A 41,866-nucleotide genomic window follows, 5' to 3' on the forward strand; every position below is an offset into this window, starting at 1 on the left:
CCCCATCTCCTTGTCCCCTTGTCCCCTTGTCCCCTTGTCCCTTTATCTATATGCTTGATTATGATTTAGTGGTAATTGGTGGTAGTCCAGCTGGAATTTATGCTGCTGTTAAAGCAACTCATTCTAATGCTCGTGTTGCTTTGGTAGCTTCTCCATTATTAGGTTCTACTTGGTCAGAATCTAGTTCTAAATATAATAAAGCTCTGACTTATATAGGAAAAGTGGCGCGAACGCTGGAAGATGCGGCTATATTTGGTTGGTCTAATAAGGAACAGCTAAATAGAAGTTTAGAATTTGGCGAAACTATAAAGTGGGCGAAAGGAATAGTTGCTAGTTTAGATGAAAATTATTCTCCAGCTGTGTTGGCTTCTTTGGGAGTTGATGTAATTTTTGGGGAAGGGGAATTTTGTCGCCATGCTCCTGATTTTGCTTTTGCGGTTAAAGACCAATATTTGCGATCGCGCAAGTACTTAATCGCCACTAATTCTACTCCAGTTATTCCCGAAATAGAAGGTTTAGAAAGTGCTGGTTATCTGACTCCTGATAGCATCTGGCAATTGGCAAATGTTGAACTACCAAAAAGCTTAATTGTTATTGGTAACGATCCGGTAGGTGTGGAACTGGCACAAACTTTTTCTCGGTTGGGGACACAGGTTTCTCTTGTAGTCAGTAGTTCCCATATTTTAGCTAAGGAAGATCGCGAAGCTGCTCTTTTAATTCAGTCGCAATTAGAAGCTGAAGGTATTCAAATTTTTACAGAATATCATGTAACTCAAGTTAGATGGTTACAAGATAAAAAGTGGATTCAAGCGGGAAATAAAGCGATCGATGCTGATGAAATTTTAATTACTACTGAATTCCAGCCTAATACTTCTGCTTTAAATTTAGATGCTGTGGGTGTCAAGTGCAATAGTCAGGGCATTATAGTTAACTCAAAACTCCAAACTACTAATCACCGGATTTATGCCTGTGGTGACGTTTTGGGTGGATATCGCTTTCCTCATATTGCTAATTATGAGGCGCAAATAGCTTTAAAAAATCTGCGAACTTTCCCAAATTCCCAAGTTGATTATCGCTATATTCCTTGGGCAATTCTTTCCGATCCCGAATTGGCAAGGGTAGGTTTGACTGAAGCTCAAGCGAAACGCCGTTATGCTGATGTTTTGCTGACACGCCGCTATTTCAAAATGGTTGATAAGGCTCAAATTCGCGGTGAAACTACAGGTTTTTGTAAAGTGATTACTCTGAGCAATGGCGAAATTCTCGGCGCTCATATTGTGGGTGCTGAAGCTAGTGAGCTAATTCATGTCTTTGCTTTGGCTATGCAGCAAAAGTTGAAAATTAAGGCGATCGCTAATCTCACTCCCATCTTCCCGACTTTATCCGAAATTAACTGCCAAACTGCTGCTGATTGGCAATATTACCACCAATTCCCAAACTCCTCTAAACCAAACCTATGGGAAGGGTTTTTGAATTTAGTTCGCTCTTGGTTTAATTGATAAGGCAGAAACCAGAAAGAATGAAAAAATGCAAAATGTTATAAGCTTTTTGTATAGTTTGGCGAATGATAAAAGAAGCGAAATCAGCTTGTGTTTGGGCGGTTTTTGGCGTATAATTTAGATAATGGGAATATTGACTAAAATAGTATTTTTACAAATATTCCCATTATCTAAATTATAAAGTTAAAAGGGCAAAAAAACAATCCCAAAGGACGAAAAAATAAAAATTTTTTTATTAAATTTAAGAATTTTTTCAACAATTTGATTAACCAATGTGGTATGCGGGAGAGCTAATTAGGACGGGGAGAATAGGATTAGGAATTGACGATCCGGGATTACTTTATGGGGCGACAGTTTTCACAACTTTAAGAGTTTATCATCATTCGTTGGATGATGGGAGAACGAACTGGAAAGGACACTTGCATCGCCTAAGCAACAGCATTCAAACATTCGGCTGGCAAGAGCCGAATTGGGAGAGCATCAGACAAGGTGCAGAAATATTGCAGAAGGAGTTTCCCGTATTAAGAATTACAATTTTTCCCGATGGCAGAGAATGGATAGTGGGGCGGGATTTACCGTCAGATTTAGTGGAGAGACAACAGCAGGGTATAGTTGCTTGGTTAGCAGAAGGAGCAGAATTTAGGCGCAGTTTAGCAGACCATAAAACAGGCAATTATTTAACTGCTTGGCTAGCATTGAATCAAGCGAAAAAGTATGGAGCCAAGGAAGCGATACTAATAGATGAATCTGGCAATTGGTTAGAAACCAGCACCGGAAATCTTTGGGGATGGCAAGATGGGAGATGGTGGACACCGCCATTAACGGCGGGAATTTTACCAGGATTAATGCGAGAGCAGTTAATGGATTGGCTGAAAAGCCAAAATCAGATCGTTGAGGAAGAACCTTGGACACCCGATCTAGTATTGGGGATGGAAGCGATCGCTTACAGTAACAGTGTCGTCGAAGTCGTACCCATTCATAGGGTGATTTGAGGGACAAGGGGTTCAGGGGGTGACAACGGGGCTGAAACGCTTTTGAATCAAGCTTTTAGGCTGGTTACACTACCCAAAAAAATTCAGCTTATTGACAGGCTTATTGATAATGAATAGGCAGACTTTGAGCCTAAAAGGACTTTAATACGTTGTCTAGTCCTTAAATAGGCTCAAAGTCTGCCTATATTTTAAGGGAAGAGGAAAAGCTGAAACTATTGGTATTCATGAGTTTTGGCTCCGTTGTCACCCCCTGAAGACAAGGGGACAAGGGGAATTTTTACTTCTGCCTTCTTTCTGCCTTTCTTCCCTTCTGCCTTCTGCCTTCTGCCTTCTGCCTTCTGCCTTTCCCAGTCCCCAGTCCCCATTCCCCAGTCCTTTTCTCATATTTAGACTGAAAAACTGCGAAATTCCATACCTGATATGTTGCGAATTTCTCAGATAGGTTAAGATAAATTAACATAAGAGTACGCAATAAAGCCTGAACGATAAAAAACCTTGGAGGATTGACCAAGAGTGAATAAGCAGTGGAGAAATGCAGGGCTATATGCACTGCTAGCCTTAGTAGTAGTTGCATTGGCAACAGCTTTTTTTGACAAACAACCCCAAACTAGAGAGACTTGGCGCTACAGCCAGTTGATCCAGGCAGTTGAAAGCAAAAGAGTAGCAAAAGTCAGTATTAGTGCCGATCGATCCTTTGCCCGTCTGACAGATCCAGACGATCCGAAAGGCAAAACAGTTATAGTCAACCTCCCCAACGATCCCGATCTAATCAACTTTTTAACTAAGAACAACGTTGACATCTCAGTTTTACCACCAGCTGATGATGCTTTCTGGTTGAGAGCACTCAGCAGTTTATTCTTCCCGATCTTACTTTTAGTCGGACTGTTCTTTTTACTCAGACGCGCTCAAAATGGGCCAGGTTCGCAGGCGATGAACTTTGGTAAGTCGAAGGCGCGTGTACAAATGGAACCACAAACTCAAGTTACTTTTGGGGATGTGGCGGGTATTGACCAAGCGAAACTGGAACTTAACGAAGTTGTAGACTTTTTGAAGAATGCCGATCGCTTTACCGCAGTCGGTGCGAAAATTCCCAAAGGCGTACTCTTGGTTGGCCCTCCGGGAACTGGTAAAACTTTGTTAGCTCGTGCGGTAGCTGGGGAAGCTGGCGTTCCTTTCTTCAGCATTTCCGGTTCTGAGTTCGTAGAAATGTTCGTCGGCGTGGGTGCTTCCCGCGTCCGCGACTTGTTTGAACAAGCGAAAGCTAACGCACCTTGTATCGTATTTATTGATGAAATTGATGCGGTCGGTCGTCAGCGTGGTGCTGGTTTAGGCGGTGGTAATGATGAACGGGAACAAACCTTAAACCAACTACTTACTGAAATGGATGGTTTTGAGGGTAACACTGGCATCATTATTATTGCAGCTACCAACCGTCCTGATGTATTGGATGCAGCGTTAATGCGTCCCGGTCGTTTTGACCGTCAAGTAGTGGTAGACCGTCCTGACTTTGCGGGACGTTTGGAAATTCTGAAAGTTCATGCTCGTGGCAAGACTTTAGCGCAAGATGTAGACTTGGAAAGAATTGCCCGTCGGACTCCAGGTTTTACTGGTGCAGATTTGTCTAACTTGCTCAACGAAGCGGCAATTTTGGCAGCAAGACGCAATTTGACGGAAATCTCTATGGATGAAGTCAATGATGCGATCGATCGCGTACTAGCAGGCCCGGAAAAGAAAGACCGGATGATGAGCGAAAAACGCAAAGCAGTAGTAGCTTATCACGAAGCTGGTCACGCAGTTGTTGGTGCTTTAATGCCTGACTTTGACCCAGTACAAAAGATTAGCATTATTCCTCGCGGTCAAGCTGGTGGGATTACATGGTTTACTCCCAGTGAAGATAGACTAGATTCTGGTTTATTGAGCCGTTCTTACCTGCAAAACCGGATGGCGATGTTGTTGGGTGGACGAGTAGCAGAAGAAATCATCTTCGGTGAAGAAGAGGTGACTACTGGTGCTTCGAGTGACTTGCAGCAAGTAGCTAGGGTAGCACGTCAGATGGTGATGCGCTTTGGCATGAGCGATCGGGTCGGACAAGTTGCTCTCGGTCGTCAGCAAGGTAATATGTTCTTAGGCAGAGATATCATGTCAGAACGTGATTTCTCCGAAGAAACAGCAGCGTTGGTAGATGAAGAAGTTCGGATTTTAGTTGATGAAGCTTACAAACGAGCTAAGGATGTGTTAGTTAGTAACCGTGCTTTGCTGGATCAGTTATCAGCTTTGTTAATTGAAAAAGAAACTGTAGACGCTGATGAGTTGCAAGAAATCTTGGCAGACAGTGATGTGAAAATGGCTTCTTTAGCTTAGTTAGATTAAAGAGTGATTTCAAAGGGGTAATTCAGGTTTTTCCAGAATTACTCCTTTTTTTTTGAACCGCAAAGAGCGCAAAGAACGCGAAGAAAGAAGAAGAGAGGCGGAAGAAGGTCAAGGGTGAATTTGGGATAAAATACTTTTTACAGGTTACAAGGAACTAAACCGTGACTATTTGGGTAAACGAACAGATCGATCCATCGGGTATTATCTATTCTTGCATTGCTACTTGTAACGAAGAGCAAGCCAAAGATTGCCATAAATCATTTCAAGATAATTTGACGGAAGAGCAAAAGTCCGCAGGTTGGGTGGTGCGTTTGCGAACTGTAGAATCATGGGATGAAGTGCCAGTTAGTGCTTTGAAATTGAATTAAGTTAGCAATTGGCGATCGCTAACAGTTAAAATATCTATATCTCGAAGACTTAAACAAGTTGTCATAGCTTAATGAGTGCGATCGCACATCAATTGATTCTAAAATTTAGAAATGAAATTACTTACAAAGGCAAATATTGAACTCGATTAACAAATTCTTCCAACTCACCCAGTTTAGCAATTATTTCCAAATCGCGAATACAATCACCAATGGAAACGCGAGACTGACGAGCAAAAATCACACCTGAAAAGTTTATTCCTTCAGCTTGACGGCGTTTTGCTTCAATTAAAAAATCTTGGTCTTGGGAAAACATAACTCGTCCAAGTTCTGTAGATCGATCAAGTAAAATAGTATCTGGAGTTCCAGCACGTCCATCTTCTTGAATAGTTAAAACATCAATATCTCGCAGACGTAAACCAACTGTAATAGCTGAATGTATGTGTTCATCCATGTAAAGTGCTAGACTCATTTCAATAACCCTTGAGCACGTAATCTAGCAGCAAAAGGAGATTCGCCAGCTTCAATTTCTGCTTGTTTAATATAATCTTCTCGTCGCTTGATTTCTGCATCGAGTTCTTGTTTATGATCCCAATAATAAGCTAAGGCAGAAAGAATTTGGCTCATGGTTAAATAGCGATGATTTAAGTGTAATTCGGCTGGACTCCAACCATAAGCTATTTGAGCTTCTACCAATTCAACTATTTTCATCGTAGTTCCGGCTATAATAGGAACATTATCATCATTTAGTTCTATATATTTGTAATCAGTTTTTGTGAGTGTCATAGTTCCTGCTTTGTTGATTGGCTCTTAAATAAGATGTTTCTATTATAATAGAACCGTAATTATCCTTTCTTTGCATATATCTGAACTATTGGATACAGGTTAAAAAATTACCCAAAAATTTTACTGTAGGGGCGAAGCATTCGGGCGACAATATTTCTGGATAATCAACAATTTACATTCCCGAATGCTTCGCCCTCCCCCCGCGACAATTTATATGAACAAACATTTTTGTTTTCACATCAAAACAGGGCGTTCGCGTAGCGTGCCGTAGGCATTAGCATTTGGACATAAATATTTTAGTTATGCCACATAAATTGTCGCCCAAATGCTTCGCCCCTACAATTCCTACAAATTTTCCATCATTTTCTCTCTGATCCAACCGACAATATCTGCGATTAAATTTGGTTGAGTCGGTGAAAATGTTTGCAACCCAAATTCCCCGGTTTCCCATACTACACAAATCGCGCCATCAAATTTGCTCAATGCTGTCAGAAATGTATCGCTAAATCCTGTGGGTGTGGCTGTGAGTGCTGTGGAATCGTAGCAGATGAAAAACAGGGGATTTTCGCGGCTTCGGCGCAGGTAATTCCAATAAAGTTTGAGTTTTTGCATTGTTTCTGGATACCCATTCTGCCACTCTGGACAATTTTGATTTAGCATCAGGTCGTAAATTTCTGGGGCGGGGTTTTCGGGGTCGATGAATTGGTGTGTGTCGATGCAAATTAGCTTTACTTTGCTGCATAATTCGGGTTGATTGTTAATAGCTTCGGCAAGGACTTGGGGTAAGTTTGCTATGTTGAGGTTTGCTGTTGCGGTGTTGGTAAGGTGTTTTGGTGCCAAGCTTGATAGAAGTCGGGGTAGGGGAGGTTTTGGGCATAGTGCCAGAGTACATCGTAGCAATGACCGTAAGTATTATAAGTGTCAAGCGTGTTATTGGTGTAAACTCGATCCAAAATCCCCATTTTAAGACCTGTAACAACTGATGGGAACAATTCAATTCGGTTACAAAATTTTTTGCTCAGAAGAAGCTTACTTAGGCTCCTAACAGCATCCTCACGTTCTTTCCTATCTTTACTTAGGTGTATAAAATTAATTAACAGATTTACTATTTTTTGAGGTTTGGAGTTCAAAACGTCTATGTCAAAATTTCCTAACCCTAGTATTTCTAACCTAGATATGACTGAAGTAAAACTAATCTCATCATTATCATCATTGTAAGGTTCAGGAAAAATTAATGTGACAGGTACTTCAGGTGCAACTTGCTTAAGACGGTGAGCAGCAAAATCATTAACCCATGTCCCTAGCAAATTTTTCAGGACTTTAATAGCTTCAGACTGCTCAGATTCAGTCTTAGTTAATATAGAAGCCGTTAGGTAGCGTATATATTCATCCTGACTAATCAAAAATTGTTTTAGAATACTGCTCAATTCTGAATTTAAAACTCTAACTTTTGCTAAACATCCAATGATATTAGCCTGCTCATCATGATAATTGCTGGTACTTAATAGTTGAATTAGCGTTATAAGGTAGCGCTGCTTTTAGCCATTTATCGAGTAAAAAATATTCCAGAAATTGCTGCTTGGGATTGATTTCTGGTAAATCTGCCAAGGATATTGAAATGGGAAAATATGGGGTATTTTCTGGCACCCAAAAAGCAATTTTCCGTAACAACGTAGTTTTTCCCGCCCCAGGTTCGCCAATAATAGCTATGCGCTTACCGTTATGCTTACCTTTCCCGTCTTTGACGATATCCAACAAAAACTGTTCGTGTTCAAAACGCTGCTTTTCTTCATATTCTGGCTCGTACAGGCGCGAACCTTGCTCTGGTAGAATTTCCTCACATTGCTTGTCGGGTTTTTTGCGTTCTACTAATGCTAGCGGTACGTGGATTTCATCTAAATCAAAGTATTCATCCTCATCGCGCATCAGCTGATTTGTAGTTAGCTTTTGCTGTTTTTCAGCTTCCAACATGGCGAGGCAAACTTTTCGCCAGTCAACTTCTATAGTTTCGTTGCGATTTAACTTTGCCCGATCGCTTTCGGACGATGCCAGTCATATAATCGTTTGGTTTATGCTGTTGATAAAACCTTGGTTAACAACACCTTTTTCTAACAGCTTAGAGAAATTTTGGATTGTCGGCTGTACCGTTTGGGCAAGTTTAGGATTTGTGGTGGCTGCTGCTGCCAATTCGATTAATATTTGTTTCAGTTCGTCATTGCGATCGCTTACAGATTGCAATTCTAATATTACTCGATCGTCATTCAACGCTTGCTCTGGCGCAAGTTCGATCGCACTCGCCGTATCTGGAGACTCGTCCTTGAGTAAAGACCAAAACTGGCGAACCCTTCCCGTTACGGCATCTCCAATATTTTCTCCGGTTTTTTCCAGGGCTTTGGTTGCGAGTACGGTTGCGATCGCAGTAAATATAGTAATAGGTTCCATGTGTAAATTCGATACAATCAGCTAATTATTACCTATTCTACTTATGGTGTTGAGCGATCGCACCAACAACCGCTTTCAATTGTCCTTTTTCTCTTAGTTTTTTGGTTCAATAGTAGTGATTATCTCTCCGGTTTGAGAAGTGTCGTAACCGCCAAGGGAAATTAACTGAGAATGCAGGCGTTGGTGTCCGAGAATGTTGAGGAATTGTTGTACAGGTATTTCTTGCAAGTAATCTTTAATAATTACTAAATCATATTGTGATTTATGCAGGGGAACAAATCCTAATCCAAAGGCGGTTGCTATGGCTTGAATACTAATTCCGGCATCAACTTTGCCAGAGGCAATTGCTCGAGCAACTGCAACATGACTATTAACAATTTGATTAAATCCTTTCACAGCAGTAAAGGGGATTTTGGCTTGATTTAGTAAATGTTCTAATAGTTGACGACTGCCAGATCCTAGTTCTCGGTTGATAATAGTAATTTCAGGGTTAGCTAAGTCAACAATATTTCTCAATCTTTGGGGATTACCAGGTTGTACTATCAGTCCTTCTGACCAAAAACCTAAGTTAATTAATACCACTTCCTGATTGGTTAATATATCTTTGATGAAGCTAACATTATGGGAGTTAGTTTCTGGATTGTATAAGTGCATTCCTGCAATATGAACTTCGCCTCTGAGCAATCTTTCTAGCGCTTCCTTGCTGTTGGCAAAACTCCAGTGAACTCGCAAATTGGGATACCATTGCTCTGCGACTTTTGCCCAAAGTGAAAGTACTGGGGTACAACCTGCGATCGCTACTGTTTGCTTAATCTTATCCTGAGAATCCCACAATTTGACGATAATTTTATTATCATCTGTTTCTCGCCAACCTTCACCATCTGCGGGAATCATTTCTGTCCGAAAAGCTTCTTCTCCCAGCAATGGATAAGCAATTAATCTTCCTCCTACTTGGGCTAAATTCATTCTTAATTTCTGCGCTAATGGAACTGCTTGGGTAGGTATTGCTTCTACACCAATACACTCTTCTTGCAACCAAAATAAATCTTCTACTTGACATCCTAATACTTTGGCTAAACGCAAAGCAATTGTTGCCGAAGGTGCGTATTGTCCAGATTCTACACCACTAATTGTTTGACGGGAAACCCCGGCAATTTTCGCTAAATCCTGCTGACTCAAGCCTAAGCGGATACGAATTTGTTTTAAATTGTTACGTAGCTCACTTTCTGGCTTCATTACTAATTCCTTTAAGCATAAATTTTTCTAAACTAGGACTTTTACAACACTAACTTTCCTACTTTTACCTATCTGTTAAAAAAGTAACCATAAAAAAAGTATTACGATATACGCAAGTATTTCGTACAATGTGCTTGAATATTAGCATGGCATGATATCACCGCCTCAAAGCTAAAAGCCTTACTGGTAAATATATCCAGGTAAGGTTTTTACCTAAATGTTGGTGAAACCGATAAATTAAAAGAATAAACGCTTGATTTTAGTAATTCTCTCCCTATCACCGATCAATTTATTGGAGAGTATATGATGTTAGTTTGGTTTGAAGTAAACGGTTATACAGTTTTGTTAGATTCAGATGTTGCGCCGGGAAAGGTGAAGTCTGAGCGAAGTAGTTATGGTGAGGTGATATTGCGCGATCGCTTTTTTCAATCACTGAGAAGAATTAATCCTAATGTTCCCTCAATGGCGATTACAGAAGCTATTAAAGTACTTAATTCGATTCCTGGTGATACCCCTCAAGCCAAAAATTATAATTTCCGAAATTTTTTGCAAAATGGGATGAATGTATCTTACCAATTAGGTAAATATAAACTTTATAATGAACTAAAACTTGTAGATTATTCTCATGTTCAAAAAAATGATTGGTTGGTGATTCAAAATTATACAGTTTTTGAAGGAAACGTTCGCTATTCGCCAGAAATGGTGATTTTTATTAATGGGTTGCCCTTGGGTATAATTGATTTAATAGAAACTAGTTCTAATGCAATTCCTTTAAAAAGGAATTGTGGTAAAATTAAATTTTGTAACTATAAATTACCTACAATTTTTTCTTATATTCAAATTTTAGTAATTTCTAATGGCAATCAAGCTAGAGTAGGGAATCCTTACCTTAATTGCGAACAATTTATTCCTTGGCACAGCTTATGTAGAGAAGAAAAGTTAATCAATGGGGTAACAGAATTAGAAATATTAATTCAGGATTTTTTTGATAAACGCTCTTTTTTTAAGTCAATGAAAGACTTTATTGACTTTACACAAATACAGATAGAGACTCTACCAAAAGAATGTAAATGTCGTTTGTAAAAGGGAACAGGGGACTGGGGATTAGGGACTAGGGACTGGGATTCCTTACAATTTCTGTTATTTTGTTCCAGCTTTGTTTGATAGCATTTAAGAATTATGTTTGGGTAAACGCAGTCTCTTGGAACTAAGAGGACTGAGAATTTGGTTAAGTAAACGTAATTGTTCTGGTGTACCCATGCAAATCATGGAATCTCCAGCTGATAGGAGGGTATCTGCTGTTGGGCCTCCAATTAGAGTACCATCGGCGCGACGAATGGCGACTACTAAAGCACCAGATTGACTTCGCAGACGTGCATCTTTTAATGTTTGACCAACATAAGGACAAACGTGGGGATCTAAAAGGAATTCTTCCATGTAGAACGATCGATCTATCCCCGTAAGAATCCCATCGACAAAATCCATTACTTGTGGTCTTAAAGCCGCTGCTGCCATGCGTTTACCACCAGTAATATAAGGAGAGACTACCGCATCTGCGCCGCCACGTTGTAACTTTTTCACTGCTTCTTCTGTGCTCGCACGAGCAATTGTTCTCACTTCTGGATTAAGCGATTTTGCCGAAAGAACAGTGTAAAGATTTTCAGCATCCGAAGGTAGCGCCGCCACCAAACAAATTGCCCGTTCAATACCCACTTTTACTAATGTTTCATCTAATGTAGCGTCACCTTGGATGCTAACGTAACCCATTTCTTTTGCTAATTCCACAGATTCTTGATCCGAATCAATAATTACAAAAGAAATGCCTTCAGCTTGAAACTCCTGAGCAATTTGCTTGCCAGTGCGTCCATATCCACATAAAATGTAGTGTTCTTTCAAATTTTCAATCAAGCGTCTCTGCTGCCTCAGTTTTCTACCTTCTTGAAAGTAACCTTGAATTATAGCTTCTGTAAATCTGTTAACAATGTAACCGATAATAACGATTCCTAATCCGATCAAAACAATAGTAAATATTCGACCCCGACTTCCTAAAGGTCGAGTTTCTCCATAGCCAACTGTAGCTAGGGTAATTACTGTCATGTAAATAGAGTCTAACCAATCCCATCCTTCGATAAACCTGTACCACAGTGTACCGAGTAGAAATATGGCAATGAAAGCGATTACTCCACCAATTAGCTGTTTTTGTATGCGTTCATACTTAACCTCAATAGCTGTTTGTAAAATTAATCTATTTTGAGAGATCACAGAAGTAGAAGCTTTTTGTTAGCTGTTTAATCATATACAACAGTAGAATACCAATTGCTCTGTTAAATTTGATAGTAGGGAAATAAAAATGTATGTGTTAATTGCTGGAGCCGGACTAGTCGGGATAAATTTAGCGCAAAAGCTGGTAGAGTTGGGACATACTGTAGCAGTAATTGATATCGATCCTAATGCCTGTCGCTATGCTCGCGAACAAGTGGGAGCAATGGCTTTTGAAGGTAGTGCTGTGAGTACGGAAGTTTTACTAGAAGCGGGAATTCGTAAAGCTGACTCTGTAGCTGCTGTTTTACGGAGTGATGCCTTAAATTTAGCAATGGTAACTTTGGCGAAACATTACGGTGTTTCTCATATTATCAGCAGAATGCGGCACCGAGATTTTGAAGCGCCATTGCGTCTGGCGGGGGCGCATCATATTATTAGCACGATCGATCTTGCAGTATCCACAATGGTAAATGCGATCGAATATCCTGAAGTAGAATCGATGATGCACTTTGAACAAGGGCAAATCGAAGTATTAAAACTAGCCATTCCTGAACGTTGTAATGTTGTCGGACGTAGCGTAGCGGAAATTGCTCAAGATGCTCGATTTCCTTCTGGTTCTTTAATTATTGGTTATCAACCTCATCCTCATACGGATTTAGTAATTCCGAATGGAAGTACTGTTTTAGAATCCGGTTCAACTATATTGATTGTGACTAAACCAGGAACTTTACATCAAGTGATTGATTTTATCGAAGGTTGTCCTTAATCTATTCCTCAGATTCAGTAGAAAGATTTTTTTTGAACCACGTTCGCGTAGCGTGCGCGTAGCGCGTAAGACACGAAGAACACGAAGGAAGAGGAGAAGAAGAAGCAATTTTCACAATTCATTTAGACTGGCTATATAGCAGCTGAAGTATAGTTTAGGACGTTCACAAGAAGCTTAATACCAAATCCGGGTTAGTTACCCCCGCTATCTTCTTGGGTTTCTTTGTTTTTCTTTCTTCTTCTTCCTTCGTGTTCTTCGTGTCTTACGCGCTACGCGCACGCTACGCGAACGTGGTTCAAAAAAAGTCTTTTTCACGAATCATTTAGACTGGCTATATAAGCCATTTGTCTAGAGGATTCTGTTGTCCTCAGCTTTGCTTCCATTGCTATATACTCATTCATCTTCTAATTGTAAAAGTTGTCGATCGATATTACGAATCCGGTTTTGAGCAATTTCGTCAGAAATAATCCGTTTTCTAATTGCTTCATTTAAAGCCCCTTTTTCTGCTAATAGTAAACGCCGTTTAATTGCATCAAACTTGCTGCGATTACTATCATTAATATCAAATTCATCTTCGCGACGGTTGTATAGATCTCGTAAAGCTTTTTCGGCGGCGGCGACTTTGACTTGGTAAGTCGATCGCATTTCCTCATAAATCGATTTTGGCAAAACTCCTGCCTTCAACAAACTATCTAATTCATCTTGTGCAGCTTTAGAAGTCATCAATTGAGCTTGCAATTCTTCCGTTTGCTGACGAAACTCGGAAAAATGGGAAAGCTTTAACTGTCGCACGAACCAAGGTAAACTTAATCCTTGTCCGACTAAAGATAACAAAACAGTGCCAAATACCAAGGCAATTAACCTTTCTCTTCCGGGGATAATTGCAGGTAAACTAAGAGCCAGAGCCATTGAAAGAGAGCCTTTAATATTACCAAAAAATAAGACGTGCTGCCAAGGTAAAGGAATTGCGCGATCGAACCAACGTACTGCCCATAACAATGGATAAACAGAGAGTAATCGCCCCACTTGATAAGCGACTATTGCGAGTAAAATTGCTGGCAAAGTTTCCCATATAGTAATCAGATCGATTTCTAAACCAATCAGCAAGAAAATAAATGTATTAACCCCAAAACCTGCATATTCCCAAAAACTCAACAAAGCAATTCGACTCGATGCCGAAATATTACTAGAAATCCCCATATTTCCCACAATTAATCCGGCAACTACCACAGCAACAACACCAGATACATGAATAAATTGTCCTATTTGAAAAGTACCCAATGCTACTGCTACTGTTAGTAACATACTGCTTAAGGGATCGTCAGAACGAGTGAGCAAACCAGTACTTAAATAACCCAAAGCTAGACCAACTAAAATACCACCAGCAATCACGACAAAAAGCTCTTGCAATCCATCGATCAAAACAAACTTACCTGTGGAATTCAGCTTCAGAATTAAGCTGAATAAAACTAAAGCTACACCATCATTAAATAAACTTTCTCCTTCAACAATTGTCGAAAGTCGAGATGGTACTGCCACTTCCTTAAAAACAGCGATTACCGAAACAGTATCAGTAATCGCTAAAATTACTCCAACTAGTAACGCTGGTATCCACAACAAACCCAAGCCGAATTTTAACAGGATTGCGGTGATCGCAGAAGAAATCAGCACTCCTGGCCCTGCTAGTAGTAAAATTGGTTTTACCGTGCTCCGTAAACGGCTAATATCTGTATTAATTGCTGCTTCAAACACCAAAATTGGCAAAAATAGATTGAAAATCAGGGACGGATCTAAACCAATTCGTCGAGGTAATAGATCGGTAATTGCTAAACCTGCTAAAACTAAGCCAGTAACATAAGGCACACGAAACTGCCGGGATATTAAGGCAACGCCAGTAGCTACCAATAGCAAAATAATTAAGGCAATGACTAATTCTGCAAATTTTGCTTCCAAGGAGGAGTTTGTAGTGTTAGAACTGGCAAGGATAAACTGTTGCAGAAAGTACGACATAAATATTTAACTCAGAGTTACAATACCCAAATATGCAAAGTTTTGGATCGTTGGCATATCCTGAAATACAGGTTTGGTAGCCTCGATCAATGTACCTTACAAAGCAAACCAGTAAAATCGCATCGGAATAAGTTTTGAATTAAGGATTGAGCAGTGAGTATAGAAACTGTTGTTGAGAAGTCTCAAATAACTACAGAGTCAGGATTAGAGTCGGGTAATTACGATCCTGCTAGCTTCGATCGGTTTGTCATGTCCACTTACGGACGATTTCCCTTAGTTTTGGAAAAAGGCGAAGGTTGTCGAGTGTGGGACAATGAAGGGCGCGAGTATCTAGATTTTGTGGCGGGAATTGCTACTTGTACCTTGGGACACGCACATCCGGTGATGGTAGAAGCTGTGACTAAGCAAATTAAAACCTTGCACCATGTTTCTAACCTTTATTACAATTCACCGCAGGGTTTGCTGGCAAAATGGTTAGTAGAGCATTCTTGTGCCGATCGCGCTTTTTTCTGTAATTCTGGCGCAGAAGCTAACGAAGGCGCAATTAAATTAGCCCGGAAATATGCTCACACAGTTTTAGGAATTGATGAACCTGTAATTTTGACGGCGAATGCCAGTTTTCACGGACGGACTTTAGCGACAATTACCGCAACTGGACAACCAAAATATCAAAAGTATTTTGATCCCTTGGTGCCTGGGTTTCATTATGTAGATTACAACGATATTCAAGCGATCAAAAATGCGATCGGAGATATCGACACCGGAGACAGAAGAGTAGCAGCAATTCTCTTAGAAGCATTACAAGGAGAAGGCGGAGTTCGTCCCGGAGAAACAGAATATTTCCAACAAATTCGCCAAATTTGTGACGAAACAGGCATTCTCCTAATTATGGATGAAGTGCAAGTAGGAATGGGTCGCACTGGCAAATTGTGGGGATATGAAAATCTGGGAATAGAACCAGACATTTTCACTAGTGCAAAAGGTTTAGGTGGTGGAATTCCGATCGGTGCAATGTTATGTAAATCTAAATGCGACATTTTCCAACCCGGAGAACACGCCAGCACCTTTGGCGGAAATCCTTTCGCTTGTGCAGTTGCACTCACAGTTTGTCAAACTTTGTCACAGGAAAACATTTTAGAAAATGTCCAACAACGTGGCGAACAATTGCGTGCTGGATTGAAAGAAATTGCCGTTAAATATCCCGATAAAATTACCGAAGTCAGAGGTTGGGGTTTAATTAATGGCATGGAATTAAACGCAGAAACTCAATTAACTTCTGCTGATATAGTCAAAGCAGCAATGGCAGAAGGCTTGTTATTAGTTCCCGCAGGGCCAAAAGTTGTCCGCTTTGTTCCACCATTAATTGTAACTGCAAAAGAAATTGATTCAGCAGTACAAATTGTCGGAAAAGTCATGGCAGATTTGACTGCTTGACAAACTTAATTAAGCTGGCACAACAATTTTGTTGTGCCAGGTCTGTTGTAACGACTTAAGTCGTTTTTTGATCGAGAGAAGGACTAAAGTCCTCACAACGAACTGATTCAAATCGAAGGACTAAAGTCCTCACAACGAACTGATTACTTATCGTTACTTTCAATTTCACCATCTGGCATGGTAGTTCTTTTCAGAAAAGTTCTGCTTAAGTCAACACCAACAACGTTTGCATCTCGAAGAACTGCACCCATTAAAACAGCACCACTTAAGTCAGCGAAACTCAGATCGGCACCTAATAAATTAGCGAAATTCAGAAGACTTAATCTCATGTCAGCACCGCTTAAGTTAGCGTTAGCCAAGTGTGCTTGTTTAAGATCGGCACCGACAATTAAAGCTTGGCTTAAATTAACTCTGCTCAAGTCTGCTCGCACCAGTCTAGCACCACTTAAGTTAGCTCCTTGTAAGTTAGCACCAGCTAAATAAGCATTCCGCAAGTCAGCTTCTCTGAGGTCTAATTGACTTAAGTTAGCATCACTTAAGTCACATCCGGGACATTGCTTGGTTTGTCGCAATATTTCTAAGTGTTGGAGATTATAGGCATTTGCAGGAGTAGCCAAGCCAAGAATAGTGAACAAAACAATAGAAGCTAGTTGTTTGATTTTCATATTTCTAACAGAGTAACTTTAGCTAGCATAACTTGACACCAGCTGCTATTTTTCAGTTCCTTGCAGTACAGGAGGTAGAACCTCGCAAATCTCGTTACCAGGTTGAACCTGGTAACGAAAGACAGAGGCTCTGCCTCTTGGTGCAAGATCTGAGATAACGTTGGATAAGGTTTAACTGCTCTTTTGTGCGCCCTTGCTACCTCAATGAGTAGTTCATCAGTTGCTCAATTCTGGGGATGAAAATAATCGTAAATTTGTTGTGCTAAACGCTCACCGATTCCGGGAACTTCGGCTAATTGTTTAACAGAGGCTTCGCGGATATAATCAATGGAGTGAAAGTGCGCTAATAATTGTTTTTGTCTTTGAAAACCTAAACCGGGAATTTCTTCTAAACGAGAACGACGCATTTTATCGCTTCTTTGTTGGCGGTGGAAAGTTACGGCAAATCGATGTGCTTCATCTCTTAATCTGCGTAATAGTTGCACACCTGGTTGTTCGGGATCGGTGTTTAATGGTAAAGATTCACCGGGAAGGAAGATTTCTTCGCGTTGTTTGGCTAAACTCACGACTCGCAAATCTTCTAATAAGTTCATTTCTTGGAGTGCTGCGACAACTGCGGAAAGTTGACCTTTTCCACCGTCAATCATGATTAAATCAGGCCAATCAGAATCAGTATTTTGGGTTAATGAAAGGTCTGTTTCTGATGTTTTGGCGTATTTGCGAAAGCGTCTTTGAATGACTTCGGCTAAACTGGCAAAGTCGTCGGAATGTCCGGCAGTGACGGTAGGATTTTTTATTTTGTAATGTCGATAGTTTTGTTTGGCTGGTAAGCCATCAATAAATACTACTTGAGAGGCGACGGCATTTGATCCCTGGATGTGGGAAATGTCGTATCCTTCTATGCGATGGGGTAAGTCTGGTAAGTCGAGTATGTTGGCTAAGTCTTGTAAGGCTTGGTTGTTACGATCGCTATTTTTCCGCGTCCGTTCAAGTTCATATTTGGCATTGCGTTCTACCATTTCGATGAGTTCGGCTTTGCTTTGTCTTTGGGGTGCGATAATGCTGACTTTTCTACCTTTGCGATCGCTCAAATAATTCCCCAACATTTCTGTATCGGGTAACTCATGCTGGACTAAAATTTCTGTGGGAATTTCCACTGATTCAACATTTTGATAATGTTCTTCTAATACCCTTTGTAAAATTGCTCCCGCTGTTCCTGATTTCGCTTCGGCAATAAATCCCAATCTACCGACTAATCTCCCGGCGCGAATTTGAAATAGTTGAATACAAGCGTGTTGTTCATCGGCGGCTAGTGCGATCGCATCCCGCGAGATACTATCATTTGGTAATGAGACTTTTTGGGCTGCATTTAAAGACTTAATTCCATCTATTTGATCCCGAATCCTGGCTGCTACTTCAAAGTTTAATTCTTCCGCAGCTTTCTGCATATTTTCTGTCAGAATATCGATTAATTCTTCTGTTCTGCCTTGAAAGACCATGGCAATTTTTTGAATGGTTTTGCGATACTCTTCAGGAGAGATTAAACCTTGGCAAACTCCGGGACATCTGCCAATATCATAGTTTAAGCAAGTCCGGTCTTTAAATAAAGGTTGGGGACGCTGACGCAGGGGAAATAAACGTTTAGCTATTCGTAAGGTGGTGCGTAACAATCCTGAGTCAACGAATGGGCCATAATAACGGTCTTTTTCTTTAGCAATTCGGCGATTACGAGTAATAAAAATTCGCGGATAATCTTCTGACCAAGTAATTAAAATGTAGGGATATTTTTTATCATCTTTCAGCAGAACATTAAAGTATGGTTGATGTTGTTTGACAAGGTTTGCTTCTAAGGCTAAGGCTTCCGCTTCGGTGTCGGTGACGATAAATTCAATGTCGATGATTTGGCGCACCATCATGTTGATCCGATCGCTTAATCTCTGGGGATCGCGGAAGTAGGAACTGACACGCGATCGCAATTTTTTGGATTTACCGATGTAGAGGATGCGATCGTTCTCATCCTTCATAAAATAGACACCCGGTTCTTGGGGAATTTGCTTAAGGGATTTTTCTAAGCGTTCCGGGTCTTTTACCAATGGCAGAATTTTGGCAGAAGTAGTCATTTGATTTCAGATTTTACAGCTTGGCTTGGTAGCCTTTTCAATGAATCAATCTACAATGTCCATTTCTATAATAGAAAGTTTATTTATAAACTGTTCATGGATATTTGATTTTTCTCGGTACTGTTACTGATAATTTGCTAATATTGATAACATTTTTCGCAAAAAACCAATGATTTCCTGAAAATTTGTTCTTCTTATACTTAGGAAATTAAATTTATGAAGAACTAGATAAAATTCGGAGAAATACTAGGTTAAATTAAAAATACGAATTCCGTCAAAAGTTCTGTTCACGCAATTAAACACTGGTTAAAAATATGTCTCTAGAAGATCTACAAACCGATTATAGAGAAGCCTTAGATGAAACGCTCAATCATCTAAATGTAGTCAATTTATTAGTGGCGCAAATAGAATCTAAAATGGAAGAAGTGAGAGATTCTATGCTAACTCTCTGCCAAGTCGTTGAACAAATCATAGAAACACAAAACCAACAATAAACTTAGGTAAAATTTTCTATTTTGTTAAACCACCCAAAATTTCTTGAATTGCGTCGCGTAACTGAGAAAGATTGATTGGTTTAACGAAATATTTTTTCGCCCCTAAACTTAAGGCACGTTGTTGATCTGATTTAAAAGCATAAGCGGAAACAACAATGATTGGCACTTGTTGAGCGATCGGTAATGCTTGCAATTCTTTAAGTATACTGTAACCATCAAGGTGAGGAATTTTTAGGTCTAGTAAAATTAGGTCTGGTTGAAAATTAGACAAGGCCCAAAAGAATGCTTTACCATCTGCGATCGCTAACACCTGATATCCCAAACAACTCAAGTAATCACTCAATAGCTGTCGAGAAATTTCATGGTCTTCAACCAGTAGAATACGACTAGATAAAAATTGTTGTTTTTTTGAATTAATAACAGAATTTTGTCCTGATTTCGCCATAATTTTAGCACAGTTAAAATTCCAGTGTAATTTCCAGCAATCCCATTGCCTGCTAATTTAGTAAAACATTAATAAGCTGTCTATGAAATAGTCGGGAATTCGTTAGTTTGGGTTGACCGCTTTTCCCTAGATAAAAAAATAATAGCTAATTGGCTGTGGGCAATTAGCTATTACTTAGAGACTATAGTGTATTGAAGAAAATAAGTAACCAACTGGAAAATAACTTATCCAGCTTGCTGTTGTTTACGTTTGGCTGCTAACAAACAACCCAAACTAACTAAACCAAATACTACGGAAGGTTCTGGTACTGATGCAGGAGGAGGAGGAGGAACAACACCTGCAAGTTTAACTTCGTAGTTGCCGCTGTGAGACTTACCATCACCAACTTCGAGTAAGTTAGTTTTTGTCGCGCTAAAGCTGTAAAGCAACTTCTCAATACCACCATAGTTAACCTTGACTACTTCACTGACTTGGAAGCCATCTTTAATAAAGTTGGCATAGCTTCCTAAGATAGGAGCATAGTAGGCTTTGGCATCGTAGTGACCTGCTAAACCAATCAAGAGGTCGCTACCACTGGTGGTGACGTAAGAAATATTGGGGTCACTGCTGCGTTGGAAACCTTTCACTTCATTGCTTAAATAGGCGTTGTAGACAAACCCACGTACTTGATCGCTAGTAGCTGCGTTCCAAGTATTTTTCACCAGCTGTTGTGCCAATGGATTTGTAATTGAGCCTTTCTGAATTATTGAATCAGCAATCGCGCCTCTTAACCCAGTTTCTTGGGTATTCAAACCTGCTTGGACATAAAATTCGTTAAACCATTGATTAGCAAAGTTATTGACACCGTAGGCTGTATTTAAGCTTGAGCCAAACCAATCTGCTGCGGTCAAGCTGCTGAGGGTAAGGGATTTACCTGCTACTGTACCTTGGACGCTCGTAACGTTCTGGGATGCTAAAAAGCTTGCTAGGTTGACTTGTTCGCTGCTGGCATAAAGTTCTATGTTACCGCCAGGAGAACTGCTGTTGCCTGCCAAAATGCTATTTAAGTTGGCATTAGGATTGAGGAAGGTGCTGGTGCTATTGGCATCGTAGAGTAGATAGTCGGTGCCGGATACGGTAAAAGCAGAAGCAGCGGTGGACGCAAGCACGTTTACACTAGCAACAACTGATGCGCCGATTAAAAACTTCTTCATAATACTAGACATTTTAGTGATCTCCAGAATCTACAGGTGTGTTTACAGCCGAGCCAATTACTAGGGTTGAGTGCTTGATTCTTATATAGATGCAATTTCTAAGATTTTATAGATTTATTATGCACTCAGAGATTGCGATGGTCTTTCTTTCATCCTAAGTTTATTCTATGCAATTAGCAGACTGCAATAGGTGAAATTTATTTATCTTTCACCTAAAGTTTCCATGAAGAATTCCGCAAACAGAAGTTTTTTTTGCCAGTGATTTTACGGATACAAAAATTTCGAGATTCTGGTTACTGCTGTTTCGAGAATTTGTGGTTGATGTACTAGAGCAAATCTGACATAACCCTCCCCAAATCTACCGAAACCTGCCCCAGGCGCTACGGCAACCCCCGTATTTTCTACGAGTTTAGCGGCAAAAGTGAGGGAATCACTAGCCCAAGCTTCTGGTAATTTTGCCCAAATGTACATAGTTGCGGGGGGGGTTGGTACTTCCCAACCGATGCGATGTAGGGCTTGGATAAAGGTGTCGCGCCGATCGCGCAAAATTGCCACATTTGATTTAACGTTATCTTGGGGGCCACTTAAAGCGGCGATCGCACCATTCAAAATTCCCTGATATTGGTTAAAATCAACTGCTGCTTTGACTTGGCGTAAAGCCTTAATTAAAGCTGGATTACCAATGGCAAAACCGATGCGAAAACCACCCATGTTATAGGATTTAGACAGGGTGAAAAATTCGATCGAAACGGTTTTTTCTGGATCGGCTTGTAAAATTGAAGGGGCAATATCCTCAGAAAATACTAAATCCAGGTAAGGGAAATCGTGAACTAGCACCAAGTTATGTTGCTGACAGAAAGCCACTGCTTTTTGGAAGAAAGATAACGGTGCGATCGCAGTTGTTGGATTATGAGGATAGCTCAATACCATCATTTTTGCTTGAGCTAAAATCCCTTGGGGAACTTCTTCAAACACAGGCAAAAACCCATTTTCTGCCCGCAATGGCATGGGGTAAATTTGACCACTAGCTAGGTAAACACCTCCCATGTGCGAAGGATAACCAGGATCTAAAAGTAGAGCAAAATCCCCTGGATTCAGAACTGCTAAAGGTAGATGGGCAGTTCCTTCTTGAGAACCAATTAAAGGTAATACTTCGGTTTCAGGATCGACAGAAACCGCGAATTTTTTTGTGTACCAATCAGCAGCGGCTTGGCGAAATTCTCTAGTGCCGTGAAATAACAAATAACCGTGAGTACTAGTATCGGTTAAAGCTTGTGCGATCGCATCAGTAATATGATTAGCTGCTGGTAAATCCAAAGATCCTAAAGACAGATCGATAACTGACAAACCTGATGCTCTAGCTTTAGCTTTCGCTTGGTCCATATCAGCGAAAACATTATGTTGTAGAGGTTCTAAACGTTTAGCAAATTGCATATTCATAAAATTTTACTTCTTTCATGGTTCATCAGACCTCTTGCAAAAATATATTTTGGTTAAAAATTGCTTGAAGGTCAAAGGGTAAAGGTCAAAGGATTTTTCCCTTTTTCTCTTTCCCTTTTCCCTAATTTCTACAAGAAGTCTAATTACTGATTTGACAGATGTGCTTCTAGCGTATCGATGATTTTCTGTTTGGTAATGAGTCCCTCAACAGATTCAATCAACTTGCCAGTTTTAAACAACCTGAGTCCAGGAAGTCCTTCCACGTTGTAGTTTTTTACTGCAATGGGGTTAGGATCTACTTCCATTTTGACTACTTTTAGGCGATCGCCATAAGTTTGGGCTACCGAACTAACCAATGGAGTCATCAATCGGCATGGCCCACACCAATCTGCCCAGAAGTATACTAATACTGGCTGCGTCGCTTTCAGCACTTCGGCTTCAAAGTCAGAATCGACGATGGTTATCACGCTGCTCATAGCACACCCAACAACAGTCAATTATCAGCTTATCCCACTCAACACCCTAATCGAACAAGTTTTTCCCAAGGTACAGTGCGTTCGTTGGTATATTTTTGCTCAAGAAGCCCTAACCGCCTCCGTTTCTATGTTGGCGCAAAATTAGCCAAAACTATATATTTAACAAGAGAAAACTTTAAAAACTCTTCATCAAAACTAAGTGGAAATACGAAAATTCGCTTGTAAATTATATGCTAGCGTGTGTTAGCGTGCATCTATACCTAACTTTCAGAGGGTTGTCTATTAAGAAAAATCAACTAAAAATCCAGAGTATTTACTACTTGTGTTCATCACAGCATTCTGAATGATAGGCGATTAGTGCTAAAGGCTGTGCGATCTACTTACTCCCTCTGAATAGCAGTTACATCAGCAATTTTCATAATTCATACCCACTTAAAGTTGGGAGGGAGTACCCTAATGAGAAGCTTTACAATCAAAGATTACTGTCAAATTGGCTTGTCCCTAACTGCCTTGAGTGTTGCAGCTTTCATCAATGCTGAGTCAGCAAAAGCCGCAACCTTTTCCGTTGGTGGTTATACTTGGGATGCTGCCAACTCGGTAGTTAGTGGATCGATCGTGTCAGGCAGCCAAAACATCTCCGGTTTTCCTGCTTTTTTCATGGGAAATCAACCAGAAGTTGCTAATAAAACAGTCGGCTCAATTTTAGGTTTTGGTTCCGATACCTCAGTAGAACTTGGTGACGACAAAAATCGTGGCGTAATTGAACTCAATTGGGGTTCTGGAATGTCTTTAGCAAACGCAGCTGGCAAAGACTTTGTAGTATACGAAAACGGTAGTTGGAGTGCACCAGAAGCATTTGCCGTAGCTGTTCGCAAAGTTGGTCAGAACACTTTTAGCCAGTTTCTCTATCAATTTAGTAATGGTTTTGAAACTCCCGTTTTTGCCACAGGTTTTGATCTAAGCGATTTTGGCATTGGTGAAAATGAAGAAATTGATGCTATTCGCATCATGAATTTAATTGCAACCGATAAAGTAAGTGGCGCTGACGGACAAGGTTTTGTGGGAGGTAACTTTGACCCCTTAACTGGTCCATTTGGCCTTGGAAGTTATACTGCTGATAAGTTCGATTCTGATATTACTTATGTAGTAGGTCTGCATTCCCCAAAACCAGTACCTGAACCAAGTTCTATCTTGAGTTTACTAGCCTTGGGTACTCTGGGTATTACTTCTAGACTAGTACGCAGAACTTTGTAATTAGTGACAAGAGGGAATAAGAGAAAATAATATTTCCCTCTTGCTTTTTCCTTTTCCACTGCCACCTAAGAAGTTTTCTTCTTGCTAGTTGTAGTTTTAGTTGTCTTTTTGGCAGTGGTGGTTTTTTCGCTAGTTTTAGTTGCCGCAGTAGTTTTCTTGCTAGTAGAAGAAGTGGTTGATTTCTTCGACTTACTAGTAGATTTAGTCGATTTTTTAGCGGCTAAAACTTCCAAAGCCTTTTCCAAAGTGATCGTTTCTACAGTTTCTCCTTCTGGAATCGCCGCATTGGTTTTCCCATGCTTGATATAAGAACCATAAGGGCCTTCGTAAATATTTACTGGTTCATCATCATTGGGGTGATTGCCTAATTCTTTTAAAGGTGTTTTCGTCTTGGAACGAGCACCGCCTCTGGTTTTCTTGGGTTCAGCCAATATTTCTAATGCACGATTGAGGTCAACTGTCAATACATTATCGCTGGCTTTCAGAGAGCGAAATTCTTTACCTTCCTTGCCTTGGTCGTAGACAACGTAAGGGCCAAAACGTCCTAAGCCCGCCTGGATTTTGCCTCCGGTTTCTGGGTGAACGCCGAGATGTCGGGGTAAAGCAAGTAGACCTAAAGCCATTTCCAGGGTAACGTCTTCTTGGTTAATACCTTTTGGCAAGGAAGCGCGTTTGGGCTTTTTGTTTTCTTCGGAAACTTCACCTAGTTGGACATAAGGGCCATAAGTACCGATGAGAATAAAAATTGGTTCCCCAGTTTCTGGGTCGATACCGAGTTTTTCTGGCCCTTCGGTTTTTTGCCGGAGGATGGTTTGTACTTGTTCTGGGTCTAAGTCAGCGGGTGTGAGGTCTTTAGGAATAGAAGCGGTTACTACACCATCGCCATTTTCAGCTTCGATGTAGGGGCCAAATTTGCCGATTCTGACTTTAGCGGCTAGGTTTTCTAGTTCTACGGTACGGGCTTCTCCTGGGTCAATTTGACTTTCCCGTTCTTTGACTTGGGTTTCTAAGCCTGTTTCTCCCTGATAGAATTGCCGCAGGTAGGGTAGCCATTGGGCTTCACCTGTGGCGATGTCGTCTAGGGTTTGTTCCATTTGGGAGGTAAAGCTGGTGTCTACCAAGTCGGGGAAATGTTTTTCTAACAGACTGGTGACGGCGAAGGCGGTGAAGGTGGGAACTAGGGCGTTGCCGTTCATTTGGGCATAGCCGCGATCGATAATTGTACTAATAATGCTGGCGTAAGTACTCGGACGACCAATACCTTCACTTTCTAAGGTTTTCACCAAAGAGGCTTCGGTGTAACGGGCGGGTGGTTGAGTTTCGTGACTAACGGCTTCCAGTTCCTTACAATTAGGATGATCCCCGACTTTTAATGGTGGCAGAATTACTTCTTGGTCTTCAATAGCTGCGTCTGGGTCGTCAGAACCTTCCACGTAAGCGCGTAAGTATCCGGGAAAGTCGATGCGTTTACCAGTGGAACGGAAACCTGCCTCTTCTACTTGCAAGTCTACGGTAATTAAAGTTTGGCGGGAGTCTGCCATTTGGGTGGCGACGGTACGTTTCCAAATTAAATCGTACAGTCGGAATTCTGAACCACTTAGTCCGGTTTCTTGGGGGGTGCGGAAAGTGCTACCTGCGGGACGAATGGCTTCGTGGGCTTCTTGTGCGCCTTTGCTTTTAGTGGTGTATTTGCGGGGTTGGGGGCTGAGGTATTGAGTACCGTACATTTGTTCGACGCAGTTCCGGGCAGCTGCGATCGCTTGTTCCGACAAATGCACCGAATCTGTCCGCATATAGGTAATATAGCCCTGCTCGTACAAACTTTGAGCAATCCGCATGGTGTCACGGGCGGAAAGGTGCAGTTTGCGGTTAGATTCCTGTTGTAATGTGGAAGTGGTAAAGGGCGGGGCTGGTTTGCGAGTTACTGGACGTTCTTCAATATTGCTAACTGTCCAAGTTTTGTCTAAAAGTCTTTCTCGCAAAGCCAAAGCTTCGGCTTCGTTGAGGACAACTACATTGCGTCCGACGATGATTTGCCCGGTAGTTTCGTCAAAATCGCTGCCAGTGGCGACTTTTGTCCCCGCTAAACTGACTAATTTCGCATCAAAAGGCGATTTTTGCTGTTCTAAAAGGGCTTTTAAATCCCAATAAGTTGCTTGATGGAAGGCGCGACGCTGACGTTCTCTTTTCACCAACAGACGAACGGAAACGGACTGGACTCTTCCGGCTGAGAGTCCCCAAGCGATTTTTTTCCAAAGAAGGGGCGAGAGGGTGTAACCTACGAGTCGGTCTAGGATACGCCGAGTTTCTTGGGCGTGGACTAACTGTTCGTCGATGTCGCGACAGTTTTTTAAGGCTTTGCGGATAGCGTCTTGGGTAATTTCGTGAAATACCATCCGCTTAATAGGAACTTTGGGTTTTAGAACTTGCTTTAAGTGCCAGCTGATGCTTTCCCCTTCACGGTCTTCGTCAGTTGCCAGTACGAGTTCGGTAGCTTCTTTGAGGGCATCTTGTAGTTGTTTAACTACTTTCTTCTTTTCTTTGGGGATCACATACAGGGGTTCAAAGTCTGCTTCTACGTTCACTCCCAACTGTGCCCATTTTTCCCCTTTGACAGTTTCGGGTATTTCGTCAGCAGATGAGGGCAAGTCGCGGACATGACCCATCGATGCTTCTACCCGGTAGCTGGAGGGGAGGAAGTTGCGAATGGTGCGTGCTTTGGTGGGTGATTCGACTATAACAAGGGTTGACATGAGAACTTATACAACAGCAGCTAGGCTAGAGAGTTCAATTTAGAGTACTTTTTTGCCCAATTGTCAATAGGGGCTTAGGAAGGCTCCAAGGTAGAGGGCAGAGGGCACAAAGGTTACTGGGTACTGGGTATTGGGTATTGGGTATTGGGTAAACTCTCCCCCCATCTCCCCATCCTCGCGTCTGTCTCAACCAACTACTTTTGACCATACTATTTACACTTATATAGGATAGGAATCACTACAGTTTGATTTACTGTACGGTTTAAGCCTTGTGTGCTAAGGGTTTGAGGAATTTATTTTGGTTGAAGCAAGTTTGTTAACTTTCTTTATTCACTGTTTGCCGTCACTCTGGAATTGCTGAGTTGGAGTTGCGATAGGACTATGCCAAGCTAATGCGATTTGGCTAGGCCACGCTGACGCGATCGCTCTTGAGTAATAAACTTTTATTTTATAATATCCAAAATCTTGAACTTCGCAATTTCTTCTGGGAATATTTTCTAGCTCAACGATTGTTAGTGGTGATTTATGTAGAACGTCAAGTGCGAATCCGAATTATTTCCGCTCGTCCTGCTACCCGTAATGAAAGGAAATTATATGAACAATCATGAGGAAGAAGTTAATTTACAGTTACGTCCCCGATCTACTGAAACAATTTGTCTCGAAATTCCTCAAGATACTTTAAAATCTTTGCAGGAAGTAGCACAAATGCGGGATATGTCTTTGTCTGCTTTGCTAAAATTTTATATTGGGCAAGGATTAAGAGAGGATTTAGCTAGGATGTTTGGCGATCGCATCATCGAAAAAACTGCTCAAGTTCTATCTCGACACATTGATTCTCCAGAAGAAATCTCTACTATTATTGCAGAAATTCAAGGGGAAATTGTACCCAGAAATCGCTGATTGATAAAGTTAAATTTGGCGTTAGGGAGCAATTTTGGGTATAAGTCTTAACCAATACTAACGGTAGATTGGGGTTTATTTGTGGAATCTCAATAGCCGGAAACGGGAAAAGTTGTTGAATATGTGACGGAGAACGCAATAATATTAAGTGTCCTGGTCTGTATGGCTAATCTCCAAATTTTATAGGATCTATGAGTTTTGCTGAACTTGCAGCACAGCTAAATGCTGGAACAATTTTGCCAGAGTCAATTGTAATTGCCACACTGATTGTAGTGATAATGGTTGACTTAATTGTGGGGCGGACTTCGACGCGCTGGACACCTTATCTAGCAGTCGCAGGTTTACTCGCCTCCGTTGTCGCCCTTTTCTCTCAATGGGATATAAATAACCCGGTCTCATTTTTGGGTGGCTTTAACGGTGATGCCTTAAGTGTAGTGTTTCGCGGCATTATCGCTTTGTCCGCAGCAGTGACAATTTTGATGTCGATTAGCTACATTGAGCAATCAGGCACTTCTTTGGGCGAATTTGTGGGAATTTTACTCACGGCGACTATTGGAGGAATGTTTCTCTCTGGCGCAAATGAGTTGGTGATGATTTTCATCAGCTTGGAAACTCTGAGTATCTCTTCTTACTTGCTGACAGGTTACACTAAGCGCGACCCTCGTTCTAATGAAGCGGCGTTAAAATACCTGTTAATTGGCGCTTCTAGTACGGCGATTTTCCTCTATGGCGTATCTTTGTTGTATGGTTTGTCCGGTGGGGAAACTAAGTTAAGTGCGATCGCTGCTGGGTTAGCTGCTGGTAGTGGTCAATCTTTGGCTTTGGTAATTGCTTTAGTATTTGCTATTGCGGGTATTGCATTTAAAATTTCGGCTGTACCTTTCCACCAATGGACTCCTGATGTTTATGAAGGTTCTCCTACTCCGGTAGTTGCTTTCCTTTCAGTTGGTTCAAAAGCGGCTGGGTTTGCTTTAGCTATTCGTTTAATGGTGACAGTTTTCCCATTAGTTAGCGAACAGTGGCATTTCATTTTTACCGCCCTTGCTATTCTCAGCATGGTGTTAGGAAATGTGGTGGCTTTGACTCAAACTAGCATGAAGAGATTGTTGGCTTATTCTTCGATCGCTCAAGCTGGTTTTGTCATGTTAGGCTTAATTGCTAGTACGGAAGCGGGTTACTCCAGCATGGTGTTTTATATGTTGGTTTACCTGTTCATGAATTTGTGCGGTTTTATCTGCGTAATTCTGTTTTCCTTACGGACGGGAACTGACCAAATTAGTGAATATTCTGGGTTATACCAAAAAGATCCGCTGTTGACTTTGGGTTTGAGTATTTCTCTGCTTTCTTTGGGTGGAATTCCACCTTTGGCTGGATTTTTTGGCAAGTTATATCTGTTTTGGGCTGGTTGGCAAGCTGGTCTTTACCTGTTAGTTTTGTTAGGTTTAATTACCAGTGTGGTTTCGATTTACTACTACATTCGTGTGGTAAAAATGATGGTAGTAAAAGAACCTCAAGAAATGTCCGATGCAGTAAAGAATTATCCGCCTATCAGTTGGAATTTTTCAGGAATGCGGGCTTTACAAGTTGGTTTGGTTGTGACTTTAATTGCTACTTCTCTGGCTGGTATTTTGTCAAATCCTCTGTTTAATTTGGCTAATGGTTCGGTTGCTAAAACTGAAATGTTGCAATCAGCTGTTATTAGTTCACAGGTGGTGGAAGCTACTACTCAGGTGTCGGTTATTAAATAGTGAGTTGGTCAAAAGAGAGTTAGAATTAACAGAACGCCTGACTTTTTAGGTCGGGCGTTTTTTTAACCACAGATGTCCACAGATGAACACAGATGAACACAGATGTTTTTTTAGGTTTTTTGTTGGGTTGCGGAGACTTTTTTTGAAACGCAGATGAATGCAGATGAACGCAGATGAACGCAGATATTTTTTTAGCTTTTTTGTTGGGTGCAGGAGGTTTTTTTGGGAACGCAGATGAATGCAGATAAACGCAGATGAACACAGATGTTTTTTTAGGTTTTTTGTTGGGTTTTAGAGGTTGATTGTTTAACCGCAGATGAATGTAAATGAACGTAGATTTAATTTAATTTTGGCTGATTTTTTGCCGATTGCTGCGATCGCTACTACTCCTGGTGCTGCTAAAGTTTTGTTACCTGTTTGTCTGTCGATAGGTGCAGATCTTTGGGTTTCGGAATCTTTGGGGGAAATTAAGGGATCTCAGGTTTATTCTGGTTCTTTAAGGGAACATATTGCTCATATTTGGTCGCAATATCACGGTTTTATTTTTGGTTTGGCAACTGGCGCTGTTGTTAGGTTAATTGCACCTTTATTGAAAGATAAATCTGTCGATCCGGCGGTTATTGTTATTGATGAAAATGGTAAATTTGTAATTAGTTTATGTGGTGGTCATCAAGGTGGTGCGGATCGGTTGGCGCGTGCGATCGCACTCTCATTAAATGCTACCCCAATTTTAACTGGTGCGGCTAATGGTTTGGGTTTACCTGCTGTCGATTTGTTGGGTGTTCCTTTCGGTTGGAATAAAGGCGCAGGTGATTGGACGAAAGTCGCTGCTACTATTGCCAAAAATGAACCTGTTCAAGTAATCCAAGAAGTCGGTTCTACTCTCTGGCAAAATCATCTTCCTAAAGGTCATCCTTTCTATTTTGAAGATCCAGAAAACCAACTACCATCTACCAACTACCAACTACCAAAAGCCAGAATTTGGATCAGTTTCACCCAAAGAAGGTTTTCCCCTGATTCTGATTTACCGAAAGTACAATGGCATCCGAGAGTTTTATGGTTAGGAATTGGTTGTGAAAGAGGAAGTTCTAAAAAGTTAATTGAAAGTGCAATTCAACAGGTTTGTCAAAAGTATCATTTGGCGGAAAGTGCGATCGCCGGAATTGCTACAATTGATATTAAAGCTGATGAAGTTGGTTTAATCGAAGTTTGTCAGGAAAAAAATTGGCCTTTAAAAACTTTTTCGGCGGAAATTTTAGGTAAAATTAATGTACCCAATCCTTCAACTATTGTCGCTGCGGAAGTGGGAACTCCTAGTGTAGCGGAAGCTGCGGCTATTTGTGCTGGATTAGAAATGACAGGCAAGATGCTTGTCCTACAAGATTGGACTAATTTATTAGTAAAAAAACAAATTTTTCGTTTAGAAGGAGAACGCGGGGCTGTGACAATTGCTGTGGGATTATCAGAGAAGGAATATAGCGATCGTACTGGGAAAATTTTACTAATTGGTACGGGGCCTGGTCAATTAGAACAAATGACTATTGCTGCACAAATGGCAATTTCTCAAGCTGATGCTGTGGTTGGTTATTCTTTATATATCGATTTGATTTCGCCGCTATTAAAACCTGGTCAAATAGTGGAATCTTTGCCCATTACTCAGGAAGTGGAAAGGGCGAAAAAAGCGATCGAATTGGCAGATAAAGGTTTAACTGTGGCGGTGATTTCTTCGGGAGATTCCGGCATTTATGGCATGGCTGGTTTAGTATTAGAAGAACTGCAAGCACATGGTTGGGATGGGCAAGTTCCGGGTGTGCAAGTGTTTCCCGGAATCACTGCTTTACAAGCTGCTGCTTCTTTGGTGGGTGCGCCGTTAATGCACGATTTTTGCGCTGTTAGTTTGAGCGATTTATTAACACCTTGGTCTGTGATTGAAAAGCGATTGATTGCAGCAGCAGAAGCGGATTTTGTGACAGCTTTATATAATCCGAAATCCCAAACTCGCACTGAACAAATTGCTTTTGCTCAACAGATTTTTTTAAAGTATCGTAATCCGACTACACCAGTGGCGATCGTCCGTTCCGCTTATCGGGAAACCCAAGAAATTACGATTACTACTTTAGAAAAGTTGCTGGAAAGCTCGATCGATATGTTGACAATTGTGTTAATTGGTAACTCAAATACGCTGGTTCATGGGGATTGGATGATTACGCCAAGAGGTTATAAGGTTGGTGTGATTGAATATAGCGATTTCTAGGATTTAAGGAGTTTTTGGAATACTGTAGGGGCGAAGCATTCGGGCGACTATCTCTGAGAAAAACCGATAATTTATATGTCCGAATGCTTCGCCCTTGCCTCGGCGACAATTGAACTATACAAATACTATTTCTGGTAAAAACCGACAATTCATATATACAAATGCTATCTCTGGTAAAAACCGACAATTGAACTATACAAATGCTATCTCTGGTAAAAACCAACAATTGAACTATACAAATGCTATCTCTGGTAAAAACCAACAATTCATATACCCAAATGCTTTTAATCTCTTGGGGATAACATAAAATTAAATTATTTTTATATTGTCGCGGGGGCAGGGCGAAGCATTCGGGATTTAAATATTTTGGCAGTGCGTCATAAATTGTCGCCCGAATGCTTCGCCCCTACAAAAGGAAAAATTCTTAACAGAGATTACAAAAAACTCAGCAAAAAAGCTTCTAGTTCTGCCCATCCTTGTTGAGTAATTATGTTGTAAATAACTTCGTGTTTTTCGTTGGGTGTGTAGAAGCGATAATATCTTTGATCTTCTGCGATTCTTCGCACGTAAATGAGGGGAACATTGACAGAGGCGAGGAGTTTGGCTTTTTTGCGATCGCGCAACTGTGCTTCTAAGGAATCATGCCAGTGAGATTGGCATTCTACTACTAATTTGGCTTTGCGGTTGGTGGGGAAAGTGCGATCGATTAAAGCAATATCTACTTTGGAACTAACCCAAAATTTCCAAATTTCATCGGGGAGACGAGAGAAATTTTCTGGACGAGAGCAGATGATTTCTAATGGTACTTGGGGACAGTAACGGAAGCGATTTCCTAAAATTAGTTCGAGAAGGTCAATAATCATTATTTCCAATTCATTGATGATTTCTCCGTTTTGGAAGTGGGGAAAAGTTTGCATTGAATCATCATCACTGTTGAAGTCGAAGTTTTCTGAATTTTTGTAGTCGAAAGCGTAAGCCATTGGCTGAATTTGAACTCGATAATTTGAGGTTATCGAGATAGAGTTGTTTAGCCCAGAGATAATAAGTGCAGTTAACTAATGCTGTTAGAGAACCCTTAACTGCACTTATCCGCACTCCCACATCACCTATGCGGTTGGCTAGAGTATAAAAGACGACTAGCGCAATAACTGATAACAGCAATGACAACAGCCAGCAAGAGAAGAAGAGGTTTTCTAGCAAGTAGAGAAGGGTTAGCAATCTTAGAAGCGGAGAGACTGAAAAAGGGTTTTACCCATGAGACGCTTACAGAAGCAGCAAAACTTAATAGCGATGATCAGGTAAGAAGGCTATTTAATCCGCACTGGGGTAAGGGGATTCAAAGAGATGCAATAGAAAAGATTGCTGCGGTATTAGAATTGCAACCTACAGAATTTATTGAAGATTGGCTTCCCAAATGCAGAAGTTCTAAACAAAAACAAACAGTTATGAACCCAAATGATATTGATTTACGGGAAGTCTGCTTAGTCATGCTGGAACAACAACAGAAAGAACAGCGAATTAGACGAAAAGCAACTGAACAGGGATTTGAGCTTAAGGTTTATGTGCCATTGGGATTGGTGGAACGTCAAAAGCAACAGCGCCGCAGTGGAAATGTGCCAATGGATTTGGTGCATCAATTGGAAAAGGAAGTTATTACTCGCATTTACCAGCATGATGAATTTCTAAATGATGTAATTGGACACGAATTTGTTGGTAAAAATAAGCATATTGCTATTGTTGGTGAACCGGGAGCAGGTAAAACAACATTACTCGATAACATTGCTACTTATATTCAAAAAAATACTGAAGATTTACCGATTTGCATTTCTTTGGCAAGTTTGCAAGGAAGGAATCTCAAAAATTATATTCTTGAGGAATGGCTACCGGAAGCATTATCACTAACTTACCCTGATATTGATGTAGAGACGTTGCATGAAACGTCTCTACAAAAACGTTTGCGCCAAGGTGGGGTTTGGTTGTTGTTGGATGGCGTTGATGAAATGGGGGAAACTAATATACTTGAAAAAATTCAAAGTCAGCTTACTGATTGGCTGGGTAAAGTGCGGGTTGTGTTGACTTGTCGCACTAATGTTTGGGATGCTAAAACTAACAATCCACTTACAGGTTTTGAGACTTATAAAACTCAGAATTTTAGTCAGGGAGATGTCCGGCGCTTTATTAAGCAGTGGTTTGGATTTGCGAGGAAACCACAGTTAGGTAAAGTTCTGCGGGAAAAGCTCAATGAACCACAAAGCGATCGCATTCGTCAACTAGTAGAAAATCCGTTACGGTTAGCTTTGCTATGTCAAGTTTTTAATCGTGATGAAAAAGCGGAACTCCCCGAAACAAAAGCAGGTCTTTATGAGTTGTTTGTTCGCTATTTTTACGAGTGGAAACCAACGTTGTCTAGTGTTGATTGGACAACTCAACTAGGATTAAAGGAAGAATTACATCAAGCTCTTGGTCGATTATCTATAGCGGGATTAGATAGTGATGCTCGATTTCGATTGCCAGAAAGTTTAATTAAAAAAGAATTGGATGATCGGCTTTTTAAGTTAGTTTGGGAATTAGGTTGGCTGAATTTGGTAGATAGGGAAGCTAAAAATGATGAATCTGTTTATGCTTTCTTTCATCCTACTTTTCAGGAATATTTTGCGGCAGTTGTTATAGATGATTGGGGTTATTTTTTGCCCAAATTACATAATAATCAAAACCCTAAGCTTGTGCAAGATAGATATCGGATTTTTGAGCCGCAATGGGAAGAAGTGATTTTAATATGGGTTGGTCGAAATAATGTTCAAACAAAGGAATTTATTGAATCTTTATTAATGTTCAGAGATGGATGTGGAAATGAAAATTTTTATTGGTATCGAGCTTGGTTTCTCGCAGCAAAGGGTATTGTCGAGTTTAAAAACTGCGATCCTAGTTTAGTTGATAAAATTATTTGGCAACTCATACAATGGAGTTGCACAAGAAGGTGGGTAATGTCTGATCCCCTTTCTGATGAGGCAAGAGATGTATTGCCAAAAACTAACACGATTAGAGCAATTTATTATTTAACTCTTGTACTACGCAGTGAGCAGTCTGAGCCAATTCATTTACTTGCTGCCACCAGCTTGGTAAAAATTGCTCCTGGTTATCCCGAAGCTATTGATACTCTAATAAAACTAATGCGTTACTCTCAGTGGGAACCTAATGAATGGTTAGCGGCTAGGGTTTTATTGAGTATTGATCCTAATCACCCAGAAGCAACAGAAAAGTTAGCAGATGACTGGGCATGGGAAATACATCAAAATTCATTGCAAACGTTTTATGAAAAGTCTGAAACTATTGCTAAGGTGATTAAAATATTATGCTTTAGCTCAGATAAATTATCTTGTCTACAGGCTGCTGAAAACTTATTAAAAATAGAAGAACTTGAACATTCTTCCATTGTTTCGATGTTAGTTGATGCACTTCGCGCTAATAAAGATACAGTTGCTTGTCTTATAATCGCTGAACTTCTTGGAAAAATAGGATATAAAAATCAAGATGCCATTACTTTTTTAATTAGACTAGCCTATACTCAGAATCTGTCTGATGATTCAGTTATAACTGAAGGCTTTGACAGTTTTTCGAGAGGTTTATTACTGATTCATATTCGTAAGCAGGCTGTAGAAAGCTTAGGCAAAATTGCTTTTGGTAATATAGATGCTATTAATGCTTTAACTTATATGCTTAAAAATGAATCAAATCAAAAGATCAAACACCAAGTCGCTGTAAGCTTGGTGAATATAGATCCGACTAATCAAGAAGTAATTCCTGTATTAATTGAGTTTCTAAGTATAGAACAATCCAGAAACGATATCCCTTTTCTAAAAGATGAACTGCTTCTGTCAGCCCGAACTATCTTATTTATGGCTCTCCTTAAGGGAAGTTTTCATCGAGAAGTTGTGATGGGATTAAAGGACTGCGTGCAAGAGTATGTAGATAAGCAGCATCGTGTCCTTAGTAATCGTCTTCAGTTCTGCTATGAACTTGTCTGGCACTGCGCCCAAAACATGAGTTACCCGGAATTTTATAAAGCTTGGCACGAACCCGCTACCACGCATCTAGAAGCACTTGATAACATTCAAGTTGGTAAATCTTCTATTACTCAAAAGCTCAACTTTACTCAACTTCCTTCAATTCTTGATTCTGCCATTGCTAAAGATGATGAACTCAACAAAGCAATAAAACTAATTTGCATTGATGGCAGCTACTTCTCAGAGCCAAATAACCCTGCTACTGATATCTATATTGAAATGGTAGAACAAGGTTGTCCAGAAAAGCAGGAAGAACCAAACACAATGCAACAACTTAAAAAGTACTGGCGATTAGATTTGAGAAAGCTAGAAAAACGAATTGCTTTGCTATTTTACAACTCGAAGAACGATCGCACCCTAAACCCATCCTTCCTATCCGATATCGCTACCTTTGGCGGTACAATTGCCATTATTAGCGATGAACATTGTAACAATGTAAGGCTAATTTCTCCCAACGATCCGAACCTCATTGATACAGTATTAAAATGGCTGAGGAGAAAAATTTTAGAAGATTAAAAATGACAACAAATAATTGTGTTATATCTTATTTTTATCTTTGTAGGGGCGAAGCATTCGGGCAACTATTTCTGATGAAAACCGACAATTCATATACCCGAATGCTTCGCCCTGCCTTGGCGACAATTCAGATATACGAATCCTTTGTGTAAACAAAAACCAACAATTTATCTATCCGAATGCTTCGTCCTGCCTTGGCGACAATTCAGATATACGAATCCTTTCTTGGGTAAAAAATCAGAATTGTCATATTTTAGTTTAGAGTAGTTTTCATATTGTCGCGGGGGCAGGGCGAAGCATTCGGGATTTAAATATTTTGGCTGTGTGTCATAAATTGTCGCCCGAATGCTTCGCCCCTACAAATTTATGGAATTGTGGAATTATGGAATTAAAGCAAATTTAAATCGGTTTAAATTTGGTAATATTTTCTTCATCGTCTTCCCATGTCAAGGGGTTTTCAATAATGTAGCGTCTGATATTATTATAGGCTTGTTCATCACGGATGATTTGTTCGTAGTAATTACGTTGCCAAATTGTGCCAGAATTTCGCGTTATGCGGTTAACTTGGCGAGTACTTACTGATTTTAAGTTTTGCAAAATTGCACCCAAGGAACCTGCTTTAGTTCCATTGGGTAAAGATGTTTGCGGGTTTGTTTGGGCTGTTAATAATTGGTTGTTAGTAATATTATTTTGCTGTTCGGTAATCATAATAATTCCATGTACGTGATTGGGCATAATTACAAAAGCATCGAGTTCAATAAATGGGAAATGACGGGGTAAATTATGCCAAACTGCGGCAACGGTTTCACCTGCAATATTTGGCTGCATGATACCATTGATAATTTCGCCTAGTAAACATCGCTTTTGGTGGCAGCAAATAGTGAAATAATATGCACCTTCTTGGGAATAATCATATCCTTTGACGCGAATTGAACGGCGATGGTGAATATCAGGATTATAATTCATACTAGGCAAAATTTTATTGCGTTTTTATTATATGGTAATATTAATCTGCTGTCATTAAATAGAAAAAATGAAAAAATTAACCTCAATCTTCCCAATAATTGTATTAGCATTTTTTGGTACAATAGCTATAGCCAAATCTCAACAAACACCTCCACCCGTTAATAGTTACACTCAATCTGTAAATCGTGAAGTTTTAGCTAGCGGTTATCCCAGCGAAGCAGAAGGTCGAATTTTAGAATTAGTGCGTTACACCATTCCTGCTGGTGCTAATCTTCCGGTTCATATCCATCCCGGAATGCAAATTGAACGAGTTGAATTTGGCACTTTAACTTATACTGTTGTTAAAGGTTCTGCAAAGATTGTTAGAGCCGATCGCACTGAAGAAACTCTTCAAGCAGGACAAACAACTTTACTTAAAGTAGGAGATTCATTAGCTGAACCTGGGGGAATGGTGCATTATGGAAAAAACGAAACTGCAAGTCCTGTGATTCTCCTTTCCGCCTCACTATTTGAAGCAAATAAACCCAAAGCAATTTTGTCCAAAGAAAATAGATGAATTAATCGGTTAATTACACATTCCACGAATTTGAATTACCAGTACAGGCTACGCCAACGCGACATATTTCTGCTAAATTGAATCTGTTGTTTTTCCCGAACTGAAATTGACAGCGTTGCAAATTTTTCAGGCAGGTCATGGTTAAATAAGATAAGGCTGTTAGCACGCAAAAAGTTCTTCAGTCAGAAGCCATAATAGAAAAATAATTTAGAGAACAGAGAAGTGGAATGTCTGACTATTTATCTGAACCGGAAAAAGTTCTAGTGCAGCAAGTGCAAGAAATGATGCAACTAGCAATTAACTCACTCAATAGCGATCGACCAGTTGATGCTCTGCGAATTGCGGAAAAAGCATCATCAATGGGGGTAAATGTACCAGAAATGCACTATCTCAGGTCTCTTTGTTTGTCTAATGTGGGACGGCATAAAGAAGCCCTAGCCGCAGCACAAGCGGAATTACTGCTCAACCCAAACCATGCCAAAGCACAAGCTCAAGTTGACAATTTAACTATAATCTTATGTAAATCGGAAACAAAAATTCCCACTCAGGAACGTACTTGGAACACAACACTTTCATACGACATCCTTCTGTCTATTCAAAAAGCCAGTATGACTCATTCATATCGTGGCATTCCCCTGCTGAAAAATCCTTTCGACTTGGCGATTTATCCCGTCTTAATTTGGAATTTAAAACCGCGTACAATTATAGAGATTGGTTCTAAGGATGGAGGTAGCGCTTTATGGTTTGGGGATATTTTAAATAATTTTGCTATTGACGGACATATTTATTCGATCGATATAGTTAAAGTGACTTCCTTAACACATCCTCGTGTAACTTTTATGGAGGGTAATGGAAGAGCATTATCAGAAACATTGACATCAGAATTTCTCAATAGCTTACCTCACCCATTATTGGTAATCGAAGATGCAGACCATGCTTACGAAACCAGTAAAAACGTTTTAGAATTTTTCCATCCTTATCTGAAAAAAGAAGAATATATTGTGGTTGAAGATGGAATTATTTCTGATTTAATGCAAGATCCTTCATATACCAGTGGCCCCCATCTGGCATTAAAAGAATTTTTGGCAAAATATCAAGATCAATATGAGATAGATAGCAGCTATTGTGATTACTTTGGGTATAATATAACCTGGTGTACAAATGGGTTTCTCAAAAAATTAACTGATTCACCAGAGTCTAATAAATTCATTTATGGCTTAAAGCTCAGAGAAATTAATTTAATTGCCTTCCCGGATTGGCAACAACCTGAAGATCTGCTTTATTTTGAGTTAGAAAGGGTAATTAGTAGTCTTTTAAATCATTATGATAAAAACAAAATAGCGTTACTATTTGATACTACTAATATCTCTGAAGAAGATGCAAATCTAACTTTATCTGCGGTAGCTATAAATCTGCTCATGGAAGCAGAGATAGAGGAAACAGATATTCCAGAAATTATCTTGATGCCAAAGATTAGCTCAAGGCAGTGGTCCGATCTGTTGCCTCAAATTCACGGTCGGATCGTTTTAGAAAATGAAAATAAACCAGCGATATTACAAGCTGGTGCAGAAAATATATCTATCTGGAAATTAGATAGCTAATTAGTAGCTATCCCGGATTTGGTATAAAAATCGACTTTTGCAAGAGGTCTAATCAATTACGATCGCAATCTCCCCGACCTTAAAATACTAATAATCAACCACAAACCCAAAAAACTCGCCACCCCAAATAAAGCATTACTCAATACAGAAAATTGGCTTGTTTGCCCTTGAGAAGAAATAATTGCCGCGCCAATAATTAAAGAACCAACTACAATACTAAAAGACAAACGATTAGCGGAAACATCCAAACTTCGCCGCAATCCATCGAAATCTTTAATAGCTAAATTCCACTTTAAAGATTCCGAGGTAACTCTGTCTAAAAGTAACTCTATTTGCCGGGGAGATTCTAACGACAAACTTTTAATATCTAAAGCTGTTCTTAATAAAGTTTGTAAGGGATTATCTCCCAACAATTGACGCTGAAATAAATCTGTCATTAATGGTTTAATTTCATCTAACAAATTCACTTCAGGGTCAAAAATCCTTGCCGATCCTTCTAAATTAGCAACGGTTTTTGCATATAAACCCATATTACTGGGTAATCTAATTCTATTTTCTCTAGCTATTTGTAAAACTTCATAAAATACCTGGGCAAAGCTGATTTTAGATAAACTTAAATTGTAATATTTTCGCAACATTCGTTCATAAGAAATTTCCAAATTTGCTAACTTTTCCGGTTCGGCAGAATCAGCTAATTGTAGAGTTAATTGAGTGCAACGTTGGGCATCCATATCGACGATCGCTAAAATCATTTCTGTCAAAATGCGCTGGCTGCGAGGGTCTAAACGCCCAACCAAACCACAATCTAGTAATGCAATTCTGCCGTCTTTTAAATAGAAGAAATTACCGGGATGGGGATCGGCGTGAAAAAATCCATCAACATAAAGTTGTTGAATAAAAGCCCTAAATAACAGCCTTGTAATTTCCCTTCTTTCCTCTTGTGGGGAAACGCCATTTGTCTGACTAAAGTTGGCTGTTAACAGTGGTTCGCCATCCAACCATTCTAAGACTAATAATTTGCGGGTGGTTAAATCCCAATAAACTTCGGGAATGACTAATTGTTGAGGATCAAACCAGCGACTTGTAGACATATTTTCGCGCAATTGTTTAGTGTAGCTGGCTTCTAAGATAAAATCTAATTCGTCTCTTAATGCTTTGGTAAATTCGTCCGCTAAACCTTTGATGTCGTAAGTTTGCCCAATTTCTGTGCGATCGACTAACTCCGCCAAACCTCTAATTAAAAAAGTATCCTGTTCAATAATGACATCAATTCCCGGACGCTGAATTTTTAACGCAACTTCTCTGCCATCGATTAATTTAGCACGATGGGTTTGAGCGATCGATCCCGCTGCGATCGGTTGAGGATTCACAAAACCAAAAACCTCTTCTAAAGGCTGTTTTAATTCTTGCCGCAAAACTACTTCAATATCTCCCCAAGAAACAGGCGGAACTGAACTTTGCAAAGTCGATAATTCTTCAATATATGATGCTGGCAAAAGGTCAGGACGAGTACTCAATAATTGTCCTAATTTGACATAAACTGGCCCTAATTCTATGAAAATTTTTCGTAAAACAGCCGGAGTTGGCAACTGCGGTTTATCCGCACTACCACCAGTTAACAACCCCCGCATATAACCCCAACCGTTACGCAAAACGACTTCGGCAATATCTCTTTGACGGGAAACAGTTTGAGTTAAAAACATAATAGGTAGTTGGTAGTAAGTAATTGGTGATTAATAATGCGCGAATGTAACTAGTATAAGAAGGTAAAGGGAAGAAGGCAGCAGGAAAGTAAGGTTTTTAAGTTTAAATAGTTATTTTTACCACCCCAGACTAGTTGTACAGCATCACTTATTTTTATCATTCATCGCACTTATGCACTGTAACATTAGCACAGTGATTTTAGCTTCTTCATAAGTGAGTATCCAAAAAGGCTTAATTTGGTACTCAGTAGATAATCTTATTTGATTGAGGTCAATTGAATAGAGATTTTAGATGAATCTGGATTTGGTGTAGTATTAAGATCAGAGGGCGAGCGAGTTTATTTTATTATGTTTCAGATTTTGCTTAAATTATAATTAAGTTATCTATAAGTGTCGCTCAATATTATGCAAATAATGTAAATTACAATTAGCTAATTTAACCGAAGTTGCTAGTTATTAATTTTTTCGGAGTTCTCCCCGTGATGTTAATAGCGAAGCTTCCGCTGTACCCCCCAAAATTCGGGGCACAGGGGAGATATCAAGGGGGGTAGTGGGG

At 40.1% G+C, this 41,866-nt stretch carries 37 protein-coding genes; 17 read left to right on the forward strand and 20 right to left on the reverse strand.

Features of this window, described 5'->3' with window-relative positions:
• A partial coding sequence (locus IQ264_RS15695; RefSeq protein WP_322744704.1) for an NAD(P)/FAD-dependent oxidoreductase occupies positions 1-1,499 on the forward strand: 1,499 nt, incomplete at its 5' end.
• 272 nt (positions 1,500-1,771) lie between these two features.
• Positions 1,772-2,491: an aminotransferase class IV gene (locus tag IQ264_RS15700; RefSeq protein ID WP_193981735.1), complete on the forward strand. Its 720-nt coding sequence runs from the start codon at positions 1,772-1,774 to the stop codon at positions 2,489-2,491.
• 212 nt (positions 2,492-2,703) lie between these two features.
• Here the strand turns inward: IQ264_RS15700 and IQ264_RS15705 are convergent, their stop codons facing one another.
• Positions 2,704-2,856 (reverse strand): hypothetical protein, encoded by a 153-nt coding sequence (locus IQ264_RS15705; protein WP_193981736.1) that lies wholly within the window; start codon positions 2,854-2,856, stop codon positions 2,704-2,706.
• Positions 2,857-3,004: 148 nt separating this feature from the next.
• Here IQ264_RS15705 and ftsH3 point away from each other — a divergent pair, with 148 nt between their 5' ends.
• Both ftsH3 and IQ264_RS15715 read left to right on the forward strand, forming a co-directional pair.
• Positions 3,005-4,852: an ATP-dependent zinc metalloprotease FtsH3 gene (ftsH3, locus tag IQ264_RS15710; protein ID WP_193981737.1), complete on the forward strand. Its 1,848-nt coding sequence runs from the start codon at positions 3,005-3,007 to the stop codon at positions 4,850-4,852.
• Between the two features lie 170 nt (positions 4,853-5,022).
• Positions 5,023-5,229 carry a glycogen debranching protein gene (locus IQ264_RS15715; protein ID WP_193981738.1) on the forward strand — a complete coding sequence of 69 codons (207 nt, stop codon included), beginning with the start codon at positions 5,023-5,025 and terminating at the stop codon, positions 5,227-5,229.
• A 121-nt stretch (positions 5,230-5,350) separates the two neighbouring features.
• Here IQ264_RS15715 and IQ264_RS15720 read toward each other — a convergent pair whose 3' ends face one another.
• From IQ264_RS15720 to IQ264_RS15750, 7 genes are all read right to left on the reverse strand, one after another.
• On the reverse strand, positions 5,351-5,698 hold the full coding sequence (locus IQ264_RS15720; RefSeq protein WP_193981739.1) for a DUF5615 family PIN-like protein: 348 nt from the start codon (positions 5,696-5,698) through the stop codon (positions 5,351-5,353).
• On the reverse strand, positions 5,695-6,012 hold the full coding sequence (locus IQ264_RS15725; protein WP_193981740.1) for a DUF433 domain-containing protein: 318 nt from the start codon (positions 6,010-6,012) through the stop codon (positions 5,695-5,697). Before IQ264_RS15725 ends, IQ264_RS15720 begins: the two co-directional genes overlap by 4 nt.
• Before the next feature lie 345 nt (positions 6,013-6,357).
• Positions 6,358-6,852 (reverse strand): hypothetical protein, encoded by a 495-nt coding sequence (locus tag IQ264_RS32990; RefSeq protein WP_228061574.1) that lies wholly within the window; start codon positions 6,850-6,852, stop codon positions 6,358-6,360.
• A complete protein-coding gene (locus IQ264_RS15735; RefSeq protein ID WP_193981741.1) occupies positions 6,804-7,439 on the reverse strand; it encodes a hypothetical protein in 636 nt (211 codons plus the stop codon). The genes IQ264_RS32990 and IQ264_RS15735 overlap by 49 nt, the downstream gene beginning before the upstream one ends.
• A gap of 55 nt (positions 7,440-7,494) precedes the next feature.
• Positions 7,495-7,983: an ATP-binding protein gene (locus tag IQ264_RS15740; protein WP_193981742.1), complete on the reverse strand. Its 489-nt coding sequence runs from the start codon at positions 7,981-7,983 to the stop codon at positions 7,495-7,497.
• A gap of 81 nt (positions 7,984-8,064) precedes the next feature.
• A complete protein-coding gene (locus IQ264_RS15745; RefSeq protein ID WP_193981743.1) occupies positions 8,065-8,454 on the reverse strand; it encodes a hypothetical protein in 390 nt (129 codons plus the stop codon).
• A 93-nt stretch (positions 8,455-8,547) separates the two neighbouring features.
• Positions 8,548-9,690: a substrate-binding domain-containing protein gene (locus IQ264_RS15750; protein ID WP_193981744.1), complete on the reverse strand. Its 1,143-nt coding sequence runs from the start codon at positions 9,688-9,690 to the stop codon at positions 8,548-8,550.
• A 303-nt stretch (positions 9,691-9,993) separates the two neighbouring features.
• On the opposite strand from IQ264_RS15750, the gene IQ264_RS15755 reads away from it, so the two are divergent.
• Positions 9,994-10,773 carry a type I restriction endonuclease gene (locus IQ264_RS15755; RefSeq protein WP_193981745.1) on the forward strand — a complete coding sequence of 260 codons (780 nt, stop codon included), beginning with the start codon at positions 9,994-9,996 and terminating at the stop codon, positions 10,771-10,773.
• Positions 10,774-10,860: 87 nt separating this feature from the next.
• Here the strand turns inward: IQ264_RS15755 and IQ264_RS15760 are convergent, their stop codons facing one another.
• Positions 10,861-11,952, reverse strand: coding sequence for a potassium channel protein (locus tag IQ264_RS15760; RefSeq protein WP_322744705.1), 1,092 nt, complete (start codon positions 11,950-11,952; stop codon positions 10,861-10,863).
• A gap of 88 nt (positions 11,953-12,040) precedes the next feature.
• Here IQ264_RS15760 and IQ264_RS15765 point away from each other — a divergent pair, with 88 nt between their 5' ends.
• On the forward strand, positions 12,041-12,718 hold the full coding sequence (locus tag IQ264_RS15765) for a potassium channel family protein (protein WP_193981746.1): 678 nt from the start codon (positions 12,041-12,043) through the stop codon (positions 12,716-12,718).
• A 393-nt stretch (positions 12,719-13,111) separates the two neighbouring features.
• On the opposite strand, the gene IQ264_RS15770 is transcribed toward IQ264_RS15765, so the two are convergent.
• On the reverse strand, positions 13,112-14,728 hold the full coding sequence (locus IQ264_RS15770; protein ID WP_193981747.1) for a cation:proton antiporter: 1,617 nt from the start codon (positions 14,726-14,728) through the stop codon (positions 13,112-13,114).
• A gap of 153 nt (positions 14,729-14,881) precedes the next feature.
• Here IQ264_RS15770 and IQ264_RS15775 point away from each other — a divergent pair, with 153 nt between their 5' ends.
• Positions 14,882-16,162 (forward strand): aspartate aminotransferase family protein, encoded by a 1,281-nt coding sequence (locus IQ264_RS15775; protein WP_193981748.1) that lies wholly within the window; start codon positions 14,882-14,884, stop codon positions 16,160-16,162.
• Between the two features lie 143 nt (positions 16,163-16,305).
• Here IQ264_RS15775 and IQ264_RS15780 read toward each other — a convergent pair whose 3' ends face one another.
• Complete coding sequence (locus IQ264_RS15780; RefSeq protein WP_193981749.1) at positions 16,306-16,827, reverse strand: pentapeptide repeat-containing protein; 522 nt, start codon at positions 16,825-16,827, stop codon at positions 16,306-16,308.
• 224 nt (positions 16,828-17,051) lie between these two features.
• On the reverse strand, positions 17,052-18,947 hold the full coding sequence (gene uvrC, locus IQ264_RS15785; RefSeq protein WP_193981750.1) for an excinuclease ABC subunit UvrC: 1,896 nt from the start codon (positions 18,945-18,947) through the stop codon (positions 17,052-17,054).
• Positions 18,948-19,261: 314 nt separating this feature from the next.
• Between uvrC and IQ264_RS15790 the strand changes: the two genes are divergently transcribed.
• On the forward strand, positions 19,262-19,441 hold the full coding sequence (locus tag IQ264_RS15790) for a hypothetical protein (protein WP_193981751.1): 180 nt from the start codon (positions 19,262-19,264) through the stop codon (positions 19,439-19,441).
• A 16-nt stretch (positions 19,442-19,457) separates the two neighbouring features.
• Here the strand turns inward: IQ264_RS15790 and IQ264_RS15795 are convergent, their stop codons facing one another.
• The 4 genes from IQ264_RS15795 to IQ264_RS15810 all read right to left on the reverse strand — a co-directional run bounded on the left by IQ264_RS15795 (position 19,458) and on the right by IQ264_RS15810 (position 22,995).
• Positions 19,458-19,886, reverse strand: a complete 429-nt coding sequence (locus IQ264_RS15795; RefSeq protein WP_193981752.1) for a response regulator — start codon at positions 19,884-19,886, stop codon at positions 19,458-19,460.
• Positions 19,887-20,110: 224 nt separating this feature from the next.
• Positions 20,111-21,091 carry an NF038130 family PEP-CTERM protein gene (locus tag IQ264_RS15800; RefSeq protein WP_193981753.1) on the reverse strand — a complete coding sequence of 327 codons (981 nt, stop codon included), beginning with the start codon at positions 21,089-21,091 and terminating at the stop codon, positions 20,111-20,113.
• Positions 21,092-21,343: 252 nt separating this feature from the next.
• Complete coding sequence (locus tag IQ264_RS15805; protein ID WP_193981768.1) at positions 21,344-22,513, reverse strand: LL-diaminopimelate aminotransferase; 1,170 nt, start codon at positions 22,511-22,513, stop codon at positions 21,344-21,346.
• Between the two features lie 149 nt (positions 22,514-22,662).
• Positions 22,663-22,995 (reverse strand): thioredoxin family protein, encoded by a 333-nt coding sequence (locus tag IQ264_RS15810; protein ID WP_193981754.1) that lies wholly within the window; start codon positions 22,993-22,995, stop codon positions 22,663-22,665.
• Between IQ264_RS15810 and IQ264_RS15815 the strand changes: the two genes are divergently transcribed.
• The gene (locus IQ264_RS15815) at positions 22,976-23,140 is read left to right on the forward strand and encodes a hypothetical protein (RefSeq protein WP_193981755.1); all 165 of its coding nucleotides are present in this window, start codon (positions 22,976-22,978) and stop codon (positions 23,138-23,140) included. The genes IQ264_RS15810 and IQ264_RS15815 overlap by 20 nt on opposite strands.
• Positions 23,141-23,451: 311 nt before the next feature.
• On the forward strand, positions 23,452-24,249 hold the full coding sequence (locus tag IQ264_RS15820) for a PEP-CTERM sorting domain-containing protein (protein ID WP_193981756.1): 798 nt from the start codon (positions 23,452-23,454) through the stop codon (positions 24,247-24,249).
• A 65-nt stretch (positions 24,250-24,314) separates the two neighbouring features.
• On the opposite strand, the gene topA is transcribed toward IQ264_RS15820, so the two are convergent.
• On the reverse strand, positions 24,315-27,002 hold the full coding sequence (gene topA, locus IQ264_RS15825) for a type I DNA topoisomerase (RefSeq protein WP_193981757.1): 2,688 nt from the start codon (positions 27,000-27,002) through the stop codon (positions 24,315-24,317).
• A 428-nt stretch (positions 27,003-27,430) separates the two neighbouring features.
• Here topA and IQ264_RS15830 point away from each other — a divergent pair, with 428 nt between their 5' ends.
• The 4 genes from IQ264_RS15830 (at position 27,431) to cobJ (ending at position 31,904) form a co-directional block, all read left to right on the forward strand.
• Positions 27,431-27,610 carry a BrnT family toxin gene (locus IQ264_RS15830; protein WP_228061575.1) on the forward strand — a complete coding sequence of 60 codons (180 nt, stop codon included), beginning with the start codon at positions 27,431-27,433 and terminating at the stop codon, positions 27,608-27,610.
• Positions 27,597-27,902 (forward strand): hypothetical protein, encoded by a 306-nt coding sequence (locus IQ264_RS15835; protein ID WP_193981758.1) that lies wholly within the window; start codon positions 27,597-27,599, stop codon positions 27,900-27,902. The genes IQ264_RS15830 and IQ264_RS15835 overlap by 14 nt, the downstream gene beginning before the upstream one ends.
• A 191-nt stretch (positions 27,903-28,093) precedes the next feature.
• Positions 28,094-29,650, forward strand: a complete 1,557-nt coding sequence (locus tag IQ264_RS15840; protein ID WP_193981759.1) for an NAD(P)H-quinone oxidoreductase subunit N — start codon at positions 28,094-28,096, stop codon at positions 29,648-29,650.
• 316 nt (positions 29,651-29,966) lie between these two features.
• Positions 29,967-31,904 carry a precorrin-3B C(17)-methyltransferase gene (gene cobJ, locus IQ264_RS15845; protein ID WP_193981760.1) on the forward strand — a complete coding sequence of 646 codons (1,938 nt, stop codon included), beginning with the start codon at positions 29,967-29,969 and terminating at the stop codon, positions 31,902-31,904.
• Positions 31,905-32,338: 434 nt separating this feature from the next.
• Here cobJ and IQ264_RS15850 read toward each other — a convergent pair whose 3' ends face one another.
• Positions 32,339-32,884, reverse strand: coding sequence for a DUF2726 domain-containing protein (locus tag IQ264_RS15850; protein WP_193981761.1), 546 nt, complete (start codon positions 32,882-32,884; stop codon positions 32,339-32,341).
• Positions 32,885-33,064: 180 nt separating this feature from the next.
• On the opposite strand from IQ264_RS15850, the gene IQ264_RS15855 reads away from it, so the two are divergent.
• Positions 33,065-36,484 (forward strand): NACHT domain-containing protein, encoded by a 3,420-nt coding sequence (locus IQ264_RS15855; RefSeq protein ID WP_193981762.1) that lies wholly within the window; start codon positions 33,065-33,067, stop codon positions 36,482-36,484.
• A gap of 399 nt (positions 36,485-36,883) precedes the next feature.
• Here the strand turns inward: IQ264_RS15855 and IQ264_RS15860 are convergent, their stop codons facing one another.
• Positions 36,884-37,450 carry a transposase gene (locus IQ264_RS15860; RefSeq protein WP_193981763.1) on the reverse strand — a complete coding sequence of 189 codons (567 nt, stop codon included), beginning with the start codon at positions 37,448-37,450 and terminating at the stop codon, positions 36,884-36,886.
• 67 nt (positions 37,451-37,517) lie between these two features.
• On the opposite strand from IQ264_RS15860, the gene IQ264_RS15865 reads away from it, so the two are divergent.
• Both IQ264_RS15865 and IQ264_RS15870 read left to right on the forward strand, forming a co-directional pair.
• Positions 37,518-38,006, forward strand: coding sequence for a cupin domain-containing protein (locus IQ264_RS15865; RefSeq protein ID WP_193981764.1), 489 nt, complete (start codon positions 37,518-37,520; stop codon positions 38,004-38,006).
• A gap of 227 nt (positions 38,007-38,233) precedes the next feature.
• A complete protein-coding gene (locus tag IQ264_RS15870) occupies positions 38,234-39,607 on the forward strand; it encodes a CmcI family methyltransferase (protein WP_228061576.1) in 1,374 nt (457 codons plus the stop codon).
• A 56-nt stretch (positions 39,608-39,663) separates the two neighbouring features.
• Here the strand turns inward: IQ264_RS15870 and IQ264_RS15875 are convergent, their stop codons facing one another.
• Complete coding sequence (locus IQ264_RS15875; protein WP_193981765.1) at positions 39,664-41,310, reverse strand: ABC1 kinase family protein; 1,647 nt, start codon at positions 41,308-41,310, stop codon at positions 39,664-39,666.
• Between the last annotated feature and the right edge of the window lie 556 nt (positions 41,311-41,866).

Origin of the sequence: [Phormidium] sp. LEGE 05292 (assembly GCF_015207735.1) — a bacterium.
Classification (GTDB): Bacteria; Cyanobacteriota; Cyanobacteriia; order Cyanobacteriales; family Aerosakkonemataceae; genus Floridanema.

What these genes read in the sequence shown, in the direction of transcription:
- IQ264_RS15700 (WP_193981735.1), top strand. Translation starts at nt 1,772, where the DNA reads ATGTGGTATGCGGGAGAGCTAATTAGGACGGGGAGAATAGGATTAGGA.
- IQ264_RS15705 (WP_193981736.1), bottom strand. Translation starts at nt 2,856, where the DNA reads ATGGGGACTGGGGACTGGGAAAGGCAGAAGGCAGAAGGCAGAAGGCAG.
- IQ264_RS15720 (WP_193981739.1), bottom strand. Translation starts at nt 5,698, where the DNA reads ATGAGTCTAGCACTTTACATGGATGAACACATACATTCAGCTATTACA.
- IQ264_RS15725 (WP_193981740.1), bottom strand. Translation starts at nt 6,012, where the DNA reads ATGACACTCACAAAAACTGATTACAAATATATAGAACTAAATGATGAT.
- IQ264_RS15740 (WP_193981742.1), bottom strand. Translation starts at nt 7,983, where the DNA reads ATGTTGGAAGCTGAAAAACAGCAAAAGCTAACTACAAATCAGCTGATG.
- IQ264_RS15745 (WP_193981743.1), bottom strand. Translation starts at nt 8,454, where the DNA reads ATGGAACCTATTACTATATTTACTGCGATCGCAACCGTACTCGCAACC.
- IQ264_RS15750 (WP_193981744.1), bottom strand. Translation starts at nt 9,690, where the DNA reads ATGAAGCCAGAAAGTGAGCTACGTAACAATTTAAAACAAATTCGTATC.
- IQ264_RS15755 (WP_193981745.1), top strand. Translation starts at nt 9,994, where the DNA reads ATGATGTTAGTTTGGTTTGAAGTAAACGGTTATACAGTTTTGTTAGAT.
- IQ264_RS15765 (WP_193981746.1), top strand. Translation starts at nt 12,041, where the DNA reads ATGTATGTGTTAATTGCTGGAGCCGGACTAGTCGGGATAAATTTAGCG.
- IQ264_RS15770 (WP_193981747.1), bottom strand. Translation starts at nt 14,728, where the DNA reads ATGTCGTACTTTCTGCAACAGTTTATCCTTGCCAGTTCTAACACTACA.
- IQ264_RS15780 (WP_193981749.1), bottom strand. Translation starts at nt 16,827, where the DNA reads ATGAAAATCAAACAACTAGCTTCTATTGTTTTGTTCACTATTCTTGGC.
- uvrC (WP_193981750.1), bottom strand. Translation starts at nt 18,947, where the DNA reads ATGACTACTTCTGCCAAAATTCTGCCATTGGTAAAAGACCCGGAACGC.
- IQ264_RS15790 (WP_193981751.1), top strand. Translation starts at nt 19,262, where the DNA reads ATGTCTCTAGAAGATCTACAAACCGATTATAGAGAAGCCTTAGATGAA.
- IQ264_RS15795 (WP_193981752.1), bottom strand. Translation starts at nt 19,886, where the DNA reads ATGGCGAAATCAGGACAAAATTCTGTTATTAATTCAAAAAAACAACAA.
- IQ264_RS15800 (WP_193981753.1), bottom strand. Translation starts at nt 21,091, where the DNA reads ATGTCTAGTATTATGAAGAAGTTTTTAATCGGCGCATCAGTTGTTGCT.
- IQ264_RS15805 (WP_193981768.1), bottom strand. Translation starts at nt 22,513, where the DNA reads ATGCAATTTGCTAAACGTTTAGAACCTCTACAACATAATGTTTTCGCT.
- IQ264_RS15815 (WP_193981755.1), top strand. Translation starts at nt 22,976, where the DNA reads ATGGTTATCACGCTGCTCATAGCACACCCAACAACAGTCAATTATCAG.
- IQ264_RS15810 (WP_193981754.1), bottom strand. Translation starts at nt 22,995, where the DNA reads ATGAGCAGCGTGATAACCATCGTCGATTCTGACTTTGAAGCCGAAGTG.
- IQ264_RS15820 (WP_193981756.1), top strand. Translation starts at nt 23,452, where the DNA reads ATGAGAAGCTTTACAATCAAAGATTACTGTCAAATTGGCTTGTCCCTA.
- topA (WP_193981757.1), bottom strand. Translation starts at nt 27,002, where the DNA reads ATGTCAACCCTTGTTATAGTCGAATCACCCACCAAAGCACGCACCATT.
- IQ264_RS15835 (WP_193981758.1), top strand. Translation starts at nt 27,597, where the DNA reads ATGAACAATCATGAGGAAGAAGTTAATTTACAGTTACGTCCCCGATCT.
- IQ264_RS15840 (WP_193981759.1), top strand. Translation starts at nt 28,094, where the DNA reads ATGAGTTTTGCTGAACTTGCAGCACAGCTAAATGCTGGAACAATTTTG.
- cobJ (WP_193981760.1), top strand. Translation starts at nt 29,967, where the DNA reads ATGAATGTAAATGAACGTAGATTTAATTTAATTTTGGCTGATTTTTTG.
- IQ264_RS15850 (WP_193981761.1), bottom strand. Translation starts at nt 32,884, where the DNA reads ATGGCTTACGCTTTCGACTACAAAAATTCAGAAAACTTCGACTTCAAC.
- IQ264_RS15855 (WP_193981762.1), top strand. Translation starts at nt 33,065, where the DNA reads ATGACAACAGCCAGCAAGAGAAGAAGAGGTTTTCTAGCAAGTAGAGAA.
- IQ264_RS15860 (WP_193981763.1), bottom strand. Translation starts at nt 37,450, where the DNA reads ATGAATTATAATCCTGATATTCACCATCGCCGTTCAATTCGCGTCAAA.
- IQ264_RS15865 (WP_193981764.1), top strand. Translation starts at nt 37,518, where the DNA reads ATGAAAAAATTAACCTCAATCTTCCCAATAATTGTATTAGCATTTTTT.
- IQ264_RS15870 (WP_228061576.1), top strand. Translation starts at nt 38,234, where the DNA reads ATGTCTGACTATTTATCTGAACCGGAAAAAGTTCTAGTGCAGCAAGTG.
- IQ264_RS15875 (WP_193981765.1), bottom strand. Translation starts at nt 41,310, where the DNA reads ATGTTTTTAACTCAAACTGTTTCCCGTCAAAGAGATATTGCCGAAGTC.